Annotated in this window: 57 protein-coding genes and 1 tRNA gene (2 of these 58 only partly in view); 33 read left to right on the top strand and 25 right to left on the bottom strand. The window is 33.3% G+C overall.

Features of this window, described 5'->3' with window-relative positions; all coding sequences use genetic code 11:
- From BT156_RS01685 to BT156_RS01660, 6 genes are all read right to left on the bottom strand, one after another.
- Positions 1 to 1709 carry the 5' portion of a 3-hydroxyacyl-CoA dehydrogenase/enoyl-CoA hydratase family protein gene (locus BT156_RS01685; RefSeq protein ID WP_072406576.1) on the bottom strand. It extends 685 nt beyond the left edge of the window, so 1709 of the gene's 2394 nt are visible here — the first part of the coding sequence; it begins with the start codon at positions 1707 to 1709; its stop codon lies beyond the left edge, outside the window.
- Between the two features lie 21 nt (positions 1710 to 1730).
- Complete coding sequence (locus BT156_RS01680; protein ID WP_072406975.1) at positions 1731 to 2180, bottom strand: MarR family winged helix-turn-helix transcriptional regulator; 450 nt, start codon at positions 2178 to 2180, stop codon at positions 1731 to 1733.
- Positions 2181 to 2345: 165 nt separating this feature from the next.
- Complete coding sequence (locus BT156_RS01675; RefSeq protein WP_072406574.1) at positions 2346 to 3269, bottom strand: ABC transporter ATP-binding protein; 924 nt, start codon at positions 3267 to 3269, stop codon at positions 2346 to 2348.
- A gap of 99 nt (positions 3270 to 3368) precedes the next feature.
- Positions 3369 to 3746, bottom strand: coding sequence for a GxxExxY protein (locus tag BT156_RS01670; RefSeq protein ID WP_072406572.1), 378 nt, complete (start codon positions 3744 to 3746; stop codon positions 3369 to 3371).
- A gap of 222 nt (positions 3747 to 3968) precedes the next feature.
- On the bottom strand, positions 3969 to 4940 hold the full coding sequence (locus BT156_RS01665) for a FecCD family ABC transporter permease (RefSeq protein ID WP_170857263.1): 972 nt from the start codon (positions 4938 to 4940) through the stop codon (positions 3969 to 3971).
- A gap of 24 nt (positions 4941 to 4964) precedes the next feature.
- Positions 4965 to 5528, bottom strand: a complete 564-nt coding sequence (locus BT156_RS01660; RefSeq protein ID WP_072406568.1) for a TlpA family protein disulfide reductase — start codon at positions 5526 to 5528, stop codon at positions 4965 to 4967.
- Positions 5529 to 5560: 32 nt separating this feature from the next.
- Here BT156_RS01660 and BT156_RS01655 point away from each other — a divergent pair, with 32 nt between their 5' ends.
- Together BT156_RS01655 and BT156_RS01650 are read left to right on the top strand one after the other, a co-directional pair.
- Complete coding sequence (locus tag BT156_RS01655; protein ID WP_072406566.1) at positions 5561 to 6685, top strand: flavin reductase family protein; 1125 nt, start codon at positions 5561 to 5563, stop codon at positions 6683 to 6685.
- Positions 6682 to 7299, top strand: coding sequence for a SanA/YdcF family protein (locus BT156_RS01650; RefSeq protein ID WP_072406564.1), 618 nt, complete (start codon positions 6682 to 6684; stop codon positions 7297 to 7299). Before BT156_RS01655 ends, BT156_RS01650 begins: the two co-directional genes overlap by 4 nt.
- Here the strand turns inward: BT156_RS01650 and tamL are convergent.
- Complete coding sequence (gene tamL, locus BT156_RS01645; protein ID WP_072406562.1) at positions 7296 to 9896, bottom strand: translocation and assembly module lipoprotein TamL; 2601 nt, start codon at positions 9894 to 9896, stop codon at positions 7296 to 7298. The genes BT156_RS01650 and tamL overlap by 4 nt on opposite strands.
- Here tamL and BT156_RS01640 point away from each other — a divergent pair.
- Positions 9882 to 10616: a TrmH family RNA methyltransferase gene (locus BT156_RS01640; protein WP_072406560.1), complete on the top strand. Its 735-nt coding sequence runs from the start codon at positions 9882 to 9884 to the stop codon at positions 10614 to 10616. The genes tamL and BT156_RS01640 overlap by 15 nt on opposite strands.
- Before the next feature lie 60 nt (positions 10617 to 10676).
- Here BT156_RS01640 and BT156_RS01635 read toward each other — a convergent pair whose 3' ends face one another.
- From BT156_RS01635 to porQ, 5 genes are all read right to left on the bottom strand, one after another.
- A complete protein-coding gene (locus tag BT156_RS01635; RefSeq protein ID WP_072406558.1) occupies positions 10677 to 11174 on the bottom strand; it encodes a phosphoribosyl-ATP pyrophosphatase in 498 nt (165 codons plus the stop codon).
- Between the two features lie 3 nt (positions 11175 to 11177).
- Positions 11178 to 11486, bottom strand: a complete 309-nt coding sequence (locus tag BT156_RS01630) for a phage holin family protein (RefSeq protein ID WP_072406556.1) — start codon at positions 11484 to 11486, stop codon at positions 11178 to 11180.
- Between the two features lie 79 nt (positions 11487 to 11565).
- Positions 11566 to 11916, bottom strand: coding sequence for a YtxH domain-containing protein (locus BT156_RS01625; RefSeq protein ID WP_072406554.1), 351 nt, complete (start codon positions 11914 to 11916; stop codon positions 11566 to 11568).
- A 94-nt stretch (positions 11917 to 12010) separates the two neighbouring features.
- Positions 12011 to 12685: a (d)CMP kinase gene (gene cmk, locus BT156_RS01620; RefSeq protein WP_072406552.1), complete on the bottom strand. Its 675-nt coding sequence runs from the start codon at positions 12683 to 12685 to the stop codon at positions 12011 to 12013.
- 87 nt (positions 12686 to 12772) lie between these two features.
- Entirely contained in the window at positions 12773 to 13762 is a 990-nt protein-coding gene (gene porQ, locus BT156_RS01615) for a type IX secretion system protein PorQ (RefSeq protein WP_072406550.1), read from the bottom strand.
- 168 nt (positions 13763 to 13930) lie between these two features.
- Here porQ and pyrH point away from each other — a divergent pair, with 168 nt between their 5' ends.
- Positions 13931 to 14638 carry a UMP kinase gene (gene pyrH / locus BT156_RS01610; RefSeq protein WP_054508875.1) on the top strand — a complete coding sequence of 236 codons (708 nt, stop codon included), beginning with the start codon at positions 13931 to 13933 and terminating at the stop codon, positions 14636 to 14638.
- 148 nt (positions 14639 to 14786) lie between these two features.
- Positions 14787 to 15341 carry a ribosome recycling factor gene (gene frr / locus BT156_RS01605; protein ID WP_072406548.1) on the top strand — a complete coding sequence of 185 codons (555 nt, stop codon included), beginning with the start codon at positions 14787 to 14789 and terminating at the stop codon, positions 15339 to 15341.
- 72 nt (positions 15342 to 15413) lie between these two features.
- On the opposite strand, the gene BT156_RS01600 is transcribed toward frr, so the two are convergent.
- From BT156_RS01600 to BT156_RS01585, 4 genes are all read right to left on the bottom strand, one after another.
- Complete coding sequence (locus BT156_RS01600) at positions 15414 to 16199, bottom strand: hypothetical protein (RefSeq protein WP_072406546.1); 786 nt, start codon at positions 16197 to 16199, stop codon at positions 15414 to 15416.
- 141 nt (positions 16200 to 16340) lie between these two features.
- Entirely contained in the window at positions 16341 to 17795 is a 1455-nt protein-coding gene (locus tag BT156_RS01595) for an LptF/LptG family permease (protein WP_072406544.1), read from the bottom strand.
- Between the two features lie 156 nt (positions 17796 to 17951).
- Positions 17952 to 18599 carry an outer membrane lipoprotein periplasmic chaperone LolA1 gene (locus BT156_RS01590; protein ID WP_072406542.1) on the bottom strand — a complete coding sequence of 216 codons (648 nt, stop codon included), beginning with the start codon at positions 18597 to 18599 and terminating at the stop codon, positions 17952 to 17954.
- A 67-nt stretch (positions 18600 to 18666) separates the two neighbouring features.
- Positions 18667 to 21192, bottom strand: coding sequence for a DNA translocase FtsK (locus BT156_RS01585; RefSeq protein WP_072406540.1), 2526 nt, complete (start codon positions 21190 to 21192; stop codon positions 18667 to 18669).
- A 258-nt stretch (positions 21193 to 21450) separates the two neighbouring features.
- On the opposite strand from BT156_RS01585, the gene BT156_RS01580 reads away from it, so the two are divergent.
- The 5 genes from BT156_RS01580 to BT156_RS01560 all read left to right on the top strand — a co-directional run bounded on the left by BT156_RS01580 (position 21451) and on the right by BT156_RS01560 (position 27569).
- Positions 21451 to 22095: a cysteine hydrolase family protein gene (locus tag BT156_RS01580; RefSeq protein ID WP_083582264.1), complete on the top strand. Its 645-nt coding sequence runs from the start codon at positions 21451 to 21453 to the stop codon at positions 22093 to 22095.
- Positions 22096 to 22167: 72 nt separating this feature from the next.
- Entirely contained in the window at positions 22168 to 22752 is a 585-nt protein-coding gene (locus BT156_RS01575) for a Crp/Fnr family transcriptional regulator (RefSeq protein WP_072406538.1), read from the top strand.
- Positions 22753 to 22944: 192 nt separating this feature from the next.
- Complete coding sequence (ccsA, locus tag BT156_RS01570; RefSeq protein ID WP_072406536.1) at positions 22945 to 26190, top strand: cytochrome c biogenesis protein CcsA; 3246 nt, start codon at positions 22945 to 22947, stop codon at positions 26188 to 26190.
- 246 nt (positions 26191 to 26436) lie between these two features.
- A complete protein-coding gene (locus tag BT156_RS01565; protein WP_072406534.1) occupies positions 26437 to 27306 on the top strand; it encodes an SPFH domain-containing protein in 870 nt (289 codons plus the stop codon).
- A gap of 74 nt (positions 27307 to 27380) precedes the next feature.
- Positions 27381 to 27569, top strand: coding sequence for a type II toxin-antitoxin system antitoxin (locus BT156_RS01560; RefSeq protein WP_054508887.1), 189 nt, complete (start codon positions 27381 to 27383; stop codon positions 27567 to 27569).
- Between the two features lie 77 nt (positions 27570 to 27646).
- Here the strand turns inward: BT156_RS01560 and BT156_RS01555 are convergent, their stop codons facing one another.
- Positions 27647 to 27844 carry a hypothetical protein gene (locus BT156_RS01555; RefSeq protein ID WP_072406532.1) on the bottom strand — a complete coding sequence of 66 codons (198 nt, stop codon included), beginning with the start codon at positions 27842 to 27844 and terminating at the stop codon, positions 27647 to 27649.
- A gap of 134 nt (positions 27845 to 27978) precedes the next feature.
- Here BT156_RS01555 and amaB point away from each other — a divergent pair, with 134 nt between their 5' ends.
- The 10 genes from amaB (at position 27979) to BT156_RS01505 (ending at position 39789) form a co-directional block, all read left to right on the top strand.
- Positions 27979 to 29529, top strand: a complete 1551-nt coding sequence (amaB, locus tag BT156_RS01550) for an L-piperidine-6-carboxylate dehydrogenase (RefSeq protein ID WP_072406530.1) — start codon at positions 27979 to 27981, stop codon at positions 29527 to 29529.
- A gap of 114 nt (positions 29530 to 29643) precedes the next feature.
- Positions 29644 to 30969, top strand: coding sequence for an L-lysine 6-transaminase (gene lat / locus BT156_RS01545; protein ID WP_072406528.1), 1326 nt, complete (start codon positions 29644 to 29646; stop codon positions 30967 to 30969).
- Between the two features lie 62 nt (positions 30970 to 31031).
- On the top strand, positions 31032 to 31262 hold the full coding sequence (locus tag BT156_RS01540; protein WP_072406526.1) for a DUF2007 domain-containing protein: 231 nt from the start codon (positions 31032 to 31034) through the stop codon (positions 31260 to 31262).
- 463 nt (positions 31263 to 31725) lie between these two features.
- Positions 31726 to 32238, top strand: a complete 513-nt coding sequence (locus BT156_RS01535; protein ID WP_072406524.1) for a GNAT family N-acetyltransferase — start codon at positions 31726 to 31728, stop codon at positions 32236 to 32238.
- A 117-nt stretch (positions 32239 to 32355) separates the two neighbouring features.
- The gene (locus BT156_RS01530; protein ID WP_072406522.1) at positions 32356 to 32811 is read left to right on the top strand and encodes a transcriptional regulator; all 456 of its coding nucleotides are present in this window, start codon (positions 32356 to 32358) and stop codon (positions 32809 to 32811) included.
- Between the two features lies 1 nt (position 32812).
- Positions 32813 to 34000, top strand: a complete 1188-nt coding sequence (locus BT156_RS01525) for an efflux RND transporter periplasmic adaptor subunit (protein ID WP_072406520.1) — start codon at positions 32813 to 32815, stop codon at positions 33998 to 34000.
- A gap of 1 nt (position 34001) precedes the next feature.
- Positions 34002 to 37148: an efflux RND transporter permease subunit gene (locus BT156_RS01520; RefSeq protein WP_072406518.1), complete on the top strand. Its 3147-nt coding sequence runs from the start codon at positions 34002 to 34004 to the stop codon at positions 37146 to 37148.
- 95 nt (positions 37149 to 37243) lie between these two features.
- The gene (locus BT156_RS01515) at positions 37244 to 38659 is read left to right on the top strand and encodes a TolC family protein (RefSeq protein WP_072406516.1); all 1416 of its coding nucleotides are present in this window, start codon (positions 37244 to 37246) and stop codon (positions 38657 to 38659) included.
- Positions 38660 to 38821: 162 nt separating this feature from the next.
- Positions 38822 to 39316 carry a GNAT family N-acetyltransferase gene (locus tag BT156_RS01510; RefSeq protein WP_072406514.1) on the top strand — a complete coding sequence of 165 codons (495 nt, stop codon included), beginning with the start codon at positions 38822 to 38824 and terminating at the stop codon, positions 39314 to 39316.
- Positions 39313 to 39789 carry a MarR family winged helix-turn-helix transcriptional regulator gene (locus BT156_RS01505; RefSeq protein ID WP_072406512.1) on the top strand — a complete coding sequence of 159 codons (477 nt, stop codon included), beginning with the start codon at positions 39313 to 39315 and terminating at the stop codon, positions 39787 to 39789. The genes BT156_RS01510 and BT156_RS01505 overlap by 4 nt, the downstream gene beginning before the upstream one ends.
- A gap of 55 nt (positions 39790 to 39844) precedes the next feature.
- Here BT156_RS01505 and BT156_RS01500 read toward each other — a convergent pair whose 3' ends face one another.
- Positions 39845 to 40876 (bottom strand): acyltransferase family protein, encoded by a 1032-nt coding sequence (locus BT156_RS01500; RefSeq protein ID WP_083582263.1) that lies wholly within the window; start codon positions 40874 to 40876, stop codon positions 39845 to 39847.
- Positions 40877 to 41134: 258 nt separating this feature from the next.
- On the opposite strand from BT156_RS01500, the gene BT156_RS01495 reads away from it, so the two are divergent.
- The 3 genes from BT156_RS01495 (at position 41135) to BT156_RS01485 (ending at position 43736) form a co-directional block, all read left to right on the top strand.
- A complete protein-coding gene (locus BT156_RS01495; protein ID WP_072406507.1) occupies positions 41135 to 42562 on the top strand; it encodes an MBOAT family O-acyltransferase in 1428 nt (475 codons plus the stop codon).
- 1 nt (position 42563) lies between these two features.
- Positions 42564 to 43502 (top strand): hypothetical protein, encoded by a 939-nt coding sequence (locus tag BT156_RS01490; protein ID WP_072406505.1) that lies wholly within the window; start codon positions 42564 to 42566, stop codon positions 43500 to 43502.
- A gap of 160 nt (positions 43503 to 43662) precedes the next feature.
- A tRNA-Ala gene (locus BT156_RS01485) sits at positions 43663 to 43736 on the top strand.
- Positions 43737 to 43830: 94 nt separating this feature from the next.
- Here the strand turns inward: BT156_RS01485 and BT156_RS01480 are convergent.
- The 5 genes from BT156_RS01480 to BT156_RS01460 form a co-directional block, all read right to left on the bottom strand.
- On the bottom strand, positions 43831 to 44370 hold the full coding sequence (locus BT156_RS01480) for an antirestriction protein ArdA (RefSeq protein WP_072406503.1): 540 nt from the start codon (positions 44368 to 44370) through the stop codon (positions 43831 to 43833).
- A 702-nt stretch (positions 44371 to 45072) separates the two neighbouring features.
- Positions 45073 to 45357, bottom strand: a complete 285-nt coding sequence (locus BT156_RS01475; protein WP_072406501.1) for a hypothetical protein — start codon at positions 45355 to 45357, stop codon at positions 45073 to 45075.
- A gap of 532 nt (positions 45358 to 45889) precedes the next feature.
- Positions 45890 to 46918: a hypothetical protein gene (locus tag BT156_RS01470; protein WP_072406499.1), complete on the bottom strand. Its 1029-nt coding sequence runs from the start codon at positions 46916 to 46918 to the stop codon at positions 45890 to 45892.
- A gap of 1630 nt (positions 46919 to 48548) precedes the next feature.
- Positions 48549 to 48818 carry a helix-turn-helix domain-containing protein gene (locus BT156_RS22555; protein WP_394332846.1) on the bottom strand — a complete coding sequence of 90 codons (270 nt, stop codon included), beginning with the start codon at positions 48816 to 48818 and terminating at the stop codon, positions 48549 to 48551.
- 97 nt (positions 48819 to 48915) lie between these two features.
- A complete protein-coding gene (locus tag BT156_RS01460; RefSeq protein ID WP_072406495.1) occupies positions 48916 to 49410 on the bottom strand; it encodes a cupin domain-containing protein in 495 nt (164 codons plus the stop codon).
- Between the two features lie 148 nt (positions 49411 to 49558).
- Between BT156_RS01460 and BT156_RS01455 the strand changes: the two genes are divergently transcribed.
- The 3 genes from BT156_RS01455 to BT156_RS01445 all read left to right on the top strand — a co-directional run bounded on the left by BT156_RS01455 (position 49559) and on the right by BT156_RS01445 (position 51404).
- On the top strand, positions 49559 to 49978 hold the full coding sequence (locus BT156_RS01455; RefSeq protein ID WP_072406492.1) for a DoxX family protein: 420 nt from the start codon (positions 49559 to 49561) through the stop codon (positions 49976 to 49978).
- Between the two features lie 214 nt (positions 49979 to 50192).
- Positions 50193 to 50735 (top strand): hypothetical protein, encoded by a 543-nt coding sequence (locus BT156_RS01450; RefSeq protein WP_072406490.1) that lies wholly within the window; start codon positions 50193 to 50195, stop codon positions 50733 to 50735.
- Between the two features lie 288 nt (positions 50736 to 51023).
- Complete coding sequence (locus BT156_RS01445; protein WP_072406488.1) at positions 51024 to 51404, top strand: winged helix-turn-helix transcriptional regulator; 381 nt, start codon at positions 51024 to 51026, stop codon at positions 51402 to 51404.
- Positions 51405 to 51435: 31 nt separating this feature from the next.
- Here the strand turns inward: BT156_RS01445 and BT156_RS01440 are convergent, their stop codons facing one another.
- On the bottom strand, positions 51436 to 51810 hold the full coding sequence (locus BT156_RS01440) for a DoxX family protein (protein WP_072406486.1): 375 nt from the start codon (positions 51808 to 51810) through the stop codon (positions 51436 to 51438).
- A gap of 210 nt (positions 51811 to 52020) precedes the next feature.
- Between BT156_RS01440 and BT156_RS01435 the strand changes: the two genes are divergently transcribed.
- Entirely contained in the window at positions 52021 to 52395 is a 375-nt protein-coding gene (locus BT156_RS01435) for a hypothetical protein (protein ID WP_072406484.1), read from the top strand.
- A gap of 80 nt (positions 52396 to 52475) precedes the next feature.
- Here the strand turns inward: BT156_RS01435 and BT156_RS01430 are convergent, their stop codons facing one another.
- A complete protein-coding gene (locus tag BT156_RS01430) occupies positions 52476 to 53123 on the bottom strand; it encodes a hypothetical protein (RefSeq protein ID WP_072406482.1) in 648 nt (215 codons plus the stop codon).
- A 152-nt stretch (positions 53124 to 53275) separates the two neighbouring features.
- Here BT156_RS01430 and BT156_RS01425 point away from each other — a divergent pair, with 152 nt between their 5' ends.
- From BT156_RS01425 to BT156_RS01400, 6 genes are all read left to right on the top strand, one after another.
- Complete coding sequence (locus tag BT156_RS01425) at positions 53276 to 53845, top strand: C40 family peptidase (protein ID WP_139255390.1); 570 nt, start codon at positions 53276 to 53278, stop codon at positions 53843 to 53845.
- Between the two features lie 31 nt (positions 53846 to 53876).
- Positions 53877 to 54203 (top strand): LytR/AlgR family response regulator transcription factor, encoded by a 327-nt coding sequence (locus BT156_RS01420; RefSeq protein WP_072406480.1) that lies wholly within the window; start codon positions 53877 to 53879, stop codon positions 54201 to 54203.
- Between the two features lie 108 nt (positions 54204 to 54311).
- Positions 54312 to 54686 carry a DUF2255 family protein gene (locus tag BT156_RS01415; RefSeq protein WP_072406478.1) on the top strand — a complete coding sequence of 125 codons (375 nt, stop codon included), beginning with the start codon at positions 54312 to 54314 and terminating at the stop codon, positions 54684 to 54686.
- 168 nt (positions 54687 to 54854) lie between these two features.
- Complete coding sequence (locus BT156_RS01410; RefSeq protein ID WP_072406476.1) at positions 54855 to 55667, top strand: 2,3,4,5-tetrahydropyridine-2,6-dicarboxylate N-succinyltransferase; 813 nt, start codon at positions 54855 to 54857, stop codon at positions 55665 to 55667.
- A 31-nt stretch (positions 55668 to 55698) separates the two neighbouring features.
- Complete coding sequence (locus tag BT156_RS01405; protein WP_072406474.1) at positions 55699 to 56868, top strand: glycosyltransferase family 87 protein; 1170 nt, start codon at positions 55699 to 55701, stop codon at positions 56866 to 56868.
- 7 nt (positions 56869 to 56875) lie between these two features.
- Positions 56876 to 57671 carry the 5' portion of a glycosyltransferase family 2 protein gene (locus BT156_RS01400; protein WP_072406472.1) on the top strand. Its footprint extends 137 nt past the window's final position, so the window shows 796 of its 933 coding nt (coding positions 1-796); it begins with the start codon at positions 56876 to 56878; its stop codon lies beyond the right edge, outside the window.

Genomic DNA, 57671 nt, shown 5'->3' with positions numbered 1-57671 from the left:
ATCATCGATTTTTGGAAATAAGCAATCGCCATATTCAAATCATCCCAATCCTGTTCGATAGCCATCATTAAAATCATCGCTAAATTCGCTCCAACAGAGAAATTCGTGCCTTGATTTCCGATAACTAATCCATCATATTCTTTTTCAGCTAAATCAATTGCTCTGTTTAACCCGTCTAAAACTTCGCCTCCAAGAGAATTCATTTTAGAACGGATTTCGAAATTGATAATTCCGTCACCTAAATCTTCAATCGAAGCTCCCGAATTACTCCAAAGCGTTTTGTTTTTTCTTATATTATCTAAAATGATGAAAGAATCCTGACCCGGAATTTTGTTGTATTCTCCTGAATTTTTATCAACGAAAATAGTTTGTCCTTCATCATTAACTTTATAGAAAGTCTCTACATTTTTAACCCAGTCTGAAACTTCGTAACCTGCGTCTTTAGCCAATTCAATACCTTTTTGAACGCCAACGGCATCCCAGATTTCAAATGGACCGTTTTCCCAACCGAAACCTGCTCTCATGGCATCATCGATTTTGTAAACTTCATCAGAAATTTCAGGAACTTTATGCGAAACATAAGCGAATAGTGCACCTAAAGATTTTCTGTAAAGTTCTCCGGCTTTATCTTTTCCGCCAATTAAGACTTTAAATCTGTCAATTGGCTTATCAATATTTTTAGTTAATTCTAAAGTCGGGAAAGACGATTTTCCTTGAAGTTCGTATTCTAAAGTATCTAGATTTAATCCGTGAATTTCAGATTTTCCTTCTGCATTTTTCACTTTTTTATAGAAACCTTGCTCCGTTTTTGAACCTAACCATTTATTATCAACCATTTTCTGGATGTAACTTGGAAGCGCAAAAACATCATTGAAATTATTAGCTTCAACACCACTGTTACGAACGCCATTTGCAACCATTACCAATGTATCCAAACCAACAACATCAGCAGTTCTGAATGTCGCAGATTTTGGACGACCGATTACTGGGCCTGTTAATTTATCAACTTCAGAAACGGTTAAACCTAATTTCTGAACATTGTGAAGCAAATCCATCATTGAGAAAACTCCGATTCTGTTCGCGATAAATGCAGGAGTATCTTTTGCTAAAACGGTTGTTTTACCTAAGAATTTTGCTCCATAATTCATATAGAAATCAATGATTTCCGAATTTGTATCGTTTGTTGGAATAATCTCTAAAAGAGGAAGGTATCTCACAGGATTAAAGAAGTGCGTTCCTGCAAAATAATGTTTGAAATCGTCACTTCTTCCTTCCACCAACATATTAATTGGAATTCCGGAAGTGTTTGAAGAAACTAAAGTTCCCGGTTTTCTGAACTGTTCGATTTTTTCGTAAACTGATTTTTTGATGTCCAGTCTTTCAACCACAACTTCAATAATCCAGTCTGTATTTTTTATTTTTGGTAAATCATCATCAAAATTTCCAACCTTGATTCTATCCGCGAATTTCGGAGAATAGAGTAGAGCCGGACTTGCTTTTTTCAGTTTTTCAAAGTTTTCAGAAGCGATTCTGTTTCTTACCGCTTTGTCATCTTTGGTCAAACCTTTTTTCTGTTCTGCTTCAGTTAATTCAAAAGGAACGATATCCAAAAGCGAAACCTCTACGCCAATATTAGCGAAGTGAGCCGCAATACCGCTTCCCATAATTCCTGAACCAAGAACCGTTACGTGTTTGATTCTTCTTTTCATTTGATTTATTGATTTGTTATATTATTTTTTATTATTTAAATCGACAGCGATTTTCATGATCTCAACCATAACTTCCTTGAAAGTATCCAACTTTTCGGGAGCAATTTTTTCCATTACTCTCTTGTTAAAGTTGACAACCACTTCTTTAGACATATTTCTGGAATTCAAACCTTTATCTGTAAGCTTGATAATTACTTCGCGTTTGTCCGTGGTTGTTTTTTCCTTATAGATATATCCGTTGTCTTCAAGAAGTTTGATGATCCTTGTTAATGAAGTAGGTTCGATGGCCATTTTAGGACCTAAATTCGTACTTCTTGTCCCTTCTTTTGGATCAATTTTAAGAAGAGTAAGCGCCTGAACAGCCGTGGAATCATGTTCCTGAGCAAGATCTGTATACATTTTAGAAACAGCCAGCCAAGTCTGCTTTAAAATTAGATCTACATTTTCTATTTTATCTTTATTATTGTCCATCATGTTTGTGGAAATGGTTTAATTCAAATGTAGTAAATATTATGCATGCATAGTATTTATTAACGTTAAATTTTGTTAATAAGCTGACAGTTAGATGATTAAATTGTATGATTAGCATAATACTATGCATGCATAGTATGTAAAGTTAATAAAGAAAAATACGTATTAGTAAATGGTTTTCACTAAATTAACTATTTCTTCAAAGGATTCGCATTGTTGTTTGGTTGAATCATTGGAAATAACCCAAAAGTTGCCTTGAAGTTCAAAATTTAATGAAGAGAGATCTTTTTGGAAGTTTTTTTGAAGCAAAGAATACAACATTTCTTTGTAAAAATCAGGCGCAATGATTTTTGGAGCTACAAAATTTTCATTAACCTGAAATAAAGAAGCGTTCGTTAGCTCGTCATGTTGAAGCAAAATATCTTCAACAATTCCGGAGTATAAATGATTGTCTTTTACGTACCAGATTTTATCTGCAAACTCTTTTGCCAATCGCCAGTCGTGGGAAGAAAACAAAATTAATTTATTCTGTTCTTTGGCTAATTTTCTAAGTGTTTTTAAGATGATAATTTTATTCTTTTCATCTAAATGAGTTGTTGGTTCATCAAGAATAATGATAGGAGAGTTTTGCGTTAAAGCTCGTCCAATAAACGCTTTTTGTAGATTTCCGTCTGAAAGGTTTTTAAGAAGAGTATCCTTGTATTGATGCAAATCTAATGTGGCAATAATATCAGAAACTTCTTCTCTGTCTTCTTTTTTAAGCTCAAAATAGAAAGGATAGTAAATATATTTGCCCAGCGAAATAAGATCTTCAACCGTATAATTTTGCGGAATAATGGACTTTGAAAATACAACTGCAATATTTTCCGCGATTTCTTTTACAGAAAGATTTTTTATATTTTTATGATTAATAGAAATTTCTCCATCTAACAAAGGATTTTGATGAAGAATAGATTTGATTAAAGTTGTTTTCCCGACACCGTTGTTACCAATTAATAGGCATACATCGCCTAAATTCAAATTAGCAGAAGCATTTAAAATTAAGGCACTATTGTAGCCGATGTTTGCTTGATTGATTTGTAGGTGCATTTCTGTTTGTTGGTTTTTCGCAAAGGCGCAATTTTTTTACAAAAATAGTGTTTTAAGGCGCAAGGAATTTGACTTTGTCAAATTTTTATACTGATTAATTTATAAAAAGTTTACGATTCTAGTTACCCCATTTTTAAAGATATCAGATTGAAAATTCAGTAATAAACCTAATTTACAATTTGTCATTTTTAAATAAGTTAAAAGTTGAGCTTTATGAGTTGAATTGATGTAATCAACAGTTTTTATTTCCAAAATCAATTTGTTTTCTACGATCATATCCAGTTTGAAAGCATTTTCTATTCTCAATTCTTCATATACAATTGGAAGCAGTTTTTGTTTTTCTACAAATAATCCTGTTTTTATCAATTCATAAAATAGACATTCTTCATAAACGTGCTCAAATAATCCGGCTCCGAGTTTTCTATGAATTTTTAATCCTGTCTCAAAGACAATCTTTGATAATTCGTTTTCTGTCATTTGTGTTGTGTTTTTTTAGTTTGTTGGTTTTTCGCAAAGGCGCAAAGATTTCAATCTCCAAGCTATTTTTAAGGCGCAAGAAAATCAAGGATTTTCAGCAAGCAACGTACCAAATTAATTCAGAATAATTTTTTGCGTTCTAAATTTTATCAAAGATAAAATCCTTGCGCCTTAAACACAAAACATTTAATTAAACTTTGCGTCTTTGCGAAAAACCAACAACTAAACTTTATTCTGTTTCAAAAGCATCATTAATATCACAGGAATTCCAAATATAGAGCTTATCACATTTAAAGGAACGTGGGTCTTTTCGGCAACGATTGAAAATAACAACATCATCAACATTCCCAAAAACATATTTAAAATCCATTGCTGCCAAAGTTTTGCGGGATTATAAACCAATCGGCAAAAATGCGGAACAATGATTCCTATGAATAAAATAGGCCCCAAAAACGCTGTAATAGAAGCCGAAAGTAGGGAAGAAGCTACAATAATTAATAATTTTAATTGATTCAAATTTACGCCTAAACTTTGTGCGTATGAAGTTCCTAAAGAATTTCCAATGAGAGGTTTTATGGTTTTAAAACAGATAAACAATCCTATCAAAACTAGAATTGATAAAACATAAATCTGATTTCTCGTTACCATATTATTGGCTCCGAAAGACCATAAAATATAGTTTTTCAGGCTTTGATTTTCAGCATAAAACTGAAGTAATGAAACAATTGCTCCGGCAAATGCGGAAACCAAAAATCCAAAAATTATTAAGTAAGATTTATCCTGAAATTTATTCGACATCGATAATAAAACCAACATCAGAAGTAAACTTCCGCCAATGGCAGACAAACTCAGAAAGCTGTTTTGAAGAAATTCGGGAAGAAGAATATTATAAGAAAAAAATATATAAAATGCGACAGATAAACTGGCGACAGAAGTTATCCCTAAAATATCCGGCCCGGCTAAAGGATTCTGAAAATATTCCTGCATCAAAAAACCGGAAGTAGGGATTGAAATTCCTGCCAAAAGCATTACCAGAACTCTGTTAACACGAATTTCCGCAATTTGATTATTCTCAGAGCTCATGAAGAAATCCTGAACATTGAGACTTAAAAATCCTGTGTTCAGATTAATGATCGCTGTAATAATAATGGCGATTAAAAACAGTAAACACAGGATCTTAAATTTATTTGACATCATTCAGAAAAAATTCTGTAAGATTTATTTTAGAAAAGATTTTATTTTAGAATCTAATAACTCAGGAGTTATCATTCCCAAGTATTCATCGGTCTTATCGCCCTTTCTCATAAAGGTAAAAGGAATTGCTCCTCCGTCCCATTTTGTGAAATTGCTTTTGAAAAAGTTGGCATCAAGAAGTTTTCCATCAAGCAACAGTGTGTTTTCAGTAATGCCCTGTTCGTTTACAAAACGAGGAACATCTGTATTCCAAACATCTTTATTATCAACACTTACAAAGGTGATTTTTACAGGTTTTCCTTTTAATTCCGTGATTTTTTCTTTAAAATGTGGGATTTCTCTTACACAAGGCCCACACCATGTTGCAAAGAAATTGGTTACATATAAAGTGTCATTTTTAGTTTTTAAAAAGTCGGAAGCCTGTTGTGTAGTCAAAACTTTTAATGCTAAGGCAGAAGAAGCGGGTTCTGTATTTTGTGAAACACTAACCGAATCTGTGGTGACAGCATTTTCATCAGTTTTCTGGCTTTCTTTTTTACAGCTTGAAAGTGCAACTAAAACAAGCGTGGATAAAATTATCTTCCTCATAAATTATTTTTTAGCTATTTTTGAATTGAAGTATGGAACAACAAATCTATAAAGGGAAACTTACGCAGTTTCATTGGTTAAAAGTAACAAAAAAGGAAGAACTTACCAAAAATACTTTTTCTCTGGAGTTTGAGATTCCCGAGAATTTGCAGGAAAATTTCCAATTTGAAGCAGGGCAGTTTGTAAGTGTAAAATTTCAATCTCATGGTAAGGATGTTATTAATGATTATTCAATGACGTCTGCTCCTTATGAGAAAAAAATAAGTTTAGGAATAAAAGTAAATTCGCCTGATGGTGCGACTTCCGAACTATTTAAAAATTATAAGGAAGGAGATGCACTGCTTGTAAGTGAGCCGAGCGGGAGATTTACATTGGTTTCTAAACCTCATGAATTCAGGACGATCGTTGCTTTTGCTGCGGGAATTGGTATTACTCCAATTTTAAGTCACTTTAAAAATATTCTTCATACAGAACCAAGAACAAGATTATTTTTATTCTTTGGAAATAAGAATTCTGAGGAACTCGTTTACAAAGAATGGCTGGATAACCTTGCAAAAACTTGTGGTGACAGATTGCAGATTTTTTACTTCTTTTCTCGGGAAAAAACGGCCGATCAATTCTTTTATGGAAGATTGGATGCCAAGAAATTGAATTTAATTATTAATCAAATCCTACATTTAGACGATACCGATGAAGAATCTACCATTTGGGATGCTGTAGATGAAGTATTGATTTGCGGAAAGGGGGAGATGATTAAAACGCTGGCAAATGCATGTTATCATCACGGGATTCCTAAGAAAAATATTCACTTTGAGCTTTTTGAAGAATTTAATGACGATATTTATCCAATAGAAAAAGAATTTCCTTTAATTGAAAATGTGCAAGTTGATTTTACCATGTTCGGAAAAGAATATCACACAGAATTGCCGGATAATAAGGATAAAATTCTTCAACAGTTATTGAGTCAAAAATTCTCTGTTCCTTATTCGTGTAAATCAGGGATTTGCGGAAGTTGCGAATGTTATCTTGAAGAAGGGGAAGTTGAGCTGCTGGAAAATGAATATTTAACGGAAAAAGAAGAAGCTCAGGGAAAAATTTTAGCCTGTATGTCTATAGCAAAAACTAATAAAATAAAGCTTAACTTTGATCTCATTTGAGAGTTGTAAAAAACATATTTAACCTTGCCTTTATATCCGTAGAAATTGGAATTCTGCTGATATGCCTCGCCAATGCCTGGGTGTTTGCTCTTACAGGAGGTAGAACCTATACTAAAATTTCAAAAATTCCGCCCCGCGAAATTGCCTTGGTTTTGGGAACATCACCCAAAATGAGATCGGGAATGTCTAATCCTTATTTTACGAAAAGGATGGACGCAACAGCTCTTCTTTATCATCACGGAAAAATTAAGCAAATCATTGTGAGTGGAGAAAAAAGTAAAGGCTACAACGAGCCCGCTGCTATGAAAAAATATCTGGTTTATCAGGAAGGTGTTCCGGAAGATATTATTACAGAAGATCCAAAAGGTTTTAATACTTATAAAAGCATTTTGCGCTGCAAAGACGTTTACAAAAAAGATAATGTGATTATTGTTTCACAAGGTTTTCATAATCTTCGTGCGTTGTTTTTTGCAAGAAATAATAATATGAATGCATTAGGTTTTGACGCTCAGGATGTCAATAAACCTGAAAGCTTCTACAGAAATCAAGCCAGAGAGATTCTGGCTCGAGTAATTGCTGTAGTATATTTTGTATTGGGAATTTCTCCTGATTAGAAAGGATACCCGAATGCGATATTCAGAGTTGGTTTGAAAGGCTGAAAATCTTTAAATCTCCATCTGTCGCCATCCGGTTTATTTGGATCATAGATTTTATAGGCAAGATCCAGTCTAAGCGTAATATAAGCTACATTTACCCTCAATCCAAAACCACTACCTACACCAACTTGACCTAAGAATTTATTGAATTTAAACTCATCTCCATATCCGTCATTATAATTTTTAAGACTCCAAGTGTTACCGATATCCGTAAATATCGCCCCTTCATACATTTCATTGAAAGGAATTCTATATTCGATATTCGTCGTCAGCTTTACGTTGTCTGTCATGTAAGTTCGAACTCTTTCATCAACCTGAGAATCAGATGGCCCAAGGCCTCCGTAAGCAACCCAAGCTCTGATGTCGTTGGAACCACCATTAAAGTAAGACCTGATCACAGGCATTGAAGAGGAGTTACCATAAGGAATCCCCACCCCAATAAACTGACGTAAAACTAAGGTCTGATTGCTATTAAATTTGAAATATTTTCTTACATCAACATCAAATTTTATAAACTGAGCATAAGGAATTCCGAAAATGGTTCTTTCAGGGCTTGTTACGATACCTCCGTCATTTCTTTTTTGATTGAATGCGCTTAAAATATTACCGGCCAATTCTACTTTTCCATTAAAGTAAAACGCATTTGGATAATCTTTTTTACCAATTTCGTTATAAACAAAATTATAGATCATTGACGAAATAATAACATCCTGCGTCTGTCTGTCTTTATTAACCAACGTTCCTAAAAATGCCGTTAATCGGTCTCTTCCTTCCTTATCAAGAGTCCCGACATAATCAAGGTCATTTATGATCTTTTCTGAAACATCATCACTTGTAAGTTGTCCTGAAGCATATTCCTGTCCGACCGTAGGCTTAGACTGAAAATAATCATTAAAAACTTCATCTCTTATAATACCATCATTTACAAAATAATTATAATAAGCGTCTTTATTCTTTGTTAAACTCAGTTGTGTATTGAAAAGCGTAAGTCTGTGAGAAACTTTGTCGTTTACTGTCGCAAAATAATTTAACCCTGTATTAAAGTTCACTCTACCCAAACCAATATTATTCTGAACCGCAGCTCCTAAGACAATAGAAGAGGTCGGACTGTATCTTTTTGGAAGGAATTTATAATAATCAAAAGGAAGCAATAACCTTGGGAAACTCAATGAAGCCTGCGCCGAAATTTCATACGCTAAAATACGTTTGCTTATATCTTTCGTACTTCTTATAGAACCAAAAGTTCCCGAAAGACTTGTAGAAAGGTTTTCTGCACCATTAAAAACATTTCGCGTTGTTAAATCTATCGAAGGGGAGATTCCTAAGTTCAATAACTGAGAATAATTAATGTCAGTTCCTACCTTTAATTCATATTTTGGAAGTGGTTTAAGCAAATACATTACATCAACAATACTGTCGTTGGGAGATGTTCCGCCACCATGTCTTAAGGAGTCTTTTGCTTTTATGATGCTGAAATTATTCATCGATAAAAGATTTCTCTTCGTAAGATCTAATTTTTTCTGATCATAAACCTGATTGCTTCCAACAATAATTGATCTCCAGATTGGCCTTGTTTTGTATTGATTGTTTACTTTATGGAATCTGATGCCTCTTAAACTGTCTTTTGTAGTGTTTTTAGGATAATCGTCGGCTTCATCAACGATAGCAACGTCTATATTTCCTATTGTTGCAACCTTATAAGGTGTGTCAATAGAATCTTTATGAATTTCTAAAGTAAGTGGAATTTGTTTTCTGCTTTTTAAAGAATCTGCAACGAAATAAATTTCATCATTAAAGTTATTAAACTTATAATAACCATATTCTTTCATAAGATCATTAATTCTTGTAACCTCTTTTTCGAGAACGGTCTGATCAAGGATTTTCCCAGATCTTATAAGAGTTTCATGAATCTTTTGCTGATAAATATTTTTAACTCTGGGATCCGGAATATTGTAATAATATTCTTTAATAAGAGATGGATCTTTATGGGTAATAAAATAGGTTACTGCCGCTTTTTTAGATGCTGAATCTAAAGCATGCTTGAATTTCACTTCTGCATCCCAATAACCACGATAGGTTAATCTTTTTTCAATAGACTGCGCGCTTTTTTCAGTTTTTGTCTGATCTAGAATTACCGGAGGTGATCCCCAATTATGATACAATCTGTCTATTAAAAGACTTTTCCCGACACTACTTTTCATATTATACTTAATAAAAAGAGAATCACGTAATTTCTGATTTCTCATTTCATTAGGGTAGGTCATGTATTCATTAAGAATTGTATCATACTTAGGATTAGCAGCATTGTACAGCCATAAACTTAAAGGCATAAAGAGAAACTGCTTTTTATTCGGTTTCTGCTGAACGTAATTTTTCAGTTCACCATCAAAAAGTTCTTTCTTATCCTCAAACTCAAAATTGTTTTGTGTAAGCAGATATTCACCATCCGGAACTTTCTTTGTTGTACTACAAGCATAAAGAAGGCCAACAAATGTTGCAAATGAGATAATTTTATAATATTTTTGAGGAGAATTCTTATAATGCTTACAGCTCATACAATAAAAATTTTACAGTCTTTAGATAAAAAGAAGTTCAGACAAAAATACAATTTGTTTTTGGTTGAAGGTAATAAAATCATTTGTGAACTTTTTAATTCTAATTTTAAAATTAAAGAAATATTTTCTACCGATCCGCAAAAATTGGACCGTACGGATGTCCCCATCACTCATGTGTCTGAAAATGAGTTGAAAAAAATTAGTTTCCTGAAAACTCCAAAAGATTCTGTAGCGGTTTGTTACCTAAAATCAGAAGAAATATTTGAGGATAAAAATGTTCAGCTTGTGTTGGACGGAATTCAGGATCCCGGAAATTTGGGTACGATCATTCGACTGGCAGATTGGTTCGGAATAGAGCAGATTATCTGCAGTGAAGATACGGTGGATGTTTATAATCCAAAGGTTATTATGTCGACTATGGGCTCTTTTACAAGGGTAAACATGGTCTATACAGATTTGGTTGAATATCGTTCAAGCACAAAAAATATAAATATTGGAACCGATATGGAGGGTGAAAATATCTATACTTTCAAAAAACCTGAAAAAATGAATCTTATTTTAGGTAATGAAGGCAACGGGATGCGCCCGGAAACAGAAAAATTGCTTCAGAAAAGCATCAGTATCCCAAGATTTGGAAAATCCCAATCCACAGAAAGCCTGAATGTTTCGATGGCAGCGGGGATTATTTTAGGACAACTTTTCAGGGTGGGAGAGAAATAGAGTTTTAGAGTGGGAGAGTCTGAGTTATTTCAAATCTTAAAATTCTCCCACTCTACAACATTATATAAGCTGTTCCAAGCTTGAAACACTTTTATTTTTCTGATAGCTTTCTAATCTTTTTCTTACAAATTTTAAGGCAATAGGAGCAACGTAGATCAACGCTGCGCCCAGAAGTTTTTTCTTCCAATTAGAACTGCTCATGTTTTTCTTCGCATAATTCCCTATCAAAGCAGTGATTCCCAGTTTGATAAGACTGTCCATTGCATTTCCTTTTAATGCAGAACTAGCAATTCCCATAGCCGTATTTCTATTGACAAACATATCTTTAACCTCAGAGGTTAATTGTTTCGCAATAACATCCTTTCTGAGAACAATTTTTTCATCACCATCTTCATCTACCTTTTCCTGCAGATACTGATCTGTTAAACCATTGGTAAATGCACTTAAGCTTTCTTTCGTGTTTTTAAAAGTCAGAAGATTTTCCAAATCATTGATTTCGCCTTTCAATAAATTTTTCTTAATTCTTAATTCTTTTAAGCTGTCGTAGTTTCTGCCCATAGTTTAATGATTTAAAAATTTAATTACCTGATCTGCTACCGAATTTACGATTCTGGTTTTAAAGACAACGACAAGAATCATAATTACAAAGTAAAAGGCAGCAACAATTAAAAATCCATAAGAAGTATTATCTAAAGCTTTGCCAATAAGAAATGCCATCCCAAAATTAAAAAGGATGATAAAAAAAGCAAAAGCGGTAAGTAATATGGTAAGATAGGCAATGATACCGGCAGAAAGAGAAGACTTTTCCGTAGCTTCAATCTTTAAAAGATCGATTCTCTTAGATGCGTATTCTTTTATAGTTTCTATCATTGTTTTTTTTTAAAGTTACAAAAAAAGGAACTTTGTACACTAAAGTTCCTTCTTATAATTTACTTAAAAAATAAATTATTTATTTTTTAAGATCGTTCAATTCTGCTTCTACATTTTTTACTACATCTGTAGTTTTAGAAACAATCTGATCTTTGTATTTATCGTAACCATCTTTCATTGTATGAGCTACATTATTCGCTGTTTCTTTAAAAGTAGATGAAATATTTCCATATTGGTCTTTCACTTTTTCAGAAACTTCTCCATACTTTTCTTTTGCCTGATCTTTAAGATCGTTAGCCTTAGTTTTAATTTTTTTTCTAGTTTCTTTTCCCTCTTCCGGAGCATAAAGCATTCCTAAAATTACACCTGCTGCAGCACCTGCAAGAAGTCCCGCTAATATACCTGCTGAATTGTTTCCTTTTCTAGACATTTTTCGTTTTTTTAATAGTTAATAAATATTAGTTTTTTACGCTTTAAATCTTACAATTAATGTACCAAAACAGGGCGTTGTTTATTAAAAATTGTTAAAAGTTTTTAATAAAGGAAAGAATACTTTCAATAGTTTCTTTTTTGGTAAGGTTGGTATTGTCGATAACAATGGCGTCGTCGGCCTGCTTCAATGGGGCAATTTCCCTCTCGCTGTCTATCTTATCGCGAATAATGAGGTTTTCCTTTACCTGCTGTTCTTCTGCTTCGATTCCCAGACTTAAAAGTTCGTTGTATCTTCTTTTTGTTCTTTCGTCAATACTGGCAGTAAGGAAAAATTTGAAGTCCGCATTTGGCAGAACTACTGTCCCGATGTCACGTCCGTCCATAATAATCCCGCCTTTTTCTGCCAAAGAACGTTGAGACTGAAGTAAAAAGTCTCTTACTTCTTTTTGTTTTGCAATTAAACTCACGTTGGCAGAAACTTCGTTGCTTCTGATTTGCTTGGAAATATCAATATGATTAAGATAAAGAACCAATTCGCCACTGTTATTTTTAAACTCAAGCTGAATTTGATCTAAAGAAGAAAATAATCCTTCCAAATTGATAGACCCATTATCATTAAGACAATTTTGTAGCGCAAACCAGGTAATACCTCTGTAAAGCGCACCCGTATCCAGATGAACAATTCCTAATTTGTCGGCAATGACCTTGGATATTGAACTTTTTCCGGTAGACGAGTACCCATCGATAGCTATTACAGGTTTTTTCATACCGCAAATTTCAAAAAATTTTCTCAAAAACCAAGAAATAGTAAGAAATTTTATTAGTTAAAATAATAATTTCTTAATTGTCGAAAATTAATATCTGTGCCCGCTAAGATCCATAGAAACTCCTATTTGATTGACATTCGAAGAGTTATGATATCTTATATGTGCATAATCTATCCTGAATTTTGCAATTTTGATCCCAAAACCTCCGGAAAGTCCGGAAAAATTTCTTTGGTCTGCAACAGCCAGTTCATTTCCTCTTTTTACGTTGTAACCTAATCTGATGTTAAAACTTTTTTCGGGGAATAATTCTGCTCCGATGGAGAAGTGATCAGCAATTTTTCGTCCGACATTCACTTCCTGACCGTTTACATTATATTCGGAAGAAATATCAAGCTGCTGCAAATCATGAGCAGTAATGGTAATCGCCAAAGGAATCGCTGTCAAAATTTTAGTATATCCTAAATCTACTCTGAACGGAAGGTTTTCTCTCGTTCCATTGAAAGATTTGAACTGATATCCAAAGTTTCGTGCAACTACAGAAACAACTTCTTTACGTTTCTTATTGTGATAAGTAACTCCGAAATTCCCTCCAATAGCAGAAGATGTATAATTATCAATTTTTGAAGTGATGAAGTTGACCCCTCCACCGATCGTCCAGTCTTCTTCAAACTGATACGCATATCCGGCTCCCACGGCAACATCTGAGGCTGTGAAATTTCCGTTCTCAAAACCACTTTCGTCCGTTCGCGGGATGTCCCCATAGCTCATATACCTTGCATTGATCGTGGCCATGTGACCATTATCAAAATCTTTGGCGAAAGCTATCGTTCCGTATTTTGAGTCGGCTAGATACGCAGCACCGTTCACGGAGAGCTGTTTATCAGAATCTTTATTCAGTAACGCCGGGTTTGCAATAGCAAAAGAAACATCATAATCTCTTATGGTAATTGCATCTCCACCCAAGGCCGCTTGTCTGGCAGATACAGGAATATTTAAAAACGGATAAACATTTGTTCCTGTTTGAGCATAAGAAACAATTCCTGACAGAAATAATGAAAAAATGACAATTTTCTTCAATTCAATTTATAATTAATGCAAAAATAATCCTTTTTCGTACGTATCAAAATATTTCTAACATTATTTCTAATTAAATATTTTTCTTTTTGCAATATTTTTAATGATTATATTTGCAAAGTCAAATTTCAGGGAGCTATCCCTTCGTAAAAAAGTTATTAAAAATTAAAGATGAAATATAAAAGAATCCTTCTAAAACTTAGTGGTGAAGCCTTAATGGGGAACAGACAATATGGTATTGACACTGAAAGACTACAGGAATATGCCGTGGAGATCAAAAAAGTAGTGGAAAGAGGCTGTGAAATTGCCATTGTAATTGGAGGAGGAAATATTTTCCGTGGAGTAGCCGGTGCTGCAAAAGGAATGGACAGGGTGCAGGGAGATTATATGGGAATGCTTGCTACTGTCATCAACGGAATGGCTCTGCAAGGTGCTTTGGAAGATGCTGGAATCAAGACTAGACTTCAATCTGCTATCGAAATGGATAAAGTAGCCGAACCTTTTATCAAAAGACGCGCTGTGAGACATCTTGAGAAAGGTAGAGTAGTGATCTTCGGTGCTGGAACGGGAAATCCTTATTTTACAACCGATACGGCTGCAACGCTAAGAGCAATCGAGATCGGAGCTGATGTTATCTTAAAAGGAACCAGAGTAGACGGTATCTACGACAGTGATCCTGAAAAAAATGCAGATGCTGTAAAATATAATTCTTTATCTTTTGATGAAGTTTTTGAAAAAAATCTTAAAGTAATGGATATGACCGCCTTCACTTTAAGTCACGAAAATAAATTGCCGATCATCGTATTTGATATGAACAAAGAAGGTAATTTAGTGAAGATTGTAGAAGGAGAAAATGTTGGAACTTTAGTTAATTTATAGGAAAGGGTTAAGGTAATAGGATTTAGGAATCAGGTGAGAGTTTTGATTTAAAAATTTAAATTATTTTTAAGATTTAGGCATTAAAAATTTCACTCATTACCCATTACTCATAAAAAAAATGTGTAACTATTCAAATTTTAGATATATAATGGAAGAATTAGATCTTATAGTAGAAACTGTAAAACAAGACATGGAGGCAGCTATTAAGCATTTGGATCATGCATTTCAAAGAATTAGAGCAGGACGTGCATCTACATCTATGGTTCAGGATGTTATGGTAGAATATTACGGAGCTCCGACTCCTATTAACCAAGTTGCAAACGTTTCTGTTCCTGATGCTATGACTATCTCTATTCAACCTTGGGATAGAACTGCAATTGGCGCGATAGAAAAAGCTATTATCAACTCTAACTTAGGTTTTGCACCTTCTAACAACGGGGAAAACATTATCCTTAATGTACCGCCTTTAACGGAGGAAAGAAGAAGAGATTTGGCAAAACAGGCTAAAGCAGAAACTGAAGATACAAAAATCGTTGTAAGAAACGCAAGACAAAACGGTTTGAAAGAACTTAAAAGATTGGAAGGTGTTTCTGAGGACATTATAAAAGGAGTGGAAGAAGATATCCAGGCTCTTACAGACAAGCACGTAAAGGCTTGCGACGACCATCTTAAAGTGAAAGAAGCTGAAATTATGAAAGTATAATTTTCAGTTTTTGAAAATAAAAAAGAGGCTTCAATTGTTTTGGAGCCTCTTTTTATTTATGAGAATAGTAGATTATTTACAGTTTTCGTTGTAATCGTAGATCACTTCGTTCACGATAGATAATTTGTCTACGGTTGCATTTTTGATCTCATCTCTGATAAATTTTCCAAGTCCGGATCTTTGCTTTTCTTCATTTTTTAAAGACCCATATTCGCCTTTTGCAGCTTTTGCTTTTGTGAAAGGACAGTCAGCAATGGCAATTTTTACTTTTGCAGGCGTAAAATCTTCAACTTTTCCTCCTTTTTTTGAGTAAACATAATCAGGATTATTCATTAGTCTTTCCGTTTCCTGTCTCGTGATCGCTTGTGAACTGTTTGCTGAAATTGATGTTGGATAACCATACATTTTATAAACTCTGATCTTTCCTTCTGTCACAACTTCTGCAAACTGTGAAGTTCTTGTAAGGTTATTTAATGCTTTAAACCCTGCTCCTAAACCTGTTGAGCTTTCGGAACTGTTAAGTGCTTCTCTTGTATTGGTATATTTTATAGATTGAAAAACCCTTGGAGTATCACCTTCATACAACATATATTCTTTGATGTCATCGGCCTCATAAGTTTTAAATTTGATCTTGTTTTTCACTTTATCGATGTCAGCAACAGCAGCAAATTTTACTTTTAACTGATTCTGCCACGGACTAGAATAACCTCCATTTAAATGCACAACACCTTCAACTTTCTTTCCGGATTTATCAATGATATATCCGTATTTTTCACCATTATAAGTTGTAGTTTCTTCCTGAGCATAAACATTCAGAGAGAAAAGTCCAAATATGCCAATTAGTAATAATTTCTTCATACAATTTTAATTAATTTCCGTAAAGATAATTTTTTAAATTTAAATAAATATTTAGGCTAAAAAAATTAACAATCAGCCACAAAAAAAGATCCAGAAAACTCTGAATCTTTTAATTTTTAAATGCTTTAATCTTAATTAAAACTATTGATATCTTTTATGCTCTTTATTCTTAGAGAATAGTTTTGTGATCGGTTTAAATAGCACTTTATATTTCTCAGCATCAAACAATTGAGAGTCGGTAAGTGCTTTATAAGTCATCCAAACTCCAAAAGGGAAGAGAATGATATTAGGAAGCCAGGCAGCCAGATAAGGGTTCATTTTTCCTGCCCAGGCTATGTTTTCAACCCCAACATTAATGACATAAAATATGATAAAAATTACAATCGCAATGATTACCGGAAGCCCCATTCCTCCTTTTCTGATGATTGAACCTAAACTTGCTCCAATTAAAAAGAAAATAATACAGGTGAAAGAATAAGTCACAATTCTTTGCTGATAAATAACAACCTTACTAAAATATTTTACATTCGGGTTGATATCGTTATTTTTTGTATCTAAAGTCGTCTTTAAATTATCCAATCTGTTATGAGCATTGTAGATCATATCCAGTTTTTTGTCACTTTTTACGGTGTCTAATTTAATTTGAGCTTTTGGAATCGCTTTAGATTTATTCTGATCCATATACGTTATCACAGAATTGGCCTGACTTAACGCATCATTACTTGCCGAAGTAAAGAATCTTTCATTATCCTTCTTACTTTTGTCAATCGTTTTATTAAGCTGATTGAAGGTCTGGAAACGGTAATCATCCGTAATCTGCTCTTCCTCGATAGCTTTATTAATAATGTCACTGATGTCGAAATGCGATGTTAAAGTATCAAATTTAATTGCCTGATCAGGTTGTTTTAACCTTACATTATCACCTTTTCTTCCAAAATTATCTTCAAAAATATATCCGTTGTAAAGAACCAATTTTAAATAGTTCTTATTGGCTGCAGGAACAAATTTCCCTTTTTCTGCTACAATCGATTGCTGGTTTTCATATGTACTTGCTTTTCTGTGAACGAAAACCCCTTCAATATTTTCACCGTTATCCCCGTAAATTTTATCAAACTTCACCATATATCCGGGAAGCTGATCGATAAACTGTCCGGGCGTAAAGTTCAGTGCAGGTTTTGTCTGAGCAATATTAAAAAGCATATTTTTGGCCTTTCTCTGGAAATCCGGAATGATGTTATTCGAAAAGAAAAACAGCATGATCGCCAGTGCCGTGGAAACTCCCAAAAGAGGCATCATTACTCGGGTTAGAGAAATTCCGGCGGCCTTCATTGCAGCAAGCTCGTACCGTTCTCCAAATTCACCGAAAGACATGATACTCGCCAAGAGGATCGTAAGCGGTAAAACCATACTTATTACACTCACTCCAAGGTAGAACAGCAATTTAAGGATTTGCCAGTAGCTTAATCCTTTTCCCATAAACTGCCCCAACTGAACCCAGATAATGTTTACAATAAATATGAAAAACAATACGCTGAATATAAAGAAAAACGGTCCAAAGAAGGTTTTTATGATATATCGGTCTAGTATTTTTAACATGCGCCAAAATTAATGAAAAAGCCACAAAGTTTTCTTTGTGACTCTATATTTTATTATTTTTTTATCATTAAGTAAAAACGCGAAATCGTAAAACAGCAAATTTGCTTTTGAATAATTGATTCTGATGCGGTTCTCCGATTTCGCTATTTTCCTTTTTTATAGTTCTGTGATAATGTAATTTTTGTATTTATTCTTATCAAATACAAACATATTGGCATCAAGATCCTGATTTTCTTTATACTCTTTAATGGCAATTACGGCAACGTCTTTATTATTTCCGTGCTGTTCTAGTTTTACCATTTGTTTTTTAGCAGAATCTACGAAAATGTAGACATATTTTAATCCGTTTGCTTTTACCGGAGTTAATTTAATGAAATCTGCGTTTACTCCGTTTACATTTTTCTTGCCATCATACGTTACATTATAATCATTTCTGTAGGTAGAAAGGTAATTGATAGGGGAGAACATGGTGCTGCTTGCGTTTGGTTTTGCAACAGTTACTTCCATGTCTTCTGTATTGATGTTGTAGATTTTGCTACCGTCGAAGATCTGTTCTGTATCCATGATCTTCAATTTATATTTATCTCCTGCAGCATAATAAATTCCCGGTTCTGTTTTTCCAACAGCTCCGTTTACACCGCTTCCGAAAGAAAATTTAAAATAAGTGTTCTTTTTAGATTTATAATTTGCGGTGATGTCGTCTAATATTTTTTTAGCCTTAGCATCAATTTTTTGTGCATTGGTAAATCCAACTGCTCCCACTACAAATCCTCCTAATATTATTTTTGAAATACCGTTTTTCATTTTTTTAATTTTATACTCTTAAACATTCCCAACTTCAAAAGGTATAGTCAAACGACGTTTTCCCTTTCTATCTACGCAAATCTTCCAAAAACTGTTCCAAAGAATGAAGATCACTGATAATCACTTCTCTAGCTTTTGCTCCATTGAAACCTCCTACAATACCGCTTGCTTCCAACTGATCCATAATTCTTCCCGCTCTGTTGTATCCTAATTTCAATTGTCTCTGAAGCATTGACGTTGACCCTTGTTGAGTAGAAACAATAATTCTCGCAGCATCTTCAAATAAAGCATCTTTTTCATTCGGATCAAAAGAACCTACATTACTCGTAGCTTCTTCTGAAACATATTCAGGAAGAAGAAATGCAGAAGCATACCCCTTTTGTTCACCGATGAATTCTGCCAGTCTTTCTACTTCCGGAGTATCTACAAAAGCACATTGAAGTCTTAAGATTTCATTTCCGTTAAAATAAAGCATATCTCCTTTACCAATCAACTGATCTGCTCCCGGAGAATCCAGAATAGTTCTTGAATCCACACTTGAGATTACTCTAAATGCCGCTCTGGCAGGGAAGTTAGCCTTAATCATACCTGTAATTACGTTTACAGAAGGTCTTTGTGTTGCTACAATTAAGTGAATTCCTACTGCTCTTGCCAGCTGTGCCAATCTTGCGATTGGTAATTCAACTTCTTTTCCGGCAGTCATAATTAAATCTGCAAACTCATCGACAACCAAAACGATGTATGGTAAATAACGGTGACCGTTTTCAGGGTTTAATTTTCTTTCAGTGAATTTTTTATTGTATTCCTTTAAGTTTTTACAGAACGCATTTTTAAGCAAATCGTATCGTTGATCCATCTCTACACAAAGAGAATTCAGCGTATTGATTACTTTATTGGTATCTGTGATAATGGCATCATCCGTATCCGGAAGTTTTGCCAAATAATGTCTTTCAATTTTTGAATATAGAGAAAGTTCCACTTTTTTAGGATCCACCATTACGAATTTCAATTCGCTCGGGTGTTTCTTGTAGAGTAGGGAAGTAAGGATTGCATTAATCCCAACTGATTTACCCTGACCCGTTGCACCTGCCATCAGCAAGTGAGGCATTTTTGACAGATCGGCCATGAAGACTTCGTTCGAAATTGTTTTTCCAAACACAACCGGTAAATCCATATCCGTATTTTGGAATTTATGCGAAGCAATCACGGAACGCATAGAAACCATCGTAGGATTTTTTCTCGGAACTTCAATTCCGATTGTTCCTTTTCCAGGCATTGGAGCGATAATTCTAATTCCCAATGCTGAAAGATTCAAGGCAATATCATCCTGAAGTTTTTTGATCGCAGAAACTCTGATTCCGGCTTCCGGTACAATTTCGTATAATGTTACGGTTGGCCCGATCGTCGCTTTAATTTCAGAAATTCCAACGTTGAAATTCTTTAAAAGTCCAACAATCTTATTTTTATTTTCTTCTAGTTCTTCTTTATTAATAGAAATTTCTTCATTACCATAATCTGTTAAAAGTTCAACAGGAGGCATTTGGAAATTCGCCAGATCTAATTTGTGATCGTAAAGTCCATGCTTGTCAACAAGATCTTTAGATTTTCTGTCAGATTCATCCAGAATATCAATTACCGGAGCAACTTCTACATTGAATTTTATCTCATCTCTAACAACTGGTTTTGGAGGATTAATATCAAACGCTTCTTCCGGAGTTGAAACCGGAACAGCCGGTTTTGTATTCAGATTTAAACTGACAGATGATTGTGAAAAATCATTTTTATCTTCTTCAAATGAAGTATGATTTGGAGTTGTGATCGTTTCTAAATTTGTTGAAACAGGAACCTCAGGAAATCCTTTCGGAACACTCACAGGTTCTTCAACTTTTATTTTCTGCGTTGTATCCGTTACCGAAACATGAGAAGATGTTTCTTTGATTTCTTCTTCCAATTCTTCATCAGCTTCAAAGTTTTCCTCAGAATTTGGCATCATTGATTTTACCTTTCCGATCGTATTTTCATTGATTTTATCCAATTTGGCTTTCATCGAGCTTGGACGAAGATTAAATTCGAGAATAAAATACAAGGCAATACTGGCAACCAAAACCGTCCAAAGACCAACGCTTCCAATAATTGCATTCAAAGAATCCATGATCTGATAACCATAAACTCCGCTTAAAACACCTTGTCCTTTGGTGATCGCTCCAAACAAAACAGGAAGCCAGCAAATGAAGAATAAAGAGTGTCCGAAGGTCATCCAGGGTTTAAAGATCTTCTTTTTAAGGATCATTGTACCTGTCACCGTGAAAAGAAACGCTATAATAAAAGAGGCAACGCCTATACTTTCAAAAATAAAGAGATTACCGAGCCAATCGCCCAGTTTCCCAAAAATATTTGATGATTTTATACTCTTATCGAGCATTGTTCCTGCCTGGCTTTGATCTGCTTTCCAATTCATTAAATAAGAAATGAACGAGAAAACAAGCACTACAGAAAAAAGTATAAAAGTAAGCCCGATGAAAATACGTGGCTTAGATAAGATTTTGCCTTTTTCAGGCGATTCCGCTTGTTGTTTTTGTGTCTTTTTGTCCATAATATCAGTGTGGGCAAATTTAGTGTTTTTTCAATACTAATGAATTTTTTTTAACCAAAATAGAACTGTAATTTATGTTAATTTTTTTATAATAAACTTCACTTTTAAAAGGAAGCTACTTTAAAATTTAAAACCATTGAAGTAATAAATTAATTTCATTTAAATAAAAATGGTATAAAATGCTTTTTTGAACTAGTTCAATTTTTTTGAATTGAAGGCTCTGTAATTTTGCATCATAATAATTAAACAATAGAAATTATGAAAAATTTATTTAAAATCACGGTGACCATCTGTTTGATCTTCATTTCATTAATTAAAATTAACGCACAGAAAAAAAGAAACATGGAAAATACAGCATTATTAATCATTGATGTTCAAAACGATTATTTCAAAGGAGGAAAAATGACTTTGGCAGGAGCAGACGAAGCCGGTAAAAAAACACAGCAGGTTTTAGAGTATTTTAGAAAAAACAATCTTCCGGTAATCAACATCAGGCATATTGCAACCAACAAAGGAGCAGATTTCTTTTTACCGAATACAAAAGGAGCAGAAATTAATTCTATAGTTGAACCGAAAAATGATGAAAAAGTAATTGTAAAACATTACCCAAACAGTTTCAGAGATACAGAACTTTTGGAATATTTACAATCAAAAGGAATCAAAAATCTTGTCATTACAGGTATGATGACGGATGTTTGTGTAGAATCTACTACAAGAGCGGCTTTTGATTTAGGATTCAATAATACAATTATCAGTGATGCAACAGCAACCAGAGACAGAGAGTTATTTGGAAAAATTGTAAAGGCAGAAGAAATCCAGAGATCATTCTTAGCCGGGATTTCAACATTAGGAAATCTTTATGCTGGAGTTATTACGACTTCCGATTTACTAAAAGGAAAATAGAATCATTCAAATCAATTATAAATAAAGATGTTAATAATTATTGGTATCTTTATTTTGCTTTAAACATTCATAATGTTCGAATTACTTTATAAAAATATCAGTCGTCACATTTCACTCTCGGAAGACGAATTTCAACGTTTTTCTGAGCCTTTTCAACTTAAAAAATTTCAAAAAAAAGAAACCGTTTTGAGAGAAGGAGATTATTGCCTTTTTGAAGGCTTTGTTGTGAATGGTTGCTTCAAAGTATATTTTTTAACAGAAGACGGATTTGAGCAAACCCTATATTTTGCAGTCGAAAGTTGGTGGATTACAGATCTTGACAGCTTAATCAACAATGTTCCAAGCACTTTAAATATTGAAGCATTGGAAGACAGTGAAGTTTTAATGATCTCAAAAAAAGAAAAAGAACTTCTTTACGAAACGATGCCGCAGGTTGAAAAACTTTTCAGAATTATGAATCAGCAATCTTCGGTGGCATTACAAAGACGCATTTTATCTTTAATGAATAAAACTGCAGATAAGCGCTACCTGGAATTTCTAGAAAAATATCCTACACTCGAACAACGGTTAACCCAACAGCAAGTTGCATCTTACTTGGGGATTTCCCATGAATTTCTAAGTAAAATCAGAAAGAAAACAATGTTAGGAAATAGATAAACTCAATCGCAGGAATAGCTATTTTATATTCACATTCTCAGAGTTTTCAATTTTAAATTTTCTTCAATTTGTTTTTGCTTATTAAGAATGTTTCAAAATAGCGAATATCGGCGTCAAAGTGACAAAAAACAGTTTTTTTTATCCTCTTTATAGTTTATCATGCTTATTTTTGCATGTCAAGTAAAAAAAATCATGAAGAAGCTCCAAGATATTCTTATCTCAACCAGAACAATGGCTGTGCTGTTACTGGTATTCGCATTTTCGATGGCATATGCCACGTTTTTAGAAAACGATTACGGAACTCCAACAGCAAAAGCGTTAATTTATGAAGCAAAATGGTTTGAACTGATCATGGTTCTGCTTATTTTAAACTTCATAGGAAATATCGGCAGATACAGACTTTGGAAAAGAGAAAAATGGCCTGTTCTGGTATTTCACCTTGCGTTCATTTTCATTTTCGTCGGGGGCGCCGTTACCAGATACATCAGCTTTGAAGGAACAATGCACATCAGAGAAGGTGAAACTTCAAACGAAATTGTAACCGACAAAAATTTCTTTAAAATTCAGATTGAAGAAAAAGGCGATGTTCTTAATTATCAAGATGTTCCTTATCTTATGTCTCCTTTGCACAAAGATTTCAACGCGACTTACGATTTCCACGGAAAGGAAATTAAAGTGGTAACAAAGGATTACGTTCAAAGAAAAAAAGACAGCTTGGTTGCTGATCCAGGCGGTGCCGAATATCTACATTTGGTATCAACGGGAAAAACAGGAAGACAGAATATCTTCATTAAACCGGGTGAAACGAAGTCTATCAATGGTACTTTGGTAACATTCAACAGAGCAATTGAAGGCGCTGTAGAGTTTAAAACTGAAGGAGGAAAAATATTCATTAAAACTCCTGTTGATGCTACATATATGACGATGGCAACTCAGGCTACAGGAAATACAACGAAAAATGAATTCCAGCCTTTAGCTTTGAGAAGTTTATATAGCATTAATGAACTTAAATTAGTTGTACCGGAAGGTCTTAAAAAGGGAAAACTACTTTCTATTGAAGGTGACAGAAAGAAAGATGCCAATATTCCCGATGTTTTGACGGTAGAACTTCAAGGGCCAAAGACAAAACAATTGGTAGAACTTTCTGTAGAAAGAGGAAATCCAAATGCTTACAAGCAAGTAACAATGGATGGTTTAAATATTATGGTAGGTTTCGGTCCTAAAGTTTACAATACGCCTTTCGCGCTTAAATTAGATGATTTCGTAATGGAAACATACCCAGGAAGTTCATCTCCGAGTGCTTACGAAAGTCACATTAAAATTATTGACGAAGGAAAACAAACTCCTTATAAAATCTATATGAATCATGTTCTGAATCACGGAGGCTACCGTTTCTTCCAGTCAAGTTTTGATCCGGACAGAATGGGTACTGTTCTTTCTGTAAACCACGATTTCTGGGGAACTTTAATCTCTTATATAGGATACACATTATTATTTTCTGGAATGTTTGTTATTTTCTTCTGGAAAGGAACTCACTTCTGGAAATTAAATAAAATGCTGAAAGACGTTAACAAGAAAAGAGCAGCAATGGTTGTGCTATTGTTCTTAAGTTTAGGCTTAAATGCTCAAAAAATTGAAACTCACGGAACAACAGACGGAAGCAGAGAACACGTTCACGTAGAAGGTGACGGTCATAACCACAATCCTGTGTCTGAAACGGTTCAGCCACAAGGTGCACAGCCATTTACAAAAATGAAAATGGTTTCGCCAGATGAAATTATTGCCAGAAACAAAATCAGTGCAGAGCATGCCGATAAATTCGGATATTTATTGGTGCAGAATATTGAAGGAAGAATTGTTCCGATCAATACTCAGGCTTTAGATATTTTAAGAAAGCTTTACCAAAAAGATGCATTCAGAGGGACAGACGGAAAGTCTTTAACGGCTAATCAATGGTTTATGTCAATTAATACTGACACTCCGAGTTGGACGATGGTTCCGATGATTAAAGTAGATTCAAAAGGTGGAAAAGCGCTTTTAGAAAAAACAAAAGCCAATGAAGATGGATATACTTCTTTGATGAATCTTTTCCCAGCGGATGCCAATGGAAATTTAACGTATATTTTAGATGCTGATTATAACACGGCATTTCGTAAGAAAGCATCAGAACAAACTGAATATGACAAGCAGATTATTAAAGTAAACGAAAGAGTTCAGATTTTTAACGAGTTCTTCAGTGGTCAGTTTATGAGAATTGTTCCTGTGAAAAATGATGCAAATCACACTTGGCATTCTTGGTTAGATCAGAAATTTGAACCGGATATGGAATCTCAACAAGTAATGGGACCTTATTTTGCAGAAGTTCTTCAGGCTCAAAATACAGGAAATTGGAGCAAAGCGGATGCAGAATTGGCAAAGCTTTCAGATTATCAGCAAAAATGGGGGAAAAGTGTAGTTCCTTCAAAATCTAAAGTTGATTTGGAAGTATTCATGAATAAAGTGAATATCAACTTCAAATTATTAATTTTCTATACGATTATTGGAGGATTATTATTGCTTTTAGGTTTTGTTGAATTATTTAAGCCTAATAAGCTTTTAAACAAAATCATTAAAGTAATTATCGTAATAGGAATATTCGGGTATATTTTCCACTTCTTAGGATTGGTTGCAAGATGGTATATTTCAGGTCACGCACCTTGGAGTAACGGTTATGAAGCGATTATCTTTATTTCCTGGGTTGGAATTTCAGCTGGTTTAGCGTTGTACAGAAACTCAAATGCATTAATTCCTGCAGCAGGATTTATGGTGGCAGTAATTATGATGGGATTTGCTCACGGAGGTTCAGCGCTTGACCCACAGATCACGCCATTAGTACCTGTATTGAAATCATACTGGTTGATCGTTCACGTTGCGATTATTGTTTCAAGTTATGGTTTCTTTGCCCTGTCAATGATTATTGCGGTAATCAATTTAGTATTTTATATTATTTCCAGTAAAGAAACATACAAAATTCATCATGATACAACATTAAAAGAATTAGTGATCGTATCTGAAATGTCTCTTACCATCGGTTTATTTGCATTAACAGTAGGTAACTTCTTAGGAGGAATCTGGGCGAATGAATCTTGGGGCAGATACTGGAGCTGGGATCCTAAAGAAACTTGGGCTTTCATCTCAATCATGGTATATGCTTTTGTTTTACACATGAGATTGGTTCCAGGATTAAGAAGCAAATGGGCATTTAATGTAGCAACAATGTTTGCTTTCTGTTCAATGGTAATGACGTATTTTGGAGTAAATTATTACTTAAGCGGACTTCACTCTTACGCAGCGGGAGATCCTGTTCCGGTTCCGGCTTGGGTTTACATCGGACTTGCATCGATGATTATTTTATCAGCCGTTTCTTACGTTAAGTTTAAAGCTTTAAATAAAAAATAGATTTTAAAATCATATTAAATTAAATCCCGGAAAGTAATTTTCGGGATTTTTCTTGTGATATACTTTGAAACGACATAAGGAAACTGAACTTTTGTTTCTTTTGTTTCTTTTGTTTCAAGACAAAAGAAATTTTTAAATAAAAAATAAAATTTCCACGTTAAAAAAACTTATCATTTATAACTCAAAATTCAAAACTCCTTCATATCTTTATGATATCAAAATAATATCACTTTAAAATTAACAATTATGGAAAAAGTTTTAAAACCAATGTCAGGTTATCTTGCTTTGGTAATTTGTTTAGTCTTATTTATTGCCTCTGTATTTTTCTTTATAACAGGAGCAGGCAGTGAAAATATTGCAAACATTGTGTTGGCAGGAGTCTGTTTTGTTGCTTTTTTCTTCTTTATTAAAGGCTTAATGATTATTCAACCCAACCATTCAAGAGTGTTGAATTTCTTCGGAAAGTATGTTGGAACAGTAAAAGACAACGGATTGTTTTTCATTAATCCTTTATACTCTTCGCAGAAAATGTCGCTTCGTTCAGAAAACTTACAGGGACAGACTTTGAAAGTAAACGATAAAATGGGGAATCCAATTGAGATTGCCGTAGTAATGGTTTGGCAGGTTGGAGATACGTATAAAGCAGCTTTTGATGTTGAGCGTTATTCAGATTTCGTGAAGATGCAGAGTGAGGCAGCGGTACGTCATTTGGCGATGAGTTTTCCTTATGATAATTTAGAAGATGATCATGCACCGATCACTTTAAGAGAAGGTGGAGACAAGATCAATTCTATTTTGGAGCAAGAATTAACAGATCGACTTTCAAAGGCAGGAATCGTTATTCAGGAAGCCAGAATTTCACACTTGGCTTATGCATCTGAGATCGCAGGAGCAATGCTTCAAAGACAGCAGGCAACAGCAATTGTAGCGGCAAGAACTAAAATCGTGGAAGGAGCTGTCGGAATGGTAGATTTAGCATTAAAAAAGCTTTCAGAAGGAAATATCGTTGAATTGGATGATGAAAGAAAAGCAGCAATGGTAAGTAATTTAATGGTTGTTCTTTGTGGCGAAAAAGCAGCACAGCCTATTTTGAATGCCGGAACTTTGTATAATTAACTTAAAAACATAAAGTAATTCAAAGAAAAACTTTACACTTTTTGCGTTAAAAAAGCATTAGAAAACAAAAGAAAATGAAATCAGAAAAAGCTCAAAATTCTACCGAAAACAAAAGCAAAAAATCTTTCGTCATAAGGATAGATGAGTCTACGTACAAACTTCTGGAAAAATGGGCAGGTGATGAATTCAGAAGTGTAAACGGACAGATTGAGTATTTGCTACATCAAAAACTGGTGGAATCGGGAAGAAAGAAAAAAGAATAAAAATAATCGCCTTCAAGAACAAAAAAGAAAAGCAGAGAAATAGTTCCCTGCTTTTTTATATTCAATATATCAATTAATTAATCAAATATCCCTGTAAAGTAACCGCTGATAATGCTCCAGAAATTCTTTCCAAGAAAATAGATAAGAGTAGAAGTAATGATTCCTTTTACCGTAAAGAAAATAATCCCGCCAATCCCAAATTTTTTAAGCAACTGCTTCCATTTGGAATTTTTCTTATCTTCAGGTGGCTGGTTTACCGTTTTATTATTTTCCATTTCTGAAATTCAAATGATTACCCTACAAAGATAAGTATGTTTATAATTAGTCCAAATAAAAAGTTGCTAAAAAAAATAATTTTTTGGTATTCGCATAATATTTTTATCTTTAGAGGAAACGAAAAGTAATATTTATGTCTAAAAAAGTCAAAGATTTCGGGATCGAAAAAACACTCAAAAATCTAGGTATTAAAGATGATAATAAAGGAACTTCCATAGGTGGAAAATACTTTGCTTCAGGCAAAACAATTGAAAGCTATTCTCCTGCTGATGGAAGATTGATTGGCAAGATAAAAACTTCCGGAGAAAGTGATTATGATAAAGTAATAGAATCTGCTCAAAAGGCATTTTTGGAATTCAGAATGATTCCTGCTCCAAGAAGAGGAGAATTAGTAAGACAATTAGGATTAAAACTAAGAGAATATAAAGATGATCTGGGGAAACTTGTTTCTTATGAAATGGGGAAATCTTTGCAGGAAGGCCTAGGTGAAGTTCAGGAAATGATTGATATCTGCGACTTTGCAGTTGGTTTATCAAGACAGCTTCACGGGTATACGATGCATTCTGAAAGACCTGGTCACAGAATGTACGAGCAATATCACCCGCTTGGAATTGTCGGGATCATCACCGCTTTCAACTTTCCGGTAGCAGTTTGGGCTTGGAACACAGCTTTATCTTGGATTTGTGGGAACGTTACCATCTGGAAGCCATCAGAAAAAACACCTTTCTGTGCGATAGCCTGTCAGAATATTATGGCTGAAGTTCTTAAAGAAAACAATATTTCAGAAGGAGTTTCAAGTCTATTGGTTTCTGATCATGAGATCGGACAAAAATTAGTGGAAGACAAAAGAGTTTCTCTGGTTTCTTTCACAGGTTCTACAAGAGTCGGAAGAATGGTTTCTTCTAAAGTGGCAGAAAGATTCGGGAAATCTATCCTTGAATTAGGTGGAAATAACGCCATCATTATATCTAAAGATGCAGATATCGATATGTCGATCATCGGAGCTGTTTTTGGAGCTGTAGGCACAGCCGGACAAAGATGCACAAGCACTAGAAGACTGATTATTCACGAAGATGTATATGATGAAGTGAAGAAAAGATTAGTGAAAGCTTACGGCCAGTTAAAAATCGGAAATCCATTGGATGAAAATAATCACGTTGGGCCGCTTATCGATGTTGATGCAGTAAATCAGTACGAAGAATCAATCAAAAAATGTAAAAAAGAAGGTGGAAAATTCATCGTTGAAGGTGGAGTATTGGAAGGAAAAGATTACGAATCAGGATGCTATGTAAAACCATGTATCGCTGAAGTAAAAAATTCTTTCGAAATCGTTCAGCACGAAACTTTTGCCCCGATTTTATATTTAATTAAATACAAAACGCTGGATGAAGCAATTGCTATCCAGAATGATGTTCCTCAAGGTTTATCTTCTGCGATCATGACTCAAAATTTGAGAGAAGCAGAATTATTCCTTTCTCATGCAGGTTCAGACTGTGGAATTGCCAACGTAAATATCGGAACTTCCGGTGCTGAAATTGGTGGTGCTTTCGGTGGTGAAAAAGAAACAGGGGGTGGTAGAGAATCCGGTTCTGATGTTTGGAAATACTATATGAGAAGACAAACCAATACTATAAATTACACTGCAGAACTTCCTTTAGCACAAGGAATTAAATTCGATTTGTAAAAGTTTTAATTTAAGTTAAAACAATTAAAAAATTTAAGAGATTTAGATATTCAGAAATTATCAGTCACTAATTTCTAAATCTCTGAATTCCTTAATCACTAAATTTAAAAAAATATGGAACACACAATAGATATACAGGCAAATAAAGTAAAAGAAACAGTAGGAAAGCACGTTTTGGCAGACGGTTTTGATTTCGTGATGGATATCGAAAGATCTCACGGATCATGGCTGTATGACAAGCTTTCTGACAGAGAATATTTAGATATGTTTTCGATGTTTGCATCAGCTTCCATCGGTTACAATCACCCTTACCTTCTTGAAAGATCGGCTTGGTTAGGGAAAATGGCCGTTAACAAACCCACTTTGGCAGACGTTTATTCTGAGGAATATGCTCACTTTTTAGAAGTTTTTGAAAGAGTGGTTATTCCTGAAGAGTTGCAATATGCTTTCTTTATTGAAGGCGGAACTTTAGGCGTTGAAAATGCTATGAAAGCATGTTTCGACTGGAAAACCCGTAAGAATTTTGAAAAAGGACTTCAAACGGAAGCCGGAATTTGTATCCATTTCAAGCAGGCATTTCACGGAAGAAGTGGTTATACATTGAGCTTAACCAATACTTCTGATCCAAGAAAATATCAATATTTCCCAATGTTCGATTGGCCAAGAATCTTAAATCCAAAATTATCTTTTCCAATCACTGAGGAGAATTTAGAAGAAACGATCAAGAATGAAAGATTGGCTTTATTAAATATTGAAGAAGCAATTTTAATGAATCCTGATAAAGTGGCTTGTATCATTATTGAACCGATTCAGGCTGAAGGTGGTGACAACCATTTTAGAGATGAGTTTTTATTAGGTTTAAGAAAAATCTGTGATCAAAATGAAATCCTGTTGATTTATGATGAAGTTCAGACAGGTATCGCAATTACAGGAAAAATGTGGGCTTTCCAACATTTCACTGCAAAACCGGATATTATTTCTTTTGGTAAAAAAGCGCAGGTTTGTGGAGTTTTAGCAAATAAAGAGAAATTTGATCAGGTTCCGAACAACGTTTTCAGAGAAAGTTCAAGAATTAACTCCACTTTTGGAGGTAACTTTATAGACATGCTTCGTTTCCAATTGGTGATGGAAGTTATCGAGCAGGAAAACCTTGTTGAAAACGCAAGAATCGTGGGTGATTATCTATTGGATGGATTAAAAAATCTGGCTCAAAAATATCCCGAGAAAATTTCAAATGCCAGAGGAAGAGGTCTAATGTGTGCGATAGATTTGCCAACGTCAGAAGACAGGAATCATTTAATTAATGAACTTTTTAATGACGGTTTGATCATCTTATCGTGTGGAGGTCAGTCAGTTCGATTCAGACCGCACTTAAATGTAACGAAGGAAGAAATTCAATTGGCACTAGACAAAATCGAAAATAATATTAAAAAAATTTAAAACTGAATATTTGTAATTTTAAAAAAAACATTGTACATTTAGATACTCAAACGATATAGAACATGGAAAGAAGTACGAGAGTATCTGTTTTTGAAAGTGATAAACCTTCAGAAATACAGTTAATCAAATCTAAATTGGATGATGCACAAATTACAAATGCAGTTGAAAACAGTTATCTGACTTTTACAACGACGCCAACGGCAACATCGTTAAAAATTATGGTAGATTTGGAACAGGAGAGCAAAGCATTTGAAATTATAGATGCTTATCTTCAACAAAGTGAAAACCAATAAAAAAACAATTTCATAATTTTAAATTTTACTACTTCGAACCGAAAATTGATTAACATTAATTTTCGGTTTTTTTTATCCCTTTTTTGAATACAGATATAAGTATTTATGATTATTTGTAACTCGTAATTTGTTGCGAACTTTGCTGAGCGAAACGTCTTTGCGAACCTTAAAAACAATTAGTAGTCAGAAAAAAACTTTGCGATCTTTGCGTTTAAAGAAAGTATCAGATCAATTTCAAAAATAGTTTCTATAAACTCTTATTTAAACAAAATTTAATTAATTTATTTAATTAAATTATCTGATAGTCAGGGATTAAATAATTATTTTCACAAAAATGTATGTTTAGTATTTAACTTCTGCTCTCAAAAACGATCAATAGATGTAGTTTTCATGAGCTTTTCAGCTAAGATCAGGAGATAAATTAGACTTTTAAAATATTTCAATTTTCAATACTATAATAAACATGACGCAAGAAATTAAACTAAGGAAAGCCGTAATTGAAGACAGAGATCTAATCTGGGAAATTATCCAACAAGCGATTGAAAGAAGAAGAATAGACGGAAGCACACAATGGCAAAACGGGTATCCCAATCTTGACACTGTAGAAAGTGATATTGCAAAAAACTTCGGATATGTTTTAACGGTAGACGGAGAAATTGCCGTTTATGTGGCGCTGATTTTTAATGATGAACCAGCGTACAGCACGATTGAAGGAGCTTGGTTGAGCGACGGAGAATTTGTTGTTGTTCACAGAGTAGCTGTTCATGAAAAGTTTGCCGGACAGGGATTAGCGAAAAAACTTTTCGATCATATTGAACGTTTTACCAAAGAAAATGGCGTACAAAGTGTAAAAGTAGACACGAATTACGATAATATTGCCATGCTGAAAATCCTTGAAAAGCAAGGATATTCTTATTGTGGAGAGGTTTTTCTTGCAGGCGGAATGAGAAAGGCATTTGAGAAGATTATCATTTAACCCAAAAGTTAAATCAATCTTTATTGAATTTTTAAAAGATACTTCATTTATAAACTCTATTGAGTTTGTTCGTTTAGTTCTGAACTAATTATCTAATTTTGCTTCAAATTATATACAATGCATAAGAGTATAGAAATTGACGAAAAAATTTTTCAGGATGCTGTGAAATTCTATGGCACCGTTTTCAATTTACCACCGTTAGCTTCAAAAATTTACGCTTACCTTCTTTTCGATTATGAAAAGATGGGGATTACTTTTGACGAGTTTGTTGAAGTGCTTTCTGCAAGTAAAAGCTCTGTTTCTACGAGTATTTCTTTACTGCTAAGCTCGCAACTTATTGTAGATCACAATAAAATGGATGAACGAAAACGATATTTTTTCATCAATGATGAGTACAAAAAAATAAGATTTGAAAAAATAGTTCAAAAAATGAAGGACGAATTAAAATTATTAGATGATTTAGACAATTTCAAAAAAGTTAAAGATGATGGTTACGACGAAAAAATTGAAGCTTATAAAGCTCTTTTAGATAAAAATATAATAAATATTCAGGAATCACTTAATAAACTATAAAATGAATAATAAACTAGTTATACTTTCTATTGCAGCATTCTCACTCACTGCCTGCAAAAAAGAAGCCCCAAAACAGGATGGCGCAAAACCATATCCTGTAGTGAATGTGGAGGCGAAAAATATCGTAGGTTATCAGACATTTCCGGCTACCATTCAGGGTAGGGTGAATAATGATGTACGTGCGAAAATACAGGGATATATCACTCAGGTTTTAGTGGATGAAGGGCAATATGTTACAAAGGGACAGCCTTTATTTCGTCTTGAAACCAATATTTTGACAGAAAATGCTGCTGCTTCCAAAGCTGGAATTGGTGCTGCAGAATCAAATATTGCGGCGGCTCAGGCTGCCGTAAGTGCTGCCAATGTGGAAGTGAACAAATTAAAACCACTTGTTCAGAAAAATATCATCAGCAATGTTCAGCTGCAGACGGCTCAGGCCAATTTAGCGCAGGCGCAGGCGCAGTTACAGCAGGCAAGAGCTGCTAAAAGTCAGGCAGTTGCTAATTACAAAGGAGTTGCGGCAAATATCGATTATTCTGTTATCCGTGCGCCTATTTCTGGCGTTATCGGGAAGCTTCCTTTAAAAGTGGGGAGTTTGGTTGGCCCGACGGATCAAACAGCTTTAACAACAATTTCAGACACTTCTGAACTGTTTGCTTATTTCTCAATGAATGAAAAAGAATATTTTGATTTCTTAGAAAAATCTCCGGGAGCTACATTACCGGAAAAGATTAAAAATCTTCCAATGGTAGAATTACAGCTGGCAAACGGAAGTATTTATTCTGAAAAGGGTAGAATTGAAGCGATTACAGGACAAATTGATGCTACAACAGGGACAATTCAGTTTAGAGTTGCTTTCTCAAACCCTCAGAAATTATTGAGTAATGGAAACAGTGGATCTATCAGACTTCCAAAATCTTACGATAACGTATTGGTTATTCCGGAAAGCGCAACTTATGAGCAGCAAGGTATCGTTTACGTTTACAAAGTTGATAAAGGTGACACGGCAAGAAATGTTGTGATTAATGTGATCGACAGAATCGACAATATGGCTTTGATAAAATCCGGAGTAAATAAAGGGGAAACTATTATCGCTGCAGGTATCGGAGGTTTAAAACCAGGAACTGCCGTGAAGCCAAAACCAATAAAAATGGATAGCCTTGTTCAATCTATAAAACCGAAATTCTAAAATGATTAAAAATTTTATAAACCGACCGGTTTTATCCACCGTAATCTCAATTTTGATTGTGATTCTCGGTGTTTTGGGATTAATTTCCCTGCCAGTCACACAGTATCCTGATATTGCACCTCCCACAGTAAGCGTTTCAGCAAACTATACCGGAGCCAATGCGGAAACTGTAATGAAAAGTGTTGTAGTACCTTTGGAAGAACAGATCAATGGGGTGGAAGGAATGGACTATATTACTTCCAGTGCAGGAAATGATGGTTCAGCGCAGATTCAGGTATTTTTTAAACAAGGAATCGACCCGGATATTGCTGCGGTAAATGTACAGAACCGTGTGACCAGAGCAACACCGTTGCTTCCAAGTGAAGTTACGCGTTCAGGAGTCGTTACACAGAAACAGCAGACAAGTGCCTTGATGTATATGTCTTTCTATTCTGAAAATAAAGATCTAGATGACGTATATCTTCAAAACTTCCTGAATATCAACGTTATTCCAAACTTAAAAAGGATTAACGGAGTAGGAGATGCCAACGTTTTCGGAGGTAAAAACTACTCCATGAGAGTTTGGCTGGATCCTTCCAAAATGGCAGCTTACGGATTAACTCCGGATGATGTTACGGCTGCGATCAATGAGCAGAGTAGAGAAGCTGCGGCTGGTTCTATCGGACAAAACAGTGGAAGTTCTTTTGAATATATCATTAAATATGTCGGAAAATTCAACGAAAAAGATCAATACGACAATATCATCATTAAAGCGCTTCCTGATGGACAGAATTTGATGCTGAAAGATGTTGCTAAAGTTGAATTGGCAGGACAGTCCTATTCAGGAGTCGGGGAAAACGGAAACAATCCATCGATCAGTATGGGGATCTTCCAGACACCGGGTTCTAATGCTCAGGAGATCATTAAAAATATTAAAACATACCTAAAATCAGCAGAAGGAAGCTTTCCTGAAGGGGTAAAATATACATTTAACTTTGATACCAACGAATTCCTGGATGCATCGATTGAAAAGGTTGTTCATACCTTAATTGAAGCATTTATCCTGGTATTTATCGTGGTTTATATTTTCTTACAGGATTTCAGATCTACGTTGATTCCGGCGATTGCAGTTCCGGTATCTATTGTAGGAGCATTCTTCTTCCTGAATTTATTTGGGTATTCATTAAACCTTTTAACATTGTTCGCATTAGTTCTGGCGATCGGTATTGTGGTGGACGACGCGATTGTCGTCGTCGAGGCCGTTCACGCCAAGATGGAACACGGTATTTCCGATGCTAAAAAAGCAACCGTTGAAGCGATGGACGAAATCACAGGAGCTATTATTTCAATTACATTGGTAATGGCGGCGGTATTCGTTCCGGTAACGTTTATTACAGGTCCGACCGGAGTTTTCTATCAGCAGTTCGGTATTACATTAATTATTGCAATCATCATTTCTGCGATTAATGCATTAACATTGAGTCCGGTTTTATGTTCATTATTCTTAAAACCTCACGATGCTCATCATGCAGAATATAAGAATTTAAACTTTTTACAGAAGTTTTTCTATAAATTTAATATTGCTTTCAAAACGACAACAGATCGTTACGGAAGAGGATTTGTGTTCTTGTTAAGACATAAATGGGTTACTTTAATCATCTTTGCTGTTACAGGAGGTATTTTATTCTGGGCAAATTCTACGATGAAAAAAGGTTTCGTACCAACAGAAGACAGAGGGATCATCTTTACTGACGTTCAGCTTCCACCGGGTGCTTCAATGGAAAGAACATACAATACTTTGAAAACACTTCAGGCAAACGCAATGAAGGTTCCGGGAGTACAAAACGTTACGATTTCTACAGGTAGAGGTTTCTTATCTGGAAACGGAAGTAATAACGGTCTTGCTTTCATTAAGTTGAAACCATTTGACGAAAGAAAAAAAGACAATCAGACTTCTGAAGATATTACTAAAAAACTATTCGGAATCTCAGGAAAAGTTCCGGATGCAAAAGTTGTATTCTTCCAACCGCCAAGTGTACCAGGCTTTGGTAACAGTGCAGGTTTTGAAATGGTATTGCTGGATAAATCAGGTGGAGATTATTCCGCTCTTGATGATAAAACAAACGAATTTATCGGGAAATTGATGCAAAGACCCGAGATTGAATTTGCTCAGTCATCATTTAACACAAAATATCCTCAGTATCAAATGGACATTAATGTTCCTTTGGCCAAGCAGGTTGGTGTTTCTGTAAGTACAATTTTAAGTACAATGCAAGGATATATCGGAGGAGTTTACACCGCTGACTTTACGAAATACGGAAAACAGTTCAGAGTAATGGTTCAGGCACTTCCTGAAAACAGACAAAACATCAATAACTTAAATGAATTGTATGTAAGAACGTCTTCCGGAGTAATGTCGCCAATCTCTCAGTTTGTAACGCTGAAAAAAGCATACGGTCCACAATCTGTGAGCAGATATAACTTGTTTACTTCTGTTAAAATTACTGGAGCCAACTCTGCAGGATTCAGTTCCGGAGATGCGATTACGGCAGTTCAGGATGTAGCGAAGGAAACTTTAAATCAAAATTACGATGTAGAGTTCACGGGCTTAACAAGAGAAGAATTAAATTCAGGATCTCAGACATTACTGATCTTTGGTTTAAGTTTAATTTTCGTTTACTTCATTCTTTCTGCTCAGTATGAAAGTTATATTCTTCCGTTGGTCGTGGTAATTTCTCTTCCTCTTGGGGTAATGGGAGCTTATTTTGGTCAAAAAATCATGGGCTTGGAAAACAATATTTATTTCCAGATCGCCTTGATTATGTTGGTTGGATTACTCGCGAAAAATGCCATCCTGATCATCGAATTTGCCGTTCAGAGAAGGCATCACGGTGAAACGATTGTAATGTCTGCGATTAATGCTGCAAAAGCGAGATTAAGACCAATTTTGATGACCTCATTCGCCTTTATCTTCGGTCTGTTACCATTGGTTTTAGCTAGCGGAATCGGAGCAGTAGGTAACAGATCTATTGCAACAGGTGCCGCGATTGGATTGTTGATCGGTACAATTTTAGGACTTTTCGTAATTCCTGTTTTGTATGTGATTTTCCAAACGCTACAAGAAAAAGTGAAGCCAATTAAAAGAGAAGAAATCAATTTAGCAGAATAAAGTTTAATAGGATTTAGGGATTAGGATTTATAGGAGGTAGTTTAAATCTAACTCCTGATCCCTAACTCCTAATTCCTAATCCCTAATTACAAAAAATGAAGAGTTTATTAAACATCATAAAAGGAATAACTTTTTCAGTCGCAATTCTTGCAGCCGTTTCATCTTGTATGGCGAGAAAAGAATATGAAAGACCGAAAAGTGTTGTAGACGAAAAGCTTTTCCGTACAGATATGCTTCCTACAGACAGTACCAATATCGCGAATGTTTCCTGGAAAGAAATTTTCACCGATCCGATACTTCAAGGACATATTTCTAAAGCTTTAGAAAATAATTTAGATATAAGAATCGCCTTACAGAGCATTACTTCTGCGGAGGCTTATTTAAAGCAAAGTAAAGCCGCGTATGAACCGACAATAAGTATTGGCCCGGGCTATTCTTTCCAGACTCAGTCTTTGAATACCCAAACGGGGCAGTTATTTGGAGACAGAAGATACATCAACCAAATTGACATTACGGCAAGTGTTGGTTGGGAAGCTGATATTTGGGGTAAATTAAAATCTCAGGAGAAAGCTCAATTAGCAACTTATTTAGGAACTGTTGCAGCTCATAAAGCCGTAAAAAGCGACTTGGTAGCGTCTGTTGCTTCTGCATATTATCAGTTGTTGACGTATGATTCTCAGAAAAAGATTATTACGGAAACGATTGCCGTTCGTCAGAAAAATTTAGAAACAACTAAAGCTTTAAAAATATCAGGAACCGTTACAGAAGTTGCCGTTCAGCAAAGTGAAGCGCTTGTTTTCAATGCACAATCTTTATTGATTGATATTGATACTCAGATCCAGTTATTAGAGAATACGATGAGTTTATTAATGGGAGAACCGTCTCACACGATCGAAAGATCAACGTTGGAAGCGCAAAAAATACCAATCGATTTAAAATTAGGATATCCTGCTCAATTATTGGCAAACCGTCCGGACGTAATGAGAGCAGAATACAGTCTGATGAATGCTTTTGAATTAACAAATTCTGCAAAAGCTCAGTTTTATCCTACCTTGAAAATTACAGGAAGCGGAGGGATTCAGTCTTTGGATATTGATCATTTATTCAGTGTGAATTCATTATTTGCGAGTGTAGTTGGAGGTCTAGTTCAACCTATTTTAAATAAGAGAACGATCAAAACCAACTATGAAGTAAGTTTAGCCAATAAGGAAACGGCATATTTAAACTTCAGAAAGACTGTTCTTACAGCCGGAAAAGAAGTTTCTGATGCGATAAGAGTTTTCTCTGTTCAGGATTCTTTCATTGAATTAAAAGAAAAAGAATTGGGAGCTTATAAAAAATCTGTAGATTATTCTCAGGAATTGGTGAACTACGGTATGGCCAACTATCTTGAAGTATTGAATGCCAGCGTAAATTCATTAAACGCAGAATTAAATATCTCAAACGCAGAATACAGTAAAATGAAAGCCGGAATAGACCTTTATAAGGCTCTAGGAGGCGGATGGCAGTAGTCATTTAATCATAAAAAGTAAAACGCATGTTAATTAACTTTAGCATGCGTTTTTTTTATGCAACATATATATCATTAATTTACAGTTATTTAGATTGTTATCAGTTAATTTTATTTGCATATATGTAGTTAACTACGTAGTTTTGTACATAAATTAAATGCAATGTTAGAAATCAGCCTTGTAAACAATACCTATTCAAAATCGATTATAGATTTGGTTCTGAATATTCAGCAAAAAGAATTTAATGTTCCTATAACAATAGATGATCAGCCGGATCTTATGCGGATAGATGATTTTTACTTTGCCAACGGCGGAAGCTTTTGGGGAGCTTTTATCAATGGCGAACTGGTTGGAACAATAGCTTTGGTAAAGTTTGATGAAAAAGCTGCCGCGATCAGAAAGATGTTTGTGAAAAAAGAGTTCAGAGGAAAGGAGCATAATATTGCCCAAAAACTATTAGAAAAGTTAATTTCATACTGTCGCGAAAACGGAATAGATGAAGTCTATTTGGGAACCATATCGATATTAAAGGCAGCATTGCGTTTTTACGAAAGAAATCACTTTACTATCATTGATAAGGAATTACTTCCTTCTAAATTCCCTGTGATGAATGCCGATAATGTATTTTGTTTTCTTGATCTAAAATCCAACTTATGAACGTTATCAATGAAGCCGGCACTCTTGCCCTATCAACAAGATTACAACGTCTTAGTGAGCAGTTACGTAAAGATGGAGCCTTAGTTTATAAAGAATTCGGGATCGATTTTGAGCCAAAATGGTTTCCTGTAATCTTTACATTACATCATAAAAAAATACTCAGCGTCGTAGAAATTGCTAATGAAATAGGGTACACCCACCCCTCAACCATCAGTCTTTTGAAAGAGCTTGAAAAACAGAAAATGATTGCATCTAAAAAAGATAAATCGGATGAACGTAAACGCTTGATCGAATTAGCTCCAAAAGGCCTTGAATTAATAGAAAAAATGAAGCCGGTTTGGGAGCTTATTTCAAAAGTATTGGGAGATATATCTGATAATGAGAATCATTTACTGAAAGCGATTAATGAAGCAGAAGAAAAAATTGCTGCTCAGTCGTTTTTACAGCGAGCTTTACAATTGAAAAATGAATAATCAATTAGAAATGAAATCAGAACAGAAAATTTTGCTTTATTTTTTAAGACTGGATTTAAATTTTATTGATCAATTTACTTCCAAATTTTACAAAAGGCTTTTCAATATATTTATTCAATAGTATGGAAACAAAATAAGATACTCCAATAATGAATAAATAGGCAAGAATAAAATTAAAGTATCCGTTCATTTTAGGTAAAAAATAAAATGCAGGTACAAAATGAATGATATAAATTGAATAAGAATTAATCCCAATTTTCTGTAAAACAGCATTATTGATAAATCTAGAATTTTCTACAACAATGAATAGAAAGCAAAAAGATAAAGCCGAAATCATTGGTATAATTCTGAATGCATAACGGAATCCTTTATATTTATAGTCATTATTATTAGCCGATATGTATATAGCTAAAATTGTGAGTAGTATAAAAACTATGATACTCAATAATTTTAGATTAGCAAAATATTTTTTATTAAGAAAAAACAATATCCCAATGATAAAAACAGAAATCTGATTAAGTATGTTAAAATTATAGAATGAAATATCAAAATTAGGTTTCCTTTGAAAATAAAAAAGTACAATTTGTGAGATTAAAATAATTCCGATCCCTTTTAGGATTGATTTTCCTGAGCTTAAAAAATCAAATAGAAAAGGAAAAAATAGATAAAACAACATTTCAACGCCAATCGACCATCCCCCCGGAACAATAGTATTATTAGCAGAGGGAACTAAGCCATGAATAAAAAAAATATTACTAAATATATTTTTTACGGTATAATATTCTGTTGTTTTAAAGAAATAGTTCAGTGAAAAATAAATAATAATTCCCAGATAATAAATGGGAAATATTCTGAAGTACCTCCTAATATAAAACTTTAAAATATGTTTTTCTTCTTTTTCTCTATAATGACTTGAAAGGCACAATGTATATGCAGATGCAATGAAAAATAACTGAACTCCCATTTTACCATATGCAAAAAGTTCATTTTCAAAAACTGTATTAAAACTAAAAAGTTGAGAGGCATGGACTAATATAACCATGAGAATGGCAATACCACGAAGACTATTAATATGGGAAAGATGCATGGGCAAATATAATAAATCCCATTATATCATAATAATATTTACCTAAACTTAATGCTGAAACAGCAAAGAAAACACAAATAGTAAACATTTTCTATTAAATTCAAATTATAACTTTATTTTTTCTAAAAATATTGCTTTTCAGGTTAATATTCTTTTTTGCATTAAATGCTATATTCCATATTAATTAATCTTATTAGAGCCTATTATAATCAGATTTTTGTTTTTTTTTATTATTTTTGAGCCACAAACAAATGATTAATGCTTTTTAATTCCCTCAGTTTTGCTGTATTTTTTCCAATAATATTTATACTTTATTGGATTTTAAATAAAAAACTAAAATTCCAAAATATACTTTTATTAGTCGCCAGCTACTATTTTTATGCATGTTGGGACTGGAGATTTCTGTTCTTATTGATGTTTTCAACCTTACTCGATTTTTATACGGGAATAAAAATGGAGACGGATGAACGTAGAAAAAAGTTCTGGTTTTGGCTAAGTATCATCATCAATTTAGGGTTTTTAGGAGTCTTCAAATATTATAATTTCTTCATTAGCTCTTTTGCTGATGGATTGTCTCAACTAGGCATTACAGTCCATTATTCTACCTTAAATATTATTTTGCCTGTTGGTATTTCATTTTATACTTTTCACGGACTTTCATATGTCATTGACATTTATAAATCAAGAATTAAAGCAGAAAGAAACTTTGTAGATTATGGCTTATTTGTAAGTTTTTTCCCGTTATTAGTTGCGGGACCTATTGAAAGAGCTACCCATTTACTGCCACAGATTAAAGTAAAAAGAGAGTTTAGCTATGAGAATGCAAAAAGTGGTTTAAGGCAGATCTTATGGGGATTATTTAAAAAAATCGTAATTGCGGATCAATCTGCAATTTTTGTAAATAAAATTTTCGATCATCCCGAATTTTATCCAGGAAGTACTTTAGTTATAGGAGCCATATTATTTGCTTTTCAGATTTATGGAGATTTCTCCGGCTACTCAGATATTGCATTAGGAACGGCAAGATTATTAGGATTTGATTTACTTAAAAACTTCAATTATCCCTATTTTTCACGATCTATCGCCGAATTTTGGAGAAAATGGCATATTTCACTTTCTACATGGTTCAGAGATTACCTTTATATTCCGCTAGGAGGAAGCAAAGGAGGGAATTGGGGCCGAATTAGGAATACATTTATCATTTTTATTGTGAGCGGATTTTGGCATGGAGCAAACTGGACATTCATTATCTGGGGATTTCTTAATGCACTGTTTATTTTACCATCAATTGTTTTTAAAACGAACAGAAAGAATTTAGATATTGTTGCTGAAAATAGCCTGCTTCCTAGTTTTAAAGAGGCTTTCATGATGTTATTTACATTTTCATTGACGGTCTTTGCATGGATATTTTTCAGAGCAGATAATGTTTCGGAAGCCATCTTATATATATCTAAAATATTTAGTCATTCTTTATTATGGAAGCCAAGCATAATGCCGCTTTGGCTATTTTTTATCATATTTTTATTTATGACGGTAGAGTGGTTTGGAAGAAAGAACAATTTTGCTATTGAAGACATTTCTTTAAATAAGAACAGACTCGTAAGATGGATATTTTACTATGCATTGGTTGCAACAATAATATATTTTTCAGGAGAAGAACAAACATTTATTTATTTCCAGTTTTAAGATGAAAAAATTTATTAAAAATATCGCTCTTTTTGTTTTTCCTGTATTGGTTATTTTGATGACAATGGAACCTTTTCTGAGAAAGATACCTAATGAATACTCAGTAAAAGATAATTATTTAAAGAAAAACTCGAATACTATTGATGTTTTATATCTAGGAAGTTCACATATATATTTCGGATTGAATCCTGAGTTTTCTAAATACAAAGCTTATAATGCATCTTATATTTCTCAGTCTATAAACTTAGATTGGCTAATTTTAAATAAGTACAAAGAAAATTGGAAAAACTTAAAATTTATCGTTCTCCCTGCGGATTATATTTCGATGTATAGTACTTTAAATACTGCAAAAGATGAATGGAGAATTAAAAATTACAATTTATATTACGGTTTTGGCATAGGCATTAATCCTGTCAATTATCTTGAAATATTTCAAGGCAAATTTCAGGATCATGTTAAAAAAATAAATGAATTTTATTTCGAGAAAAAGCAAGCTGAAATAGTAAGCAACAATGTAGGATTTGGGATTTCTTATAAGTTCCCTTCTCACAATGACATTGCAAAAACATCGATCGAAACTATTAAAAGACATTCCGTAGATATTGATAACAGAGTTTATCATAATAACTTTAAAGAAAATTTAATTGCAATAGACAATATTGTAGACTTTGCTGTAAAAAGGAAAATCAAAGTTATTTTCATCTCAACACCTGTAAGCAAAGAATACTTTAAAGGTTCTAATAATCTTCAGTTAAAAAAATCATTAGAAGTCTTTAAAAATTTAGCAAAAGAAAAACCGGTAACTTGTTTCTATGTTGATTATATGCAAAATAAAGAATTTACTGATGATGATTTGTATGATGGAGACCATCTAAACGATAGAGGAGCTCAAAAACTAACACATTTACTTGACTCAGAAATAACAAAACTAAGTCAATAATAGTTCATTAAACAGTCAAAACAATTATACATACTTCCTTCTAATCACTTAAAAGACTATTAATTATCTATTCAATTAATAATCTTATTAAAGAAAATTCAATAAAATATTTGTATATGCGGTTTAAATACTTACTTTTGTACCGCTTCGAAAAGAACGAGGGGAATTAGCTCATCTGGCTAGAGCGTTAGACTGGCAGTCTAAAGGTGACGGGTTCGATCCCCGTATTCTCCACTTATAAATCAAATAGTTGCATTATTTTAAACCTGCAACTCTTTTTTATTTGCACAAAATTTGCACAAAAAACATTGATTTTATAATATTATTTTTAAGATCTGAAGTAATGACCGTTATTCTCAAAGTAATCATACATAATGTTACGTGATGTGGCTTCCCAATCGATTACAACGAAGTTAGGTAAATTGAAAGGAATATCATTTTCGTATAGTTCTTGTACAAAATCCAGATCGCTCGAATATTCGCCGTAATAAAAATTGTTTACATACTCATAAGCACTTTGAAAATCCATATCCAAAAAATTACTTAAAACCGCTTCAAAAACTTCTGTATCATGTCCTGAATCATTTATTTGTTCGGCTATATCGTAAATCTCGGGAGATAAAAAACTCTCTCCAATCAATCCGAGTTTCTCAAATAGTTCGCAGTGTTCGTAATGTTCGTAATCTTGAAACATGAACTCTGCATCAGATTCGTCAGCGTGTAGCTCTCGCATTGCTTCCAGTAGTTCGTCATAATCCGAATAATCTCCGAGGTTTAACCATTTGCCGTAAAGGCTTGAATTGTTGTACTTGTGATAAGTCCCACAATAAACGGAACAATTGTCGAGACAATTTTGTAAATTCGTCATGTTGATAAGTTTTAGATACGTTAAAATTTATTGATGTTGCCTATCGTGTTACAGCATTTTAGGCATTTTTTTGTTTTTATCTGAAACCTTGTACACATGGAAACAAGGTTTTTTGATGAATGTTGTAGCTTGTAAAGAAGTATAAATATACGGCAAAAAGTCCATAAATACAAGGGTTTGCAGTAGTTTTTAACCAAAATATCAACGTTAGTTAAAAATTTTTTAACCACTCGGAGCGCAGGAAAACAAAAACAGTCTGAGAAAAACAAAAAGCTTTGGTAGGGGTAGTTGGAAAAAAAGGTATCGACCCCATACGGTTACAATATATAGTAGGTCGGGAATCGATACCTGTATATAATTTTGAGATTTAGAATATGAGGCGTGTATTATCCGATCTTATTTTTTCAAAACGGCTAGACGGGGGTGCTTTTATATGTAAAACTTTGACGGGATGGGGGTGAATGGGAGTATATATATAGCCCAGCCTGCCTGTCAATCCTGTAACCCTAAACCCAGAAGCGCCTAAAACAGCTAGCAGGTTCACCTCAAAGATCTCCGAAATATAGGTTTAGGTAAGTAGAAATATGATAGATTGTGAGATTAAATTTAGTATATACAATACTATCTTCATAGATCTTTCTGGCTCAGTATTTATAGTTGTTCAAAGAATTATATATATTATGACCTTTATTATAGCATTTTTTATTTCTTTATATTATAAATACTATTACTCCTTTCAAGCAAATTAGTTGTAATAACGCCATATACAGCAATATTATGAATAGAAAGCTCACGAATGATCTCGGGAATTATTTGAATAGGTATCTCACAAGTTATTCCAAACTCTTGTTCAATTAGCAATACATCAACTCCTAATCTTTGTTGTACAATTTCTTTTACCTTACCTATTGTTGTAGGATACACTTCAAAATACACCAAGTGTTTTGATTCGGAATAGTCTCGGGGAGTTCCTATATCTGTAGTCATAAGTTTAAATATTAATGCTAAAACAAAGGCATCAACTTTTTAAATATACCTTTACCTTGGTATAAAGTTAATTCTTTAAGCAATACAATAATCGAATTGAAAGTATTTTTTATCTTTTAAGTTTTCTCACAATGAGAGACTGTTTGTTTTGGGGTAAAACTACCTTTATATATTAACAAAATTACATCTGTTTGCAGATCTGTTTTTTATTCCCCGCCCAAAATCATAGAGACTACTTACCACAGTCCCGATCTTTTTTATTGCATAGGTGATAACAAAAGACTTTTCAAAAGAGAGCTTACACTTAAACAACCTCCTATATAAAACTGAGAATATGCTTACCTTAGAGAATCTCAAAATGCAGTACTAAAACTAAAAAAGCCTCCCAAAATTGGGAGACCAACAAACACTAATTAATGAAAAACTTCTTTATAAAAAAAACTCCTTTCTTATCATCAATTTTAAAAGGAAAAGAGGATTATTTTTCTTTTGTTTTTAATCTTAAAATTCCTTTGAGAATATTCTTTGAAAACTAAATTAATCTTGTAAGTATTATAGTATAATTTAATGTACTAGTTCCATTATTGGTAATACTTATGGTTCCTGCTACAGGCATAGTCAAAGTATAGTTAAATGGCGTTGGAGATCCACCACAGGTTGGTACAGTACCATTCCAAACAACTGTTGTTGTATTTCTATTTACTTCGGTAAATGTAGGGCCTTTTGAAGTCGTGTCAGTATTCAAAAGCCCATCAATACCTTTAATAGAGAATGCGTTATTTGTGGCAATATTTGTTACATAGTATTCAGCAATGACGCGTCGACCACAACTGTTACCAGTCATTACAATAGCTTTGTAGCTACCCTCAAGGGGAATGTTTGTCATTAAATCTACTGTTGCTCCTGATGCAACATTTGTGATGGTATTATTCAAAACAGTTCCATAAGTATTATTTACTGCTTTATTTAAAACCCCATCAGTATTAGAATAGACAGGAGTAATAATTGTAGCTCCTGCCGCTACATCTAAAGTTCTTACTCTGGTACTACCAGCAACATCTAGAGTATTTGTAGGAATATTCGTGGCAACACCTATATTACCTGTAGTCAAATCCATTGCAAAATCACTTCCGCCAGGAACGCGAGAAATAATAAATGTGCCATTATTTCCATTAAAATTAGGATTTATTCCCATTACTGCTTGTTTTACTCCTGTAACCCCTGTTGTTCTTAAAATCGATAATATGGAGTTATTGGTTGTAGGATTTTCTATCAGAAGCCCTGTGTTTGTTGCTTCGCCACCTCCAATACCTGTAGCTGTTCCATTATTTACTATGTGAAGGTTTGATGAAGGATTAATGTTTCCAATTCCGACTTTCCCTGTTGAAGTTACAGTAAAATCATTTGCTTGCTGTGTTGCTGTTGGAGCTCCTGTATCAGGATTATCTTTAGCACCATCGACATGTAAAGCACCCTGAGGATTTGGTGTATTAATTCCTACTTGGGAATATGCTAATGAAGAAACTGATATTAAGCATAAAGTAATAAATGTTTTTTTCATTGTGATAAATTTTAAGTTTGTGTATTTATAATCTTTGTAAGTAAGGTATGTTAGGGAATGTTAAATTCCTGCTTAGACTAACCATTATAGCTCCTATAATTAATTTGTTTTCATCTATAGTAAGTTTAAATTATTATTAATCTAAAAGAGAGTGCAAAACTATAGTACTAAACTCAAAAATATACAACGCAAAAAAACGCAAATCAACGCAAATCAACTTGATTACTGATTGAAGTAGATTTGCAGTAGATTACATTACTAGTAAATATTGAATTTATACTAATTAATTGCTGCTTTTTGTATTTATGTATCTTTTGGTGTAAATAAATCCCTTCTGTCTGGGAACTTCTTTATTATCATTTTTGATTTTGATTCTTCATTAATAATGATTAAGAAGGGACTTAAAAGTAAATAATTGATTATTTTTTTTCAAATTTAAATATTTTTTTCATTAAAACGTGATTTTTTATGTTAATTTTCACTAAATACTGATATATTGTAGTGTTTATGGAATAAACAACAATTGTAAAATTTATGTTTATTATTTACGATTGATCTTTTTAAACTACCTTGAACCGATCTTTATCTATGAGATACAGTTAAAAGTTTGACGAGATATATCAGCCTTAAAGCATCAATTCAAACCTAGAATGATTAAGTGTAGTGTATTTGAGATAAGAATTGTTGAGATAAAAATATTAGTGTGTATTGGTAATATGTTCAAGAAATTCTCGTAACATATCTATTCATAGTACTTACGTGAGATAGTGCAACAATCAATAGAGGTCTTTCTTTTTTTTCCATTCTAGCTATCCAATCCCAGCTACACTAGGATTACCAGCAATATGCATACTATATCATTATATGTTAGTAGAATCTCTGTGAAAGCCCTCTATCAAGTAGATAGCAGATTTCAGAGCATTGCGATTTTAGTATAATGAGATCTTCGAACTTGAAAGCTTTAAATAAGCTTAATTTAGCCATTTCATACTCGAAATAACATCTAAACTAAAGCCTTAAGAAAATCGAAATTTGACAGCTTAAAACACCTGTGTCAGAGTGTTAAGCCTTGACCAAAAACGGTCAAGGTTTATTACTGCTGTGCTAAAACCTTTGTAAACACTTGTGAATAAATATTTTAGTGGAAATTCTGCAACATCATACTTATATACATAAAACTATTACCATAATACATATGACTCTCAAATCTATCTAATTCCCTCCAAACGGAATTTAGGGGCGCGGGAATGAAAAAAAAGTTTAGGATCAATTGTAACACGACATGTTCTGTCGCCTTGCAGATATATCTTTGTCACCAGCTTTTAGAAGAGATACAAAACATTAACATGTGATAACTCTCATATTAATCTCATTAATGGGACTTCCAAAACTACTAATAAATGTTAAATTTGCATAATTATAATATTAACTTTTAAACACAAAATAGATGAAAAAACTCTACATGAGTGCATTTACAATGTGCACAAACGTAAGGTGGCTACAATAATTCTAATGTAAGGTTTAGAGAATCAGGAGCAAGAAAATTACTGCTATACGATCGGTCAGTTGAAGGTCTGAAATTTCGTTAGGATTAATAATAAATTAGTTTATAAAACCTCTTATTGCAATATTAAATAATCTTTTTTTTATTTTGAAGACGAAAATATAAAGGAGATACCCCTGTATTCTCCTTAAAAAACTTACTAAACTGGAATTGATTGTGAAAACCCAACATATCAGCTATGGTTTTAATAGATTCCTGCTCATATAATAATATCCTTTTAGCTTCTATTATTCTTCTATAGGTAATCATTTTCTTAGGAGTTTTCCCTGAATACCTAACGCTTATCAAAGAAAGTTCTCTAACAGATGTCTTTAACTTTTCAGCATAAAATTTAATATCAATATGTTTATTATATTCATGTTCTAAAAGTTGTAAAAACTTATTAAAAAGATCATAATCAAAGTTATATTGAAGGTCATGTATATCTAATGTTTTATTTTGAAAATTCTGAATTTTTTATTAAAATAATCTGTAAAAGATATTGCAATACTTCCTGTTTAGAAAAATAATTTTCATGAAGGTATTCTTTATATAGATTTGTAAAACTTTGATGAAGTCCTGTATTATCACCACTAATTAATAAATTACTTATTGAAAATATTGGATTGAATAAATTAAATTTATAATTATTAATTTTCATTAAATTAGTAAAAAAACAATAATCAAATCCAATAATAAAACCAGAAGTTGCTGTCAAATTTTTAAAATTATGAAGTTGATTATCTGTAAGAATAAATAAATTACCAGATTGAACGCTAAACGTATGTTCTTCAACCGTATGCTCACCGTACCCATCAGTGATTAAAATGATTTGATAATATTCATGTCGATGAGGCTTATTACCATATGGAAAATTGTTTTTATAATAATTTATAAAAAAATCACATTGCTTATCTTCCTTAAAATGATTTATTCGTTCAATTGACATTAATATCTAGGTTTTGATTTTTCAAATTTAAAATAAATCATGGAAATGTAGTTTTTTTTAAATCGGAAGTTTAATGTTTGTCTATTTTGATATGCAATAGTATTTTTTTGACATTTGCTGTCCTCACTTTTCTATAGATATTTGCATCATGAAAAATTTAAAATTAAATACAAACGAAGATATAGGAATTTTAATTCTTCGAATAGCTCTTGGTGGATTAATGTTATTTCATGGCATTGCTAAAATAACACAGAGTACTGATTTTATACGTGCCAGCTTAATGGAAAAAGGTCTTCCTTTGTGGTTGGAAAATGGAGTTTATATAGGGGAACTATTAATTCCGTTAACAATTTTATTCGGTGTTTGTGTCCGCATATCTGGACTGATCTTTTCAATTAATATGCTTTTTAGTATCTGGTTGGTCTATTCTGGACAAATTTTCACTATTGCTCCTTATGGAGGATGGACTATTGAACTTAATGTATTGTTCTTTTTAGGAGGTTTGGCTTTATTTTTTATGGGTAGTGGTAAATATGCCGTATATAAAAGAAATGACATATTTGATTAAAATATGTAAGGTGATGCCATTAGCTGGAAGACAGATTGAAGTAAATTCTATCTAACTTTAGAAAGAAGAATCAATGCTGTACGATCAGTCACTTGATGATCTGAATTTGAAACCATCAGATTTTATTACCAAAACAGATCTGGAATAAAAATTTAAAGCCTCACATTTAGGATATGGTGATAATGTTGTTATTGGTGCTGATATCGAATTTGGAATGCCCGATTTAACTATTAATTACCTTTTTAATGAAGTAGGTAACATAAGAAAATACCTCTACATACAAACATTTGATGACTATATTGATGTAGTAGACTATTCAAAATTTCCTTTTGAGTGGCTTATAATTGATATAAAAGAAGATAGTTTCTTCAATCTTGTAAGATTTCAACAACCGTTTAAAACATGGCATGAAGCAATACATATACAAAGATTAAATTGTGAAAAGCATAACGTACCTTTTCATTTCAAAAGCTGGGGAAAAGTGGGAAATAATCCGAACCCTAATGACCTAACCCTAAATCCTGTACATCGATATTATACAAGAGCAGGTTGTATGCTTGATGGGAAAATTTATTATTATAATCCCATAACAAAAACTACCGCACCAACTTTAACATTATTCGATAATGAATACTATATAATGGACGAACACTGCGGTCTGAATACTATTTGGGAGTTAAAATCTTATCTGCCTTTTATGAAGCCTGAACTATTTGAACAGTTGAAAGAGGTAATAGAAATATGGCACTATTTATGACTGGCAGTCTAAAGGTGACGGGTTCGATCCCCGTATTCTCCACTTATAAATCAAATAGTTGCAAATTAAACCATTGCAACTATTTTTTATTGATTTGAAAGAGATAATTTTCTGACTTTCAGAAAAAAGCACAACAATTATATGTTTTGCATCTGAGATTTAAATACCTACTTTTGTAATACTACTAATTACAACTACAGAAATTAACCGTCTGGCCGATGTCTTAATACACATTTTCACACAAATTAATTGTAATAAGTCAAATTATAGGTATAGAAATTATTTCATATGGAAACAAGAAAAGAAAACTCTACAAACAATATCAATTTTACTTATCTGAACAAATATTGTGGTATTTCCTACACGCTGGCAATGATTGGAGGAAGGTGGAAGATAAATATTTTAGCCTATCTTCTGAAGGATCAGAAGCTAAGATTTGGTGAACTTAGAAATAAACTTGAAGGAATTTCTGAAAGAATGCTCATTAAGAATTTGAAAGAACTGGAAAATAACGGGCTAATAAACAAAATCATTTACCAGCAATATCCTCGAAAAGTGGAATATCAGCTAACCGAGCTCGGGCAATCTCTCAATGAAATTATCAGATGCATGGATGAATGGGGAGAATTGAGATATGATAAAAACATAAAATCGCAGCACATTACCTGAGCTGCAATTTAGGAATCAATAACAAAAAAGATTATTTAATTATTATTTTAAACTTCTTATCTAATAATAACAAAACTACTGAAAGTATACACATTATTAAAGAGTTATAGTAATGACTATATTCGCCGTGAGCCATGTGCGCTGTGAATGCAGCAATAGCAAAGGGAAATAGAAAAAGAACACCCAGATTCCTGAATTGGGGTTTAAACAATCCCACAACAATCAGTATAACACCAATCACTTCCCCTGCACCGATCAGCATTGTCCACGTTTTATTGAAACCAAGTGATTGCATACTTTTCATCATCGATTCTTTTTGAAAGATTTTAAATAATGATGCATATCCGAATACATATAAATAATATGCATAACTTGCCCAATAAATTATTTTGTTTAATAATTCCATTTGTTAAAATTTTATTATGCAAAAGTAAATGCTATAAAAATCATGAACAATAACATACAAAATTGTATGTATAAACAATTTTAGAAAATGTATAATTTACAAATTATTAAAAATTTAACTAATTTTAACATATTCTGATTTTGTATATTAAACTAATTTTTGTCCTTTTGTAAGATTTCTAAAAATTAATAATAAACTATTTGAAATAATATGAAGAAACTTTTTTTACTCTTATTAACGGCTTTTATATTTATCGGATGTAGCTCTGATAATGATACTATTTACGATTTTATCGGAACATGGTCGGGAACTTATGATGGAAGTGACAAAGGTGACTTTAATTTCGTTGTCGCTAGTGACGGGAAATTAACGGGTACCATGCATTCTACTGTAAAAGACGAAAATTATGTGATTACAGGAAACGTAACAGACACCGGAGATCTAACGGGAGTAATAGGTACACCTTCAGATGGTGATTTTCATGGGACTTTAACAAGAGAAGAGAAAAAAGGTAGCGGAGGCTGGACAAATTCAGTTCCTACACCGGCAAGAGCAGGAACTTGGACTGGCGAGAAAAATAAGTAGTAATAGTATTACAATATATAAAAGACTATCCGTTTGGGTAGTCTTTTTTTGTTTGAAATTTTTGAGTTGCTTTAGTAATATTACACAAATCCCATATTGAGAATTTCATCATCCTTCTTTAAAACAATAAAATAAAGAATTAAATCATCATCAGAAAATTGTTTGGTAAAAGATATTTTTTCTTTTTCTATAACTGATATTTTCTCTTCAAAATGTTTCGCCGAATAATTTTCAAAATCAATTTTTAAACTAATTAAAACGGCTTCATTCGTTGAAAATGTATTATTTAAATATAATTTTTCATTGAAAAAATCTAAAGAAACATAATTTTCACTGTCAAAATTATTCTTATTTCCGAATTGAAATTTACGGAGAAGAAGTTTTCCTTTTTCAGTGATAATTCCATTTTCGACAGTTCTTTTTCCTCTTTCTGAAATAACATCTAAATCTTTTATCTCTGTCATTAATTTTGCAAATTTCTGATAGAGTAGAGGGTCTTCTGCCTGTTTGATATATTCATCTAAAACTTGTCGGATAATTTTTCCCACTTTAGAACAATGACCAAATTCAGAGCTGTTTTGGCGTACTTTTTCGTAAGCCGGACTTTTCTTAAAAGCCGTTTTATTGAACCCGCTTTTTTTCCGAACAACATTTTTGCCATTCAAAGTGTAAAAAACGAGATCGCCGACTGCGCCATTAATCTTAATTAAACTTTCATACGTTGCCATACTCTAAAATTGAATTCAAATATAATGATAATTAATTGAATATGATATTTTAACATATATTTAGTATATAGTTCTAGTATAGTTTAATTATAATTTAAATATAAAACGTATATTTGTAAACAATTAGTTACAATGTTAAAAATCAGATGAATATGAAAATGAGAGTATTTAAAAACGACTTTAGAATAAAGCAGTTATCTGTTTTGCTGATTACATCCTCACTTATTGTTTCTTGCGGAAGCTCAAAAAGTGTTGCAACTAAAAAAAATACAAATAAAACTGTTGCTAAATCTGAAAATCTCAGAAAGCTGGATTCAAAATTCGACGGGAAAGTTCCAAAATCCATAAACAGCGTTCTGAAAGATGCTGAAAAATATATCGGAACACCTTATAAATTCGGAGGCAATACTTCTTCAGGATTCGACTGTTCCGGATTTACCGTAAAAGTGTTTGAGGAAAATGATTTCAAGATTCCCCGCAGATCATCCGATCAGGCAGAAGCAGGTAAAAAGATCGATATCTCTGAAGTAAAACCTGGAGATCTTCTATTTTTTGCAACCGCAGGAGGAAGCAGGGTTTCACATGTAGGAATTGTTCATGATGTCAATACGGATGGCGAAGTTAAATTTATTCATGCATCAACATCAAAAGGAGTTATTATTTCTTCATTAAACGAAAAATACTGGAACAAAGCCTATCTTCACGCTCAAAGAGTTTTGTGAGAAATAAAAATCGCAGAAAAAAATAACGCGGATGATAAATAAAACTTTTGCTTTCATTAAAACTGATAAGAAGTTGGTAAAACTTTTCTTTGATGATATCAAAGCTATAAAAGGCTTAGGAAACTATGTCGAAATTTATACAACTTCTGATAAGAAATACATTTATTACAAATCACTTAAAGACTTGATTGAAAGTCTTCCTGACGAATTTATGAGGATTCATAATTCCTATATCGTCAATCTTACAAACATTGACTATTTCGAAGATAATCACATTACATGCAAAGATTTAAAAATTACCGTAGCAAAAAGTTATCGGGAATGTTTAATGAATGCCTTTCTCAAAATGATGCTGTAATCCATGTAAATTAGAAAAATACCTAACTAGATAATATTTTCTGCAGACCAAATAATAATATTTTCTGGTATCCATATTCATTATAGATTTGTTAAAAATTAAAACAAAATGAATAAAAATATCGCATTAGATTACATCAAAACCAATAATTTGATAGGAGTAAAAGCAGGTGCAAATCGTTCCACTTTTTTAGAGATTTGGATGATTGTGGTTAACGATAGGATTTTTGCCAGATCTTGGGGACTTGCTGAAAAAAGCTGGTACAATAGTTTTATTCAAGATTCAAAAGGTCAAATACAGTGTGGAAATTTTGTTTTTAACATAAATGCCATAATTCCTATGGATAATGACGAACTTACAAAAGTTATTAATAATGAATATCTTACAAAATATAATTCCGGACATAATATTGACTATGCAAAAGGAATAATCCAAACAAAGCATGTTGAAAAAACAATGGAATTTATTATTGATGAATCATAATATATCGTTTTCAAAGCTGATATATTAAGTGTATGTAATGATAAATTTCAAAGCTTCCTCATAGAATTCAACTTGTATACTATAACAAACTTTCGTATTTTTATCGCCTCAAACAGCGCAAAGATAAGGTCGCGTTGTGTACTGAGAAAATTAATTTAAAACAGAAATATGTCGTTACAACAAACAATTGAAAACATTTGGGATAATAGAGATTTACTACAAAATGAAGATAGCAAAAAGGCAATAAGAGAGGTTGTTTCTTTATTAGATTCTGGAGAACTTCGTGTTGCTGAACCTACAGAAAACGGATGGCAGGTAAATGAATGGGTAAAAAAAGCTGTAGTGATGTATTTCCCGATTCAAACAATGGAAACTATTGAAGTAGGTCCGTTTGAGTTTCATGATAAAATTCCTTTGAAAAGAAATTATGCTGAAAAAGGAGTAAGAGTTGTTCCTCATGCAATCGCCAGAGAAGGATCTTTCATCGCTTCAGGAGTGATTTTAATGCCTTCTTATGTAAATATTGGTGCTTATGTTGATTCAGGTACAATGGTTGATACTTGGGCAACAGTAGGGAGCTGTGCGCAGATCGGTAAAAACGTTCACCTGAGCGGTGGTGTAGGTATCGGTGGTGTTTTAGAGCCTCTTCAGGCTGCTCCGGTCATTATTGAAGATGATTGTTTCATAGGATCAAGATGTATCGTTGTAGAAGGTGTTCACGTAGAAAAAGAGGCGGTTTTAGGTGCAAATGTTGTATTGACTGCATCTACAAAAATTATTGACGTTACAGGGCCAGAACCTATCGAGATCAAAGGAAGAGTTCCTGCTCGTTCAGTGGTGATTCCTGGAAGTTATACAAGACAATATCCGGCTGGAGAATATCAGGTTCCTTGTGCTTTGATCATTGGTCAGAGAAAAGAATCTACAGACAAGAAAACATCTCTTAATGATGCATTGAGAGAAAACAATGTAGCGGTTTAAGATTAATTCTTTACACTAATACCACCCAATTTTGAAAGAAAAATTTCTTAAAATATTGCTAAACCCTAAATATATATTTGGGGTTTATCTTATTATATCGGTTGTTACAGCAATTTCCAAATATTTCAGGGGAGATTATGCGATCAATAATTATCTGATCTTTAAAAATGTATTCCTTAATACCATTCATCAGAAAAATTTATTTATCCACTATCCGGATCTTTATTTTGATTTAAATCATTACGGAATATTTTTCAGTGCCCTAATTGCTCCTTTTGCCATGATGCCCAATTGGTTGGGAATTTCTCTATGGAATGTAGCCAATACTTTTATTTTCGTGTATGCGATTTATAAATTACCCTTTTCGGATTCTAAAAAGGCAATTTTCGCATTATTATGTTTGCAGGAATATATAACGGCAGCGTTAAGTTTACAGTTCAATGTGGCTTTAACAGGGCTTTTGTTATTATCCGCAACATACATTTACGAAAGAAAAGAGGTGAAATCTGTAACAGCAATTTTAATAGGAATTTTCGTTAAAATCTACGGAATTGTTGGTCTTAGCCAATTTTTCTTTATTAAAAATAAGATTAAATTCATTCTTTCAGGATTAGTGATTGCAGTACTATTTTTTGCCCTTCCGATGGCATATTCCAGTCCACAGTTTGTGATCCAAAGTTATGCAGACTGGTTCCATTCAATTGTTGAAAAAAATAATGAGAATCAGGTATTAGGAAACATGCAGGACATTTCATTGATGGGCTTTTTCAGAAGAATTTTAGGAGATGCTTCTATTTCAAATCTGGTGTTTTTAGCCGTAGGATTGCCCTTATTTGCAGCACCTTATATCAGAATTAAACAATATAAAAATTACGCATTTCAATTGATGATCCTGGCTTCAACATTACTGTTTTTGGTATTGTTCAGTTCAAGTTCTGAGTCTCCTACATATATTATTGCTGTAACTGGTGTAATGCTTTGGTTTTTCCTTCAAAAAGAAAGAACGCCTTTTACCATTGGATTATTGGTTTTTGTTATTATTTTCACATGTTTTTCAAGTTCAGATTTATTCCCGAAATGGGTAAAAAATGATTATATCATCAAATATTCTTTAAAAGCTGTACCTTGCATTGTAGTTTGGTTGAGGGTTGTATATGAACTTTTAACTAAAGATTTTGAAAAAAATTACAGCCTGAGTTAAGATAAATATGAAAAAAATTTCCATCGTAATTCCCGCGTACAACGAAGAAGGAAACGTTGCCATGATCCATCAGAAAATTAAAAAAGTTTTTGAGGGATTGCATCATTATGATTTTGAAATTATATTTGTAAATGATGGCAGCAGAGACAATACACAGCAAAAATTAGAAGAACTTTCCCGACAGTTTGATGAAGTAAAATTCATTGAATTTTCAAGAAATTTCGGACATCAGCCTGCCGTAAAAGCAGGAATGGACAATGCTTACGGAAACGCTGTCATCTCAATGGATGGCGATCTTCAGCATCCACCGGAGCTTATTCCTGAAATGATCAAAAAATGGGAAGAAGGCAACGATATTGTTTTCACGATAAGAACCTATCCTAAAGAAATTTCTTTTTTCAAAAGGAAAACCTCCGACTTTTTCTATAAAATATTATCTAGCCTTTCCGATGTTGATCTTACAAAAGGGGGCGGTTCAGATTTTAGATTAATGGATGCCAATGCAGTAGAAGTAATGAGAGGTCTGAATGAAGACGATCTTTTTTTAAGAGGATTAACCAGCTGGATGGGTTTCAAACAAACAGGAATCGAATTTACAGCGTGCGAAAGACTATCAGGAGAAAGCAGCTATAATCTAAAGAAAATGATCACTTTTGCTTTTACAGGGATCACCGCTTTTAGCGTAAAACCTTTATCAATTGCGGCTTATCTAGGATTTATATTCTCTGCATTTTCTGTCGTTGGATATGGCTTGTATGTGTTGTATGCTTTCATCGCTAAAACAGAAATATCAGGTTGGGCAT

Origin of the sequence: Chryseobacterium limigenitum, assembly GCF_900114875.1 — a bacterium.
In the GTDB taxonomy this organism is placed as follows: Bacteria; Bacteroidota; Bacteroidia; order Flavobacteriales; family Weeksellaceae; genus Chryseobacterium; species Chryseobacterium limigenitum.
This window is presented reverse-complemented; position numbering and strand designations above follow the sequence as displayed.

What these genes read in the sequence shown, in the direction of transcription:
- BT156_RS01475 (WP_072406501.1), bottom strand. Translation starts at nt 45,357, where the DNA reads ATGACTACAGATATAGGAACTCCCCGAGACTATTCCGAATCAAAACAC.
- BT156_RS01585 (WP_072406540.1), bottom strand. Translation starts at nt 21,192, where the DNA reads ATGGACAAAAAGACACAAAAACAACAAGCGGAATCGCCTGAAAAAGGC.
- BT156_RS01640 (WP_072406560.1), top strand. Translation starts at nt 9,882, where the DNA reads ATGCTTACAGCTCATACAATAAAAATTTTACAGTCTTTAGATAAAAAG.
- BT156_RS01480 (WP_072406503.1), bottom strand. Translation starts at nt 44,370, where the DNA reads ATGACGAATTTACAAAATTGTCTCGACAATTGTTCCGTTTATTGTGGG.
- BT156_RS01450 (WP_072406490.1), top strand. Translation starts at nt 50,193, where the DNA reads ATGCCCGATTTAACTATTAATTACCTTTTTAATGAAGTAGGTAACATA.
- BT156_RS01410 (WP_072406476.1), top strand. Translation starts at nt 54,855, where the DNA reads ATGTCGTTACAACAAACAATTGAAAACATTTGGGATAATAGAGATTTA.
- BT156_RS01575 (WP_072406538.1), top strand. Translation starts at nt 22,168, where the DNA reads ATGTTCGAATTACTTTATAAAAATATCAGTCGTCACATTTCACTCTCG.
- BT156_RS01490 (WP_072406505.1), top strand. Translation starts at nt 42,564, where the DNA reads ATGAAAAAATTTATTAAAAATATCGCTCTTTTTGTTTTTCCTGTATTG.
- BT156_RS01560 (WP_054508887.1), top strand. Translation starts at nt 27,381, where the DNA reads ATGAAATCAGAAAAAGCTCAAAATTCTACCGAAAACAAAAGCAAAAAA.
- BT156_RS01525 (WP_072406520.1), top strand. Translation starts at nt 32,813, where the DNA reads ATGAATAATAAACTAGTTATACTTTCTATTGCAGCATTCTCACTCACT.
- BT156_RS01415 (WP_072406478.1), top strand. Translation starts at nt 54,312, where the DNA reads ATGAATAAAAATATCGCATTAGATTACATCAAAACCAATAATTTGATA.
- BT156_RS01590 (WP_072406542.1), bottom strand. Translation starts at nt 18,599, where the DNA reads ATGAAAAACGGTATTTCAAAAATAATATTAGGAGGATTTGTAGTGGGA.
- BT156_RS01520 (WP_072406518.1), top strand. Translation starts at nt 34,002, where the DNA reads ATGATTAAAAATTTTATAAACCGACCGGTTTTATCCACCGTAATCTCA.
- BT156_RS01530 (WP_072406522.1), top strand. Translation starts at nt 32,356, where the DNA reads ATGCATAAGAGTATAGAAATTGACGAAAAAATTTTTCAGGATGCTGTG.
- BT156_RS01495 (WP_072406507.1), top strand. Translation starts at nt 41,135, where the DNA reads ATGCTTTTTAATTCCCTCAGTTTTGCTGTATTTTTTCCAATAATATTT.
- BT156_RS01555 (WP_072406532.1), bottom strand. Translation starts at nt 27,844, where the DNA reads ATGGAAAATAATAAAACGGTAAACCAGCCACCTGAAGATAAGAAAAAT.
- BT156_RS01630 (WP_072406556.1), bottom strand. Translation starts at nt 11,486, where the DNA reads ATGATAGAAACTATAAAAGAATACGCATCTAAGAGAATCGATCTTTTA.
- BT156_RS01655 (WP_072406566.1), top strand. Translation starts at nt 5,561, where the DNA reads ATGGAACAACAAATCTATAAAGGGAAACTTACGCAGTTTCATTGGTTA.
- BT156_RS01425 (WP_139255390.1), top strand. Translation starts at nt 53,276, where the DNA reads ATGAAAATGAGAGTATTTAAAAACGACTTTAGAATAAAGCAGTTATCT.
- BT156_RS01595 (WP_072406544.1), bottom strand. Translation starts at nt 17,795, where the DNA reads ATGTTAAAAATACTAGACCGATATATCATAAAAACCTTCTTTGGACCG.
- ccsA (WP_072406536.1), top strand. Translation starts at nt 22,945, where the DNA reads ATGAAGAAGCTCCAAGATATTCTTATCTCAACCAGAACAATGGCTGTG.
- BT156_RS01455 (WP_072406492.1), top strand. Translation starts at nt 49,559, where the DNA reads ATGAAAAATTTAAAATTAAATACAAACGAAGATATAGGAATTTTAATT.
- frr (WP_072406548.1), top strand. Translation starts at nt 14,787, where the DNA reads ATGGAAGAATTAGATCTTATAGTAGAAACTGTAAAACAAGACATGGAG.
- BT156_RS01660 (WP_072406568.1), bottom strand. Translation starts at nt 5,528, where the DNA reads ATGAGGAAGATAATTTTATCCACGCTTGTTTTAGTTGCACTTTCAAGC.
- BT156_RS01510 (WP_072406514.1), top strand. Translation starts at nt 38,822, where the DNA reads ATGTTAGAAATCAGCCTTGTAAACAATACCTATTCAAAATCGATTATA.
- BT156_RS01500 (WP_083582263.1), bottom strand. Translation starts at nt 40,876, where the DNA reads ATGCATCTTTCCCATATTAATAGTCTTCGTGGTATTGCCATTCTCATG.
- BT156_RS01635 (WP_072406558.1), bottom strand. Translation starts at nt 11,174, where the DNA reads ATGGGCAGAAACTACGACAGCTTAAAAGAATTAAGAATTAAGAAAAAT.
- BT156_RS01460 (WP_072406495.1), bottom strand. Translation starts at nt 49,410, where the DNA reads ATGTCAATTGAACGAATAAATCATTTTAAGGAAGATAAGCAATGTGAT.
- amaB (WP_072406530.1), top strand. Translation starts at nt 27,979, where the DNA reads ATGTCTAAAAAAGTCAAAGATTTCGGGATCGAAAAAACACTCAAAAAT.
- BT156_RS01440 (WP_072406486.1), bottom strand. Translation starts at nt 51,810, where the DNA reads ATGGAATTATTAAACAAAATAATTTATTGGGCAAGTTATGCATATTAT.
- BT156_RS01420 (WP_072406480.1), top strand. Translation starts at nt 53,877, where the DNA reads ATGATAAATAAAACTTTTGCTTTCATTAAAACTGATAAGAAGTTGGTA.
- BT156_RS01515 (WP_072406516.1), top strand. Translation starts at nt 37,244, where the DNA reads ATGAAGAGTTTATTAAACATCATAAAAGGAATAACTTTTTCAGTCGCA.
- BT156_RS01565 (WP_072406534.1), top strand. Translation starts at nt 26,437, where the DNA reads ATGGAAAAAGTTTTAAAACCAATGTCAGGTTATCTTGCTTTGGTAATT.
- BT156_RS01675 (WP_072406574.1), bottom strand. Translation starts at nt 3,269, where the DNA reads ATGCACCTACAAATCAATCAAGCAAACATCGGCTACAATAGTGCCTTA.
- BT156_RS01430 (WP_072406482.1), bottom strand. Translation starts at nt 53,123, where the DNA reads ATGGCAACGTATGAAAGTTTAATTAAGATTAATGGCGCAGTCGGCGAT.
- BT156_RS01680 (WP_072406975.1), bottom strand. Translation starts at nt 2,180, where the DNA reads ATGGACAATAATAAAGATAAAATAGAAAATGTAGATCTAATTTTAAAG.
- tamL (WP_072406562.1), bottom strand. Translation starts at nt 9,896, where the DNA reads ATGAGCTGTAAGCATTATAAGAATTCTCCTCAAAAATATTATAAAATT.
- BT156_RS01540 (WP_072406526.1), top strand. Translation starts at nt 31,032, where the DNA reads ATGGAAAGAAGTACGAGAGTATCTGTTTTTGAAAGTGATAAACCTTCA.
- BT156_RS01670 (WP_072406572.1), bottom strand. Translation starts at nt 3,746, where the DNA reads ATGACAGAAAACGAATTATCAAAGATTGTCTTTGAGACAGGATTAAAA.
- BT156_RS01580 (WP_083582264.1), top strand. Translation starts at nt 21,451, where the DNA reads ATGAAAAATTTATTTAAAATCACGGTGACCATCTGTTTGATCTTCATT.
- BT156_RS01665 (WP_170857263.1), bottom strand. Translation starts at nt 4,940, where the DNA reads ATGTCAAATAAATTTAAGATCCTGTGTTTACTGTTTTTAATCGCCATT.
- BT156_RS01535 (WP_072406524.1), top strand. Translation starts at nt 31,726, where the DNA reads ATGACGCAAGAAATTAAACTAAGGAAAGCCGTAATTGAAGACAGAGAT.
- pyrH (WP_054508875.1), top strand. Translation starts at nt 13,931, where the DNA reads ATGAAATATAAAAGAATCCTTCTAAAACTTAGTGGTGAAGCCTTAATG.
- BT156_RS01505 (WP_072406512.1), top strand. Translation starts at nt 39,313, where the DNA reads ATGAACGTTATCAATGAAGCCGGCACTCTTGCCCTATCAACAAGATTA.
- BT156_RS01435 (WP_072406484.1), top strand. Translation starts at nt 52,021, where the DNA reads ATGAAGAAACTTTTTTTACTCTTATTAACGGCTTTTATATTTATCGGA.
- BT156_RS01470 (WP_072406499.1), bottom strand. Translation starts at nt 46,918, where the DNA reads ATGAAAAAAACATTTATTACTTTATGCTTAATATCAGTTTCTTCATTA.
- cmk (WP_072406552.1), bottom strand. Translation starts at nt 12,685, where the DNA reads ATGAAAAAACCTGTAATAGCTATCGATGGGTACTCGTCTACCGGAAAA.
- BT156_RS01445 (WP_072406488.1), top strand. Translation starts at nt 51,024, where the DNA reads ATGGAAACAAGAAAAGAAAACTCTACAAACAATATCAATTTTACTTAT.
- BT156_RS01625 (WP_072406554.1), bottom strand. Translation starts at nt 11,916, where the DNA reads ATGTCTAGAAAAGGAAACAATTCAGCAGGTATATTAGCGGGACTTCTT.
- BT156_RS01600 (WP_072406546.1), bottom strand. Translation starts at nt 16,199, where the DNA reads ATGAAGAAATTATTACTAATTGGCATATTTGGACTTTTCTCTCTGAAT.
- lat (WP_072406528.1), top strand. Translation starts at nt 29,644, where the DNA reads ATGGAACACACAATAGATATACAGGCAAATAAAGTAAAAGAAACAGTA.